The 56,143-nt window shown below is 67.4% G+C and carries 55 protein-coding genes and 1 pseudogene (1 of these 56 running past the window's edge); 29 read left to right on the forward strand and 27 right to left on the reverse strand.

From position 1 onward, the window contains the following. The first annotated feature begins 10 nt into the window (after positions 1 to 10). Positions 11 to 838: a PDDEXK-like endonuclease domain-containing protein gene (locus tag G6N18_RS13605; RefSeq protein ID WP_067220434.1), complete on the forward strand. Its 828-nt coding sequence runs from the start codon at positions 11 to 13 to the stop codon at positions 836 to 838. 63 nt (positions 839 to 901) lie between these two features. Here the strand turns inward: G6N18_RS13605 and G6N18_RS13610 are convergent, their stop codons facing one another. The 3 genes from G6N18_RS13610 to G6N18_RS13620 form a co-directional block, all read right to left on the reverse strand. Continuing rightward, on the reverse strand, positions 902 to 1,756 hold the full coding sequence (locus G6N18_RS13610) for a 3-hydroxybutyryl-CoA dehydrogenase (RefSeq protein ID WP_083006754.1): 855 nt from the start codon (positions 1,754 to 1,756) through the stop codon (positions 902 to 904). 25 nt (positions 1,757 to 1,781) lie between these two features. After that, complete coding sequence (gene aceA, locus G6N18_RS13615) at positions 1,782 to 3,068, reverse strand: isocitrate lyase (protein WP_083006752.1); 1,287 nt, start codon at positions 3,066 to 3,068, stop codon at positions 1,782 to 1,784. Positions 3,069 to 3,335: 267 nt separating this feature from the next. After that, on the reverse strand, positions 3,336 to 4,112 hold the full coding sequence (locus G6N18_RS13620; RefSeq protein ID WP_083006788.1) for an acyl-[acyl-carrier-protein] thioesterase: 777 nt from the start codon (positions 4,110 to 4,112) through the stop codon (positions 3,336 to 3,338). 125 nt (positions 4,113 to 4,237) lie between these two features. Between G6N18_RS13620 and ramB the strand changes: the two genes are divergently transcribed. Next, complete coding sequence (gene ramB / locus G6N18_RS13625) at positions 4,238 to 5,659, forward strand: acetate metabolism transcriptional regulator RamB (RefSeq protein ID WP_083006750.1); 1,422 nt, start codon at positions 4,238 to 4,240, stop codon at positions 5,657 to 5,659. 10 nt (positions 5,660 to 5,669) lie between these two features. Next, entirely contained in the window at positions 5,670 to 6,221 is a 552-nt protein-coding gene (locus G6N18_RS13630; RefSeq protein ID WP_067220449.1) for a carboxymuconolactone decarboxylase family protein, read from the forward strand. 4 nt (positions 6,222 to 6,225) lie between these two features. Here G6N18_RS13630 and G6N18_RS13635 read toward each other — a convergent pair whose 3' ends face one another. From G6N18_RS13635 to adh, 6 genes are read right to left on the reverse strand one after another with little or no spacing between them, the layout of a single operon-like run. Then, positions 6,226 to 6,495: a hypothetical protein gene (locus tag G6N18_RS13635; protein WP_083006748.1), complete on the reverse strand. Its 270-nt coding sequence runs from the start codon at positions 6,493 to 6,495 to the stop codon at positions 6,226 to 6,228. Then, positions 6,492 to 7,886 carry a dihydrolipoyl dehydrogenase gene (lpdA, locus tag G6N18_RS13640; protein WP_083006746.1) on the reverse strand — a complete coding sequence of 465 codons (1,395 nt, stop codon included), beginning with the start codon at positions 7,884 to 7,886 and terminating at the stop codon, positions 6,492 to 6,494. Before lpdA ends, G6N18_RS13635 begins: the two co-directional genes overlap by 4 nt. 10 nt (positions 7,887 to 7,896) lie before the next feature. Further along, positions 7,897 to 8,376, reverse strand: coding sequence for a hypothetical protein (locus G6N18_RS13645; RefSeq protein WP_083006743.1), 480 nt, complete (start codon positions 8,374 to 8,376; stop codon positions 7,897 to 7,899). Beyond that, positions 8,369 to 8,647: a putative holin gene (locus G6N18_RS13650; protein WP_083006786.1), complete on the reverse strand. Its 279-nt coding sequence runs from the start codon at positions 8,645 to 8,647 to the stop codon at positions 8,369 to 8,371. The genes G6N18_RS13645 and G6N18_RS13650 overlap by 8 nt, the downstream gene beginning before the upstream one ends. A 36-nt stretch (positions 8,648 to 8,683) precedes the next feature. After that, positions 8,684 to 9,226, reverse strand: coding sequence for a DUF779 domain-containing protein (locus G6N18_RS13655; RefSeq protein WP_083006741.1), 543 nt, complete (start codon positions 9,224 to 9,226; stop codon positions 8,684 to 8,686). Between the two features lie 31 nt (positions 9,227 to 9,257). Beyond that, positions 9,258 to 10,781, reverse strand: a complete 1,524-nt coding sequence (adh, locus tag G6N18_RS13660) for an aldehyde dehydrogenase (protein WP_083006782.1) — start codon at positions 10,779 to 10,781, stop codon at positions 9,258 to 9,260. Positions 10,782 to 10,892: 111 nt separating this feature from the next. Between adh and G6N18_RS13665 the strand changes: the two genes are divergently transcribed. Beyond that, entirely contained in the window at positions 10,893 to 11,735 is an 843-nt protein-coding gene (locus G6N18_RS13665; protein WP_083006739.1) for a class I SAM-dependent methyltransferase, read from the forward strand. Further along, positions 11,732 to 13,729 (forward strand): prolyl oligopeptidase family serine peptidase, encoded by a 1,998-nt coding sequence (locus G6N18_RS13670; protein ID WP_109749583.1) that lies wholly within the window; start codon positions 11,732 to 11,734, stop codon positions 13,727 to 13,729. Before G6N18_RS13665 ends, G6N18_RS13670 begins: the two co-directional genes overlap by 4 nt. Here the strand turns inward: G6N18_RS13670 and G6N18_RS13675 are convergent. Together G6N18_RS13675 and G6N18_RS13680 are read right to left on the reverse strand one after the other, a co-directional pair. Continuing rightward, entirely contained in the window at positions 13,722 to 14,978 is a 1,257-nt protein-coding gene (locus G6N18_RS13675; protein ID WP_083006734.1) for a Dyp-type peroxidase, read from the reverse strand. The two genes, G6N18_RS13670 and G6N18_RS13675, sit on opposite strands and share 8 nt — an antisense overlap. Beyond that, positions 14,975 to 15,907: an EfeM/EfeO family lipoprotein gene (locus G6N18_RS13680; RefSeq protein ID WP_083006732.1), complete on the reverse strand. Its 933-nt coding sequence runs from the start codon at positions 15,905 to 15,907 to the stop codon at positions 14,975 to 14,977. The genes G6N18_RS13675 and G6N18_RS13680 overlap by 4 nt, the downstream gene beginning before the upstream one ends. Positions 15,908 to 16,068: 161 nt before the next feature. Between G6N18_RS13680 and G6N18_RS13685 the strand changes: the two genes are divergently transcribed. Next, a complete protein-coding gene (locus G6N18_RS13685; RefSeq protein WP_083006730.1) occupies positions 16,069 to 16,854 on the forward strand; it encodes an SDR family oxidoreductase in 786 nt (261 codons plus the stop codon). 76 nt (positions 16,855 to 16,930) lie between these two features. Further along, positions 16,931 to 17,365, forward strand: a pseudogene (locus G6N18_RS13690) (ATP-binding protein); the annotation flags it as partial. Here G6N18_RS13690 and G6N18_RS13695 read toward each other — a convergent pair. Continuing rightward, on the reverse strand, positions 17,360 to 18,349 hold the full coding sequence (locus tag G6N18_RS13695) for an IS481 family transposase (protein WP_163689883.1): 990 nt from the start codon (positions 18,347 to 18,349) through the stop codon (positions 17,360 to 17,362). The pseudogene G6N18_RS13690 and the gene G6N18_RS13695 overlap by 6 nt on opposite strands. A 117-nt stretch (positions 18,350 to 18,466) precedes the next feature. On the opposite strand from G6N18_RS13695, the gene G6N18_RS13700 reads away from it, so the two are divergent. The 9 genes from G6N18_RS13700 to G6N18_RS13740 all read left to right on the forward strand — a co-directional run bounded on the left by G6N18_RS13700 (position 18,467) and on the right by G6N18_RS13740 (position 29,176). Next, complete coding sequence (locus G6N18_RS13700; protein WP_083003267.1) at positions 18,467 to 20,821, forward strand: helix-turn-helix transcriptional regulator; 2,355 nt, start codon at positions 18,467 to 18,469, stop codon at positions 20,819 to 20,821. 89 nt (positions 20,822 to 20,910) lie between these two features. Continuing rightward, the gene (locus tag G6N18_RS13705) at positions 20,911 to 21,573 is read left to right on the forward strand and encodes a nitroreductase (protein WP_083003270.1); all 663 of its coding nucleotides are present in this window, start codon (positions 20,911 to 20,913) and stop codon (positions 21,571 to 21,573) included. Between the two features lie 91 nt (positions 21,574 to 21,664). Then, a complete protein-coding gene (locus G6N18_RS13710) occupies positions 21,665 to 22,579 on the forward strand; it encodes an MBL fold metallo-hydrolase (protein WP_083003274.1) in 915 nt (304 codons plus the stop codon). A gap of 76 nt (positions 22,580 to 22,655) precedes the next feature. Continuing rightward, entirely contained in the window at positions 22,656 to 25,433 is a 2,778-nt protein-coding gene (locus G6N18_RS13715; RefSeq protein ID WP_083003576.1) for a helix-turn-helix transcriptional regulator, read from the forward strand. Positions 25,434 to 25,602: 169 nt separating this feature from the next. Further along, positions 25,603 to 26,364, forward strand: a complete 762-nt coding sequence (locus tag G6N18_RS13720; RefSeq protein ID WP_083003278.1) for an SDR family oxidoreductase — start codon at positions 25,603 to 25,605, stop codon at positions 26,362 to 26,364. A gap of 26 nt (positions 26,365 to 26,390) precedes the next feature. After that, positions 26,391 to 27,008 carry a sigma-70 family RNA polymerase sigma factor gene (locus G6N18_RS13725; protein ID WP_083003282.1) on the forward strand — a complete coding sequence of 206 codons (618 nt, stop codon included), beginning with the start codon at positions 26,391 to 26,393 and terminating at the stop codon, positions 27,006 to 27,008. A gap of 12 nt (positions 27,009 to 27,020) precedes the next feature. Beyond that, positions 27,021 to 27,743: an SDR family NAD(P)-dependent oxidoreductase gene (locus tag G6N18_RS13730; RefSeq protein WP_083003285.1), complete on the forward strand. Its 723-nt coding sequence runs from the start codon at positions 27,021 to 27,023 to the stop codon at positions 27,741 to 27,743. Between the two features lie 23 nt (positions 27,744 to 27,766). After that, positions 27,767 to 28,192 (forward strand): cupin domain-containing protein, encoded by a 426-nt coding sequence (locus tag G6N18_RS13735; RefSeq protein WP_083003288.1) that lies wholly within the window; start codon positions 27,767 to 27,769, stop codon positions 28,190 to 28,192. Positions 28,193 to 28,279: 87 nt separating this feature from the next. After that, positions 28,280 to 29,176, forward strand: a complete 897-nt coding sequence (locus G6N18_RS13740; RefSeq protein WP_083003292.1) for a crotonase/enoyl-CoA hydratase family protein — start codon at positions 28,280 to 28,282, stop codon at positions 29,174 to 29,176. Positions 29,177 to 29,184: 8 nt separating this feature from the next. On the opposite strand, the gene G6N18_RS13745 is transcribed toward G6N18_RS13740, so the two are convergent. From G6N18_RS13745 to G6N18_RS13760, 4 genes are all read right to left on the reverse strand, one after another. Continuing rightward, positions 29,185 to 30,030, reverse strand: a complete 846-nt coding sequence (locus tag G6N18_RS13745) for a hypothetical protein (protein ID WP_083003295.1) — start codon at positions 30,028 to 30,030, stop codon at positions 29,185 to 29,187. 84 nt (positions 30,031 to 30,114) lie between these two features. Then, positions 30,115 to 31,635 carry an aldehyde dehydrogenase family protein gene (locus G6N18_RS13750; RefSeq protein WP_083003298.1) on the reverse strand — a complete coding sequence of 507 codons (1,521 nt, stop codon included), beginning with the start codon at positions 31,633 to 31,635 and terminating at the stop codon, positions 30,115 to 30,117. 69 nt (positions 31,636 to 31,704) lie between these two features. Then, on the reverse strand, positions 31,705 to 32,220 hold the full coding sequence (locus tag G6N18_RS13755) for a mycothiol transferase (protein WP_083003301.1): 516 nt from the start codon (positions 32,218 to 32,220) through the stop codon (positions 31,705 to 31,707). A 17-nt stretch (positions 32,221 to 32,237) separates the two neighbouring features. Next, positions 32,238 to 32,627 (reverse strand): VOC family protein, encoded by a 390-nt coding sequence (locus G6N18_RS13760; RefSeq protein ID WP_083003305.1) that lies wholly within the window; start codon positions 32,625 to 32,627, stop codon positions 32,238 to 32,240. Positions 32,628 to 32,649: 22 nt separating this feature from the next. On the opposite strand from G6N18_RS13760, the gene G6N18_RS13765 reads away from it, so the two are divergent. Both G6N18_RS13765 and G6N18_RS13770 read left to right on the forward strand, forming a co-directional pair. Beyond that, positions 32,650 to 34,392 carry an N-acyl-D-amino-acid deacylase family protein gene (locus G6N18_RS13765; protein ID WP_083003308.1) on the forward strand — a complete coding sequence of 581 codons (1,743 nt, stop codon included), beginning with the start codon at positions 32,650 to 32,652 and terminating at the stop codon, positions 34,390 to 34,392. Further along, on the forward strand, positions 34,389 to 34,943 hold the full coding sequence (locus G6N18_RS13770; RefSeq protein WP_083003313.1) for a carboxymuconolactone decarboxylase family protein: 555 nt from the start codon (positions 34,389 to 34,391) through the stop codon (positions 34,941 to 34,943). Before G6N18_RS13765 ends, G6N18_RS13770 begins: the two co-directional genes overlap by 4 nt. A gap of 14 nt (positions 34,944 to 34,957) precedes the next feature. Here G6N18_RS13770 and G6N18_RS13775 read toward each other — a convergent pair whose 3' ends face one another. Then, positions 34,958 to 35,782, reverse strand: coding sequence for an SDR family NAD(P)-dependent oxidoreductase (locus G6N18_RS13775; protein ID WP_067220500.1), 825 nt, complete (start codon positions 35,780 to 35,782; stop codon positions 34,958 to 34,960). A gap of 429 nt (positions 35,783 to 36,211) precedes the next feature. Here G6N18_RS13775 and G6N18_RS13785 point away from each other — a divergent pair, with 429 nt between their 5' ends. Beyond that, positions 36,212 to 36,565 (forward strand): VOC family protein, encoded by a 354-nt coding sequence (locus G6N18_RS13785; RefSeq protein ID WP_067220842.1) that lies wholly within the window; start codon positions 36,212 to 36,214, stop codon positions 36,563 to 36,565. Between the two features lie 5 nt (positions 36,566 to 36,570). Here the strand turns inward: G6N18_RS13785 and G6N18_RS13790 are convergent, their stop codons facing one another. Then, positions 36,571 to 37,062, reverse strand: a complete 492-nt coding sequence (locus tag G6N18_RS13790; RefSeq protein ID WP_067220845.1) for a DinB family protein — start codon at positions 37,060 to 37,062, stop codon at positions 36,571 to 36,573. A 166-nt stretch (positions 37,063 to 37,228) separates the two neighbouring features. Then, a complete protein-coding gene (gene groL, locus G6N18_RS13795) occupies positions 37,229 to 38,854 on the reverse strand; it encodes a chaperonin GroEL (protein WP_067220503.1) in 1,626 nt (541 codons plus the stop codon). Positions 38,855 to 39,127: 273 nt separating this feature from the next. Here groL and G6N18_RS13800 point away from each other — a divergent pair, with 273 nt between their 5' ends. Further along, positions 39,128 to 39,637 (forward strand): cupin domain-containing protein, encoded by a 510-nt coding sequence (locus G6N18_RS13800; protein WP_067220506.1) that lies wholly within the window; start codon positions 39,128 to 39,130, stop codon positions 39,635 to 39,637. 94 nt (positions 39,638 to 39,731) lie between these two features. Then, entirely contained in the window at positions 39,732 to 41,435 is a 1,704-nt protein-coding gene (locus G6N18_RS13805; RefSeq protein ID WP_067220508.1) for a DEAD/DEAH box helicase, read from the forward strand. On the opposite strand, the gene G6N18_RS13810 is transcribed toward G6N18_RS13805, so the two are convergent. From G6N18_RS13810 to G6N18_RS13830, 5 genes are read right to left on the reverse strand one after another with little or no spacing between them, the layout of a single operon-like run. Beyond that, a complete protein-coding gene (locus G6N18_RS13810; protein ID WP_067220511.1) occupies positions 41,432 to 41,932 on the reverse strand; it encodes an SRPBCC family protein in 501 nt (166 codons plus the stop codon). The two genes, G6N18_RS13805 and G6N18_RS13810, sit on opposite strands and share 4 nt — an antisense overlap. A gap of 36 nt (positions 41,933 to 41,968) precedes the next feature. Then, positions 41,969 to 42,241, reverse strand: coding sequence for an addiction module protein (locus G6N18_RS13815; RefSeq protein ID WP_234783642.1), 273 nt, complete (start codon positions 42,239 to 42,241; stop codon positions 41,969 to 41,971). After that, on the reverse strand, positions 42,238 to 43,059 hold the full coding sequence (locus tag G6N18_RS13820; protein WP_067220517.1) for an HAD-IIA family hydrolase: 822 nt from the start codon (positions 43,057 to 43,059) through the stop codon (positions 42,238 to 42,240). The genes G6N18_RS13815 and G6N18_RS13820 overlap by 4 nt, the downstream gene beginning before the upstream one ends. Before the next feature lie 25 nt (positions 43,060 to 43,084). Next, positions 43,085 to 44,554 (reverse strand): PH domain-containing protein, encoded by a 1,470-nt coding sequence (locus G6N18_RS13825; RefSeq protein WP_083003316.1) that lies wholly within the window; start codon positions 44,552 to 44,554, stop codon positions 43,085 to 43,087. Next, complete coding sequence (locus G6N18_RS13830; RefSeq protein WP_083003319.1) at positions 44,551 to 45,036, reverse strand: PH domain-containing protein; 486 nt, start codon at positions 45,034 to 45,036, stop codon at positions 44,551 to 44,553. The genes G6N18_RS13825 and G6N18_RS13830 overlap by 4 nt, the downstream gene beginning before the upstream one ends. Positions 45,037 to 45,092: 56 nt before the next feature. Here G6N18_RS13830 and G6N18_RS13835 point away from each other — a divergent pair, with 56 nt between their 5' ends. Genes G6N18_RS13835 through G6N18_RS13855 form a run of 5 tightly spaced genes read left to right on the forward strand, consistent with a single transcriptional unit; the run spans position 45,093 to position 51,002 of the window. Next, entirely contained in the window at positions 45,093 to 46,004 is a 912-nt protein-coding gene (locus tag G6N18_RS13835) for an SDR family NAD(P)-dependent oxidoreductase (protein ID WP_083003323.1), read from the forward strand. After that, on the forward strand, positions 46,004 to 47,197 hold the full coding sequence (gene moeA, locus G6N18_RS13840) for a molybdopterin molybdotransferase MoeA (RefSeq protein ID WP_083003327.1): 1,194 nt from the start codon (positions 46,004 to 46,006) through the stop codon (positions 47,195 to 47,197). The genes G6N18_RS13835 and moeA overlap by 1 nt, the downstream gene beginning before the upstream one ends. Positions 47,198 to 47,225: 28 nt before the next feature. After that, a complete protein-coding gene (locus tag G6N18_RS13845) occupies positions 47,226 to 47,924 on the forward strand; it encodes a phosphatidylserine decarboxylase (protein ID WP_083003330.1) in 699 nt (232 codons plus the stop codon). Beyond that, positions 47,921 to 48,772 (forward strand): CDP-diacylglycerol--serine O-phosphatidyltransferase, encoded by an 852-nt coding sequence (gene pssA / locus G6N18_RS13850; protein WP_179962306.1) that lies wholly within the window; start codon positions 47,921 to 47,923, stop codon positions 48,770 to 48,772. Before G6N18_RS13845 ends, pssA begins: the two co-directional genes overlap by 4 nt. 1 nt (position 48,773) lies before the next feature. Next, on the forward strand, positions 48,774 to 51,002 hold the full coding sequence (locus G6N18_RS13855; RefSeq protein ID WP_083003333.1) for an AAA family ATPase: 2,229 nt from the start codon (positions 48,774 to 48,776) through the stop codon (positions 51,000 to 51,002). Position 51,003: 1 nt separating this feature from the next. On the opposite strand, the gene G6N18_RS13860 is transcribed toward G6N18_RS13855, so the two are convergent. Then, complete coding sequence (locus G6N18_RS13860) at positions 51,004 to 52,056, reverse strand: class I SAM-dependent methyltransferase (protein ID WP_083003337.1); 1,053 nt, start codon at positions 52,054 to 52,056, stop codon at positions 51,004 to 51,006. 238 nt (positions 52,057 to 52,294) lie between these two features. On the opposite strand from G6N18_RS13860, the gene G6N18_RS13865 reads away from it, so the two are divergent. Then, a complete protein-coding gene (locus G6N18_RS13865; protein WP_067220539.1) occupies positions 52,295 to 52,762 on the forward strand; it encodes a DUF1707 domain-containing protein in 468 nt (155 codons plus the stop codon). Here G6N18_RS13865 and G6N18_RS13870 read toward each other — a convergent pair. Beyond that, the gene (locus G6N18_RS13870) at positions 52,729 to 53,385 is read right to left on the reverse strand and encodes a response regulator (RefSeq protein ID WP_067220855.1); all 657 of its coding nucleotides are present in this window, start codon (positions 53,383 to 53,385) and stop codon (positions 52,729 to 52,731) included. The genes G6N18_RS13865 and G6N18_RS13870 overlap by 34 nt on opposite strands. Continuing rightward, positions 53,385 to 54,356: a HAMP domain-containing sensor histidine kinase gene (locus tag G6N18_RS13875; RefSeq protein ID WP_083003341.1), complete on the reverse strand. Its 972-nt coding sequence runs from the start codon at positions 54,354 to 54,356 to the stop codon at positions 53,385 to 53,387. Before G6N18_RS13875 ends, G6N18_RS13870 begins: the two co-directional genes overlap by 1 nt. 256 nt (positions 54,357 to 54,612) lie before the next feature. Between G6N18_RS13875 and G6N18_RS13880 the strand changes: the two genes are divergently transcribed. Next, the gene (locus G6N18_RS13880; RefSeq protein ID WP_067220859.1) at positions 54,613 to 55,071 is read left to right on the forward strand and encodes a CBS domain-containing protein; all 459 of its coding nucleotides are present in this window, start codon (positions 54,613 to 54,615) and stop codon (positions 55,069 to 55,071) included. Positions 55,072 to 55,083: 12 nt separating this feature from the next. Further along, positions 55,084 to 56,143: the 5' portion of an ArsB/NhaD family transporter gene (locus G6N18_RS13885; protein ID WP_067220545.1), read on the forward strand. 227 nt of this gene lie beyond the right edge of the window; 1,060 of the gene's 1,287 nt are visible here — the first part of the coding sequence; it begins with the start codon at positions 55,084 to 55,086; its stop codon lies off the right edge, out of view.

Raw genomic sequence — 56,143 nt, forward strand, 5'->3', positions numbered from 1 at the left:
CGATTGACAGATGCGCTGCGACGTCATCCTCGGCTCAGAAGCGTTGGCGTCGGGTGCGGTGACGCGGCGCGGGCTTGCCCGCCGATACGTGAGGCTGCACCGCGACGTGTACGCGCCCACGGGGCTGACGCTGACGCCACGCGATCGGGCCTACGCAGCGTGGCTGTGGTCGGGTCGACGGGCCACACTCGTCGGGCATTCGGCGGCTGCGATCCTCGGCAGCAAGTGGATTCCTGAGGATGCACCGGTCGAGATCGCCCACACGCGCCGGCCGGCGACCGACGGGATCGTCGTCCGCAGCGACGTGCTCGCCGATGACGAAATCGAGTACTTGGACGGCTTCGCTTGCACCACGCCTGAACGCACGGCCTTCGACCTGGGCCGTCGACTCCCCGTGGACACCGCCATCGTTCGCATCGACGCACTGCTGAACGCAACCTGGGCCAAACCCGCGGGAGTGGAGGCCATCGCCGAGCGTTATCCCGGCGCACGCGGAGTTCGCCGCCTGCGCGCCGCGCTGGACCTCGTCGACGGTGGCGCCGAATCTCCGCAGGAGACGCGGCTTCGGCTGCTACTCGTTCGGGCGGGCCTGCCGCGACCGGTTACCCAGATTCCGGTGGGGCGTCGGCGTATCGACATGGGCTGGCCGGATTGCCTGGTAGGCGTGGAATACGACGGGGAACGTCACTTTACGAACCCCGACGACTACGCCGCCGACATCGAACGCCTCGAATTCCTGGCGAGCCAGGGCTGGTCGATCGTGCGGGTGAGCTCACGACAATTGCGCTGCGAGCAAGACCGCATCGTCGCACGGGTCAAAGCTTTCCTAGACCTCTAGCGCCGAGTGCACGCTCCAGGTACGGAAAAGCGCCAAAGACGTACGCGGGCCGTGCGCTCGGCGCTAATAGGAGTAGAAGCCGCGGCCGGACTTCTTGCCCAGTTGGCCGGCTTCGACCATCCGCAGCAGCAGCGACGGCGGAGCGTAGTGCGGATCCTTGTACTCGTCGTACATCGAGTCGGCGATCAGCTTCATCGTGTCGAGCCCGACCAGATCGGAAAGCCGCAACGGGCCCATCGGATGCGAAAGACCCGCCACCACAGCCGTGTCGACGTCCTCGACCGTCGCGACACCCGCCTCGACCATCCGGATCGCCGACAGCAGGTACGGCACCAGTAGCGCGTTGACCACGAAACCCGAACGGTCAGAACACCGCACGACCTGTTTGCCCAGCGTCTCGCTCGCGAACGCGGCCGTCCGCTGCAGCGCACCCTCCGAGGTGACCAGCGTGTTGACCAGTTCCACCAGCGGCAGCACCGGCACCGGGTTGAAGAAGTGCAGCCCCAGCACGCGACTCGGATTCTTCGTCGCCGCAGCGATTTTCATGATCGGGATGCTGGACGTGTTGGACGCCAGCACGGCGTCCGGATCGGTGACGATCTCGTCGAGCTCGGCAAAGATCTTGCCCTTGACGGCCTCGTCCTCGACGACGGCCTCGATCACCAGCTGACGGTCCGCCAGGTCGGCAAGCGACGTGGTGAACGTCAACCGCGCCAACGCTGCGTCGCGATCGCTCTCCGAGAGCTTGCCTTTGCTGGCGGCTCGCTCCAGTGATCCGGTGACGCGCTTGCGGCCGGCCTCGACCAGCTCTTCGGAAGGCTCGTAGACGACGACGTCGGCGCCGGACTTGGCGGACACCTCTGCGATGCCCGACCCCATCTGCCCGGCGCCGACGACGCCTACCCGTTCAATGCTCACGGGCTAGCAACTTACCCTCAGCGGCCTAGTGGAACTGACCCTCTTCGGTCGAACCCGCCAGCGCGGTCGTCGAAGAGTTCGGGTCGACGGTGGTGGCGATCCGGTCGAAGTAGCCGGCGCCGACCTCGCGCTGGTGCTTGGTCGCGGTGTAACCGCGCTCCTCGGCGGCGAATTCGCGCTCCTGCAGCTCGACGTACGCGCTCATCTGGTTGCGGGCGTAGCCGTAGGCCAGATCGAACATCGAGTAGTTCAGGGCGTGGAAGCCGGCCAGCGTGATGAACTGGAACTTGAAGCCCATCGCGCCGAGCTCCTTCTGGAACTTCGCGATCGTCGCGTCGTCGAGGTGCTTCTTCCAGTTGAACGACGGCGAGCAGTTGTACGCCAGCATCTGGTCGGGGAACTCGGCCTGCACACCCTCGGCGAACTTCTTCGCCAGCTCGAGGTCAGGGGTGCCCGTCTCCATCCAGATCAGGTCGGCATACGGCGCGTAGGCCTTGGCGCGAGCGATGCACGGCTCGATGCCGTTCTTCACGCGATAGAAGCCTTCCTTGGTGCGCTCACCGGTGATGAACGGCTGGTCGCGCTCGTCGACGTCGGACGTGATCAAGGTGGCGGCCTCGGCGTCGGTGCGCGCGATGACGACGGTCGGGACGTCGGCCACGTCGGCGGCCAGGCGGGCCGAGGTGAGCGTGCGGATGTGCTGCTGGGTGGGGATCAGCACCTTGCCGCCGAGGTGGCCGCACTTCTTCTCGGACGCGAGCTGGTCCTCCCAGTGCGAGCCCGCGACACCGGCAGCGATCATCGCCTTCTGCAGCTCGTACACATTCAAAGCACCACCGAAGCCGGCCTCACCGTCGGCGACGATCGGCGCCAGCCAGTTCTCGACGGAGGTGTCGCCCTCGACCTTGGCGATCTCGTCGGCGCGCAGCAGCGCGTTGTTGATGCGACGCACCACCTGCGGCACCGAGTTGGCCGGGTACAGGCTCTGGTCCGGGTAGGTGTGGCCGGACAGGTTCGCGTCACCGGCGACCTGCCAACCCGACAGGTAGATGGCCTTCAGGCCGGCGCGCACCTGCTGAACGGCCATGTTGCCGGTCAGCGCACCGAGCGCGTTGACGAACTCCATGTCGTGCAATTGGTTCCACAGCACCTCGGCGCCGCGGCGGGCCAGCGTGGCCTCCTCGACGACGCTGCCCTGCAGCGCGACGACGTCCGCAGCGCTGTACTCGCGGGTGACGTTCTTCCAGCGCGGGTTGGTGTCCCAGTCCTTCTGGATCTCCTCGGCGCTTTTCGGCTTACCAACGCTTGACATGGTGCTCCTTCGAATCTGATCAACTTCGCTGCGGCGCCGCCGGAGTTCCCGGCTTGTTAACGCCTAAACGGTCTCACCGTTCCGCTGATACGAGGATGCCTCAAGCCGTTAGCGCAGGTCCAGCCATTTCGCCTGCCAAGTTTCGCCAATGGCTGCCGGATATTTGCAAAGTTTGCGAAGGCGACTGCTACCTTAACCGGTTCAGAAGTTACCCGTGAGTAGTGGATTTGCGCAGGTCAGTACGCCCGTACTGTTTAGCCGCCACCATCAAAGGGTGAAGATGCACGCGACGGCTTTCGCCTCTTCCCCGACCGCGTATGTGAGCGTTGTAACAGTGCGATCGGTCAGCTCCGGACCGAATCGATCCGTCGACCCCGGCGGGTGGATGTGGCTGAGGATCTCCATCTTGTCGCCCAGCGCGACGGCCGCGTCGTGCTCGATCGCCACCCGCAGCGGATAGTGCACCAGCTCCGGGTGATGGTGGAGGTAGTCCTCGATGACCGACCAGTAGACCGAGTTGTTCATGTGGTCGAAGATGTCGATGTCGCTGACCCGGATCGGGTAGTCGGTGATCTCGTCGGCGTCGTCGCGGCTACCCGCCGACAGGTACGCCTTCCACCGCAGCCGGTCGACGTCCGTCGTGCGCCGCAACCCCTCGAGGAAGTCGTCGGAGATGCGCGCCGGCCCCTGGGTCTCGCGGTTGATGTTGATCCAGAAGGCTTCCGACTCCACGAGGCCTGCCCGCCTACCCTCTATGCGAACCCGCATCTCGCACCACCGGTTCGACGTGCCCGAGCACCAGCGGCGAAGCCGGAGTATGTCCTGGAACTCGATCGGGCGGATCATGTCGATCACCGTGCGGCGCACGATCCACAACGGGTGAGTCTCCTGAAACCCCATCTCACGCAACTGGTCCGAGCCGATGTCCTGGATGTGTCGCGTGGCGGCGTCGAACTTGAGCCGGCCCTGCCGATCCACATCGGCGACCCGCAGCGGCCACTCGATGTCGAACACGTCGGGGTGCGGATCAGGGACGGGCATCATGGCCTTCGCCAGACCCTGCCCAGCCCCGGGGCCCTGCTTGCTGCTCACGAAGGCCGATCCTGCCACAGCACCCGATCTGCCAACAATGCGAAGAGCGCCTTCACAGCGTTGCTACGCTGGTTGACGTGGCGAAAACGTTTGTCGGCGCCCGCGTTCGACAACTTCGCAGCGAGCGCGGCTTCAGCCAGGCCGCGCTGGCGCAGATGCTCGACATCTCGCCGAGCTACCTCAATCAGATCGAGCACGACGTGCGGCCGCTGACCGTGGCCGTGCTGCTGCGCATCACCGAGGTGTTCGGCGTCGACGCGACGTTTTTCGCCTCGCAGGACGACACCCGGCTGGTGGCGGAGTTGCGCGAGGTCACGCTGGACCGGGACCTCGACATCGACGTGGACCTCGGCGAGATCGCGGACCTGGTGGCTGCCCACCCCAACGTGGCGCACGCGATGGTCAACCTGCACCGCCGCTACCAGTTGGCGAACACCCGACTCGCCGCCGCCACCGAGGACCGGTTCTCCGGCGCCGGCGGCAGCGGAACCGGGTCGATCACGATGCCGCACGAGGAAGTGCGCGACTACTTCTACGAGCGGCAGAACTACCTGCACGAGCTCGACACCGCCGCCGAGGACCTCACCATCCGGATGCGGATGCAGCGCTCCGAGCTGGCGCGCCAGCTGTCGGACCGGCTGACGATGGTGCACGGCGTACGCATCTCGCGCCGCACCGACCTCGGCGAGACCGTCCTGCACCGATACGACCCGACGACGAAAACGCTGGAGATCAACAACCACCTCTCGTCGGGGCAGACCGTGTTCAAGATGGCCACCGAGTTGGGGTATCTCGAGTTCGGCGACCTCATCGACAAGCTCGTCGCCGAGGGCAAGTTCACCAGCGAGGAGTCGACTCGGTTGGCGCGGCTTGGGCTGGCCAACTACTTCGCAGCCGCAACAGTGTTGCCGTACGCACAGTTTCACGACGTGGCCGAGAACTTCCGCTACGACGTCGAGCGGCTGTCGGCGTTCTACTCGGTCAGCTACGAGACCATCGCGCACCGGCTTTCGACGCTGCAGCGTCCTTCGATGCGCGGGGTGCCGCTGTCATTCGTCCGGGTCGACCGTGCGGGCAACATGTCGAAACGGCAGTCCGCCACCGGGTTTCACTTCTCGTCGAGCGGGGGCACCTGCCCGCTGTGGAATGTCTACGAGACGTTCGCCTATCCGGGCAAGATCGGAGTGCAGATCGCACAGATGCCCGACGGGCGCAACTACATGTGGGTCGCGCGCACGGTCGAACGCCGCGCGCAGCGCTACGGTCAGCCGAGTAAGACGTTCGCGATCGGCCTCGGCTGCGAGTTGCGGCACGCGCACCGGCTGGTCTACTCGGAGGGACTCGACCTCTCCGGTGAGGTGGCGACGCCGATCGGCGCGGGCTGCCGGGTCTGCGAGCGGGACAACTGCCCGCAACGCGCCTTCCCCGCACTCGGCCGTGCGCTCGACATCGACGAGCACCGCAGCACGGTCTCGCCGTATCTGGTCAAGCAGCCCTAGACTCGCAGCGGTGAGCGCAATCGAATCGGCGCGCATTGCGCCCGGCGGATTCAAGGAACTCGGCCCCCTCAACTGGGCCATCGCCAAGCTCGGCGCCCGCGCCATCAGGGCACCCCGGTTCAGCCTGTTCAATGTGCTTGGCCAGCACCGGCTTCTGTTCCTCGCGTGGCTGCCCTACAGCGGGATGCTGCTGGGGCTGTTGAGCAAACTGCCGGTGCGCGACGCCGAGACCGTGATCCTGCGCGTCGGGCACCTGCGTGACTGCGAATACGAACTGCAGCAGCATCGCCGCCTGGCCCGCACCCGCGGCATCGGCGCCGACTTGCAGAAAAAGATCTTCGAGGGACCCGACGCCGAGGGGCTGACCGACCGTCAACGTGCGTTGATCACCGCCACCGACGAGTTCGTCGTGACCCGCGGGGTGTCGGCAGAGACCTGGGCCGTGCTCGCCAGACACCTCACGAAGCCGCAGCTGATCGAGTTCTGCATGCTCGCCGCCCAATACGACGGGCTGGCCGCCACGATCACCACTCTTAAAGTGCCGCTGGACTTTTCGGATTAGCCGGCTAAAGGTAAGTGATGCCGAGCACGATCAGCGACAGCAGTACAGGTGAGACGGGCAGGCCCCACAGAAACGCGGCCCACACCTCGGCCTTGCGCTCATAAGCCCGCCGCCCCAGCCACGCGGCCACCGCGCCGCCGACGAACGACACCGCGGCCACGACGAGCACCCACGTGCTGACGTCCGACGTGGCCGTGGCAAGCGAAATGCCGGCCAGCCACAGGACATGGCCGACCACCAGTCCGCCGATGCCGGCGACCCAGATCGCTCTCAAAAGTTGATCATGTGGCCGAGCAGCCCGTGGAAGCACTCCTGCAGGGCCTCGGACATGGTCGGGTGCGTGTGCACGTTGCGGGCCAACTCGGTGGCGGTCAGATCCCACTTCTGCGCCAGCGTGAGTTCCGGAAGTAGTTCGGAGACGTCGTGGCCGATCAGGTGCCCGCCGATCAGCTCGCCGTACTTGCCGTCGGCGATCAGCTTGACGAAGCCGCTGGGGTCGCCGGCGCCGTGCGCCTTGGCGTTCGCGGTGAACGGGAACTTGGCGACCTTGACGTCGTACCCCTCTTCGCGCGCCTGCTCCTCGGTGAGCCCGAAGCTGGCGACCTGCGGCTGACAGAACGTCGCGCGCGGCAGCATCCGGTAGTCCCCGAGCGGCAGGGTTTCGGCCCCCGCGATGGTTTCGGCGGCGACGACGCCCTGCGCCTCGGCGACGTGCGCCAGTTGCAGTTTGCCTGTGACGTCACCGATCGCGTAGATGTGCGGCACGTTGGTGCGCATGTAGTCGTCGATGCCGATGGCCTTGCGCTCGCTCACGGTGACGCCGGTGTTGTCCAACCCGTAGCCCTCGATGTTCGGCGCGAAACCGATTGCCTGCAGCACCTTTTCAGCTTTGATCTCCTGGGAGTCGCCGTCCTTGCTGACCGTGACGGTGACCTCACCGCCACTGTCGTCGATCGACTCCACCTTGGTACCGGTGAGCACCTTGACGCCCAGCTTCTTGAACTGCTTCTCGATCTCCTTGGAGACCTCGGCGTCCTCGTTGGGCAGCGCGCGGGGCAGGAACTCGACGACCGTGACGTCGACGCCATAGTTCTTCAGCACGTAGCCGAACTCCATGCCGATCGCGCCCGCGCCGGCGATGACGATCGACTTCGGCAGCTCGCGCGTCATGATGAGCTCTTCGTAGGTCACCACGTTCTCCGACAGCGACGTACCGGGCACCAGGCGGGTGCTGCTGCCGGTGGCGATGATGATGTTGTCGAACTCGACGGTCTCGGTATCGCCCTCGTTCAAGTCGACTTCGAGCGTGTGGTCGTCCTTGAACTTGCCGTAGCCGTGAATCTCGGTGATCTTGTTCTTCTTCATCAGGTAGTGCACACCCGCGACCCGGCCGTCCGCGACCTTTCGGCTGCGGTCGAATGCGACGCCGTAGTCGAACGTCGCCTCCCCGCTGATGCCGAACTGCTTGGCCTCCTTGGTGAAGATGTGCGCGAGTTCCGCGTTGCGCAGCAGCGCCTTGCTCGGGATGCAACCGACGTTGAGGCAGACGCCGCCCCAGTACTTGGGTTCGACGATGGCGGTGTTCAGTCCGAGCTGGGCGGCGCGGATGGCCGCGACGTATCCGCCAGGGCCTGCTCCGAGAACGACGACGTCATAGTGGGTCACCCAGCCAACCCTAATAGGGAATGAGGCCCACGAAACACCGGCTTGCCCATTCGCAGAAGTAGAGACCGTGCAGTACCGCCGCGCCCGCCACCGCCGCCAGCGGCGCCGACATCACCGCGGTCGCCAGCGCCGTCACCACCGGTCTGTTCGGCGCCATCGCGAGAAGCAGGCCGCCCACCGTCGACGTGATGACGAATACCAGCACGACGAAAACCGGCGCCGTCTTGTCGATCGAGTGGTACCACCAGTGGTAGAGGCCCCAACCGGCCGCTGCGGAAAGCGCCCAGACGCCCGCGACGACGAGCACGAACTGCCACCGCTTGAGGTACTGGTAGTTGCCGGGAACCACCACGGGATGAGCCGGGACGGGTAACGGCTCCGAGGGCACCTGTTCGACGACGGCGCTCAGCGCCTCGAATTCGTCCGTTTGGAATGTCGGCGTATACGGCTGCGTCGGATCGCCGGCCAGTGTGTCGGTTCGTTCAGGCACCGTGCACCGCCTGGATAGCCACCAGCACCCCGAACCAGCCGGGTGCAATCGCGAGGAGGAACGCGCCGAGCGTCGTCACCCAGCGCCGGCCGGACAACAGAATCGCCAACATGCCGACCGCGCCTGGCACGCCGACGACGAGCGCAACGACGACGTCGGGCCGGATGGCAGCGTCGACCACCAGCGTCGAGGCGATCCCGAGGATCAGCCCCACCGCCGTGCCGACGAGCAGGGCGCTGGTCAGCAACCACGCCCGAGGCAGCGGGATCACGATCACGAGGTTACGCGGATAGCCGCGGTCAGCCCGTCAGCCGCTCGGCGCGTTAGGTATCGGACACGCATCGATTGGGTCAACGACGATGTGGGTGTCCGACGGCGGTGGGCGCTCACCACGCGCGAAGCCCGCACCCGTGATCGGCTGTTGTTCGGCCAGCAACCGGTTCTCGGCGTCGGTGAACGCCCGGCCGCGCGACAGGAACCGCATGCCCTCCGGCGCCTCGACGCTGAAGCCGCCGCCTCTGCCGGGTACGACGTCGATCACCAGTTGGGTGTGCTTCCACGTGTCGAACTGCGGCCCGGAGATCCACACCGGCACCCCTTCGCCCACGTCGAGCACCGCGAGAAGCACGTCGCGGTCGCCGACGACGAACTCGCCGTCGGGGTAGCACATCGGCGACGAGCCATCACAACACCCGCCGGACTGGTGGAACATCAGCGCGCCGTGCCGGTCCTGCAGGCGGCGCAGCAGGTCGGCAGCGGCAGCGGTGATCAGCGCGCGGTGCGGCGGCGGAACGCGACTTCGGTGCTCAAACCGTCGATCAGCGACGGCTTCGACACCGAAATCACTCATCACGTCTGTCGCTTCCTCGCGCGAGCGCTCATCAGAAGAAGCCCTGCGCCTTGTTGCTGTAGGACACCAGCAGGTTCTTCGTCTGCTGGTAGTGGTCGAGCATCATCTTGTGGTTCTCGCGGCCGATGCCGGACTGCTTGTAGCCGCCGAACGCCGCGTGCGCGGGGTACACGTGGTAGCAGTTCGTCCAGACGCGACCCGCCTTGATGTCGCGACCGGCCCGGTAGGCGGTGTTGCCGTCACGGGACCACACACCGGCGCCCAGCCCGTACAGCGTGTCATTGGCGACGGCGATCGCGTCGTCGTAGTCGGTGAACGACGTCACGGCGACGACGGGCCCGAAGATCTCCTCCTGGAAGACCCGCATCTTGTTGTTGCCCTCGAAGATCGTCGGCTGAATGTAGTAGCCGCCGTTGAGGTCGCCGCCGAGTTCGGCGCGCTCGCCGCCGGTGACGATCTTGGCGCCCTCGGATTTGCCGATCTCGATGTAGGACAACACCTTCTCCAGCTGATCGTTGGACGCCTGCGAACCGATCATCGTCTCGGTGTCCAGCGGATCGCCCTGCCGGACGGCCTTGGTGCGGATGGCGGCGAGTTCGAGGAACTCGTCGTAGATGTCGGCCTGGATCAGGCTGCGCGACGGGCACGTGCACACCTCGCCCTGATTGAGGGCGAACATCGTGAAACCCTCCAACGCCTTGTCCTGGTAGTCGTCGGCGGCGGCCAGCACGTCGGAGAAGAAGATGTTCGGGCTCTTGCCGCCGAGCTCCAGCGTGACGGGTATCAGGTTCTGCGAGGCGTACTGCATGATCAGGCGGCCGGTGGTGGTCTCTCCGGTGAACGCGATCTTGGCGATCCGGTTGCTCGACGCCAGCGGCTTGCCCGCCTCGAACCCGAAACCGTTGACGACGTTGACGACACCCGCGGGCAGCAGATCGCCGATCAACGACATCAGATAGAGCATCGACGCCGGGGTCTGCTCGGCGGGCTTGAGGACGACCGCGTTGCCCGCTGCCAGCGCAGGCGCGAGCTTCCACGTGGCCATCAGAATCGGGAAGTTCCACGGAATGATCTGGCCGACCACGCCGAGCGGTTCGTGGAAGTGGTAGGCGACGGTGTCGTCGTCGATCTGGCTCAGCGAGCCCTCTTGCGCGCGAATGGCACCGGCGAAATACCGGAAGTGGTCGACGGCCAGCGGGATGTCGGCGTTCAGCGTCTCGCGGATCGGCTTGCCGTTGTCCCACGACTCGGCCAGCGCCAGCGACTCGACGTTCTCCTCGATGCGGTCGGCGATCTTGTTGAGGATGTTCGCGCGCTCGGCTGGCGCGGTCTTACCCCAGGCCGGCGCGGCACCGTGCGCGGCGTCGAGCGCCTTGTCGATATCGGCTTCGGTGGAACGCGCCACCTCGCAGAACGGCTGTCCCGTCACCGGCGTCGGGTTCTCGAAGTACTCCCCGCCGACGGGTGCGACCCATTCGCCGCCGATGAAGTTGCCGTACCGCGACTCGTAGGACATCAGGGCGTCTGCTGAACCAGGGCGGGCGTAGACGGTCATCAGAATCTTCTCCTCTTCGCGCAAGCGCTCATCAGTGACTCCTCGACGAGATACAGCTCACACTACCGCCGTACAGTCGGCGTCGGACGGCCTCAACCCGAGGAGGAAACGATGCCTGAGGTGGACCCAGCCCGCGACGCGCTGCGTCACTGGAGCGCGGTGGCGGGAGCGTGGGATGCATACCGTGACCGCGTCTTCGAAAGCGTGCGGCCGGTGTCGAATTGGCTCATCGACCACGTCGACCCGCAGCCTGGTCAGACGCTGTTGGAACTGACCGCGGGCCCGGGCGAAACCGGCTTCCTTGCCGTGCCCCGGCTCGGCCCGGCCGGGCGCCTGATCTCGAGCGACTTCGTGCCCGCAATGGTGGAGGCCGCCCAGCGCGGCGCGGCTGCGCGGGGTCTGGACAACGTCGACTGCCGGGTCATCGACGCAACGCAGATCGATCTGCCCGACGACAGCGTCGACGGTGTCCTGTCGCGGTTCGGGCTCATGCTGATTCCCCAGCAGGAGCAGGCGATGCGCGAGATCCGGCGGGTGCTGCGCCCCGGCGGGCGGTGCGCGTTCGCCACCTGGGGCCCGCCAGACCGCAATCCCTGGATCATGGCGATCGTGATGGCGCTGCTGCAGAACGGCCACGCGCCGCCGGGCGACGCGTTCGCCCCGGGCGGGATGCTCTCGCTCAGTACCTCCGAGAGGACCTCCGCGCTCGCGGCCTCCGGAGGCTTCACGGAGGTGACCGTCGACGAGCTCACCGGAATAATGCGATTCGAAAACCCGGATGACTACTGGGCTTACAACACGTCGCTTGCGGGCCCGATCGCCGAGGTGGTCGGCTCGCTGACCGGCGACCAAGTCCGCGCCTTGCGCGATGCGCTCGAACCGGCTCTGGCTGGATTCGAGCGTGACGGCGGATTGGAGCTGCCCTGGCAGGTCGTCGTCACGGGCGCCGCGTGACACACGACCCGTACCTCTGGCTCGAGGAGATCACCGGCGACGCAGCGCTCGACTGGGTCCGCAAACACAACGAGCCCACACTCGCCCGCTTCGGCGGTGACCGGTTCGAGCAGATGCGCGCCGAGGCCCTGGAGGTGCTCGACACCGACGCGCGCATCCCGTACGTGCGCAGGCGAGGCGACCACCTCTACAACTTCTGGCGCGACGCGGACAACCCGCGAGGCCTGTGGCGGCGCACGACGCTGGACAGCTACCGCACCGAGCAGCCGCAGTGGGACGTCCTGATCGACGTCGATCGGATCGCGGCAGCCGACGGCGAGAACTGGGTGTGGGCCGGCGCCGAGGTACTCGAGCCGGATTTCTCGCTCGCGCTGGTCGAACTGTCCCGCGGCGGTGCCGACGCCACCGTGGTTCGTGAATTCGACATGAAAACATGGCAGTTCGTCACCGACGGCTTCCAACTGCCCGAGGCCAAATCGAGCGTGACGTGGCAGGACCGCGACACCGTGCTGGTCGGTACGGACTTCGGCCCGGGCTCGTTGACCGACTCCGGTTACCCGCGGATCGTCAAGCGCTGGCGTCGCGGGCAGCCACTGCCGGCGGCGGAGACACTCTTCGAGGGCGAGGTCACCGACGTCAGCGTCGGCTGTGGCTATGACGCGACACCGGGTTTCGAGCGATTGCTGATCACGCGGTCGTTCGACTTCTTCAACCGGCACCGCTACGAGTTGCGCGGCGACACGCTGATCGAGATCGACGCACCGACAGACGCGGGAATCTCCTGGCACCGCGAGTGGTTGCTGATTCGGCCTCGCACGGATTGGACGGTCGGGTCGACGACGTATCGTGCGGGTTCCCTACTGGCTGCCAACTACGCCGAATACCTCGACGGCACAGGCGAACTGCAGGTCGTGTTCGAGCCCGACGAGCACTCCAGCCTGGACAACTACGCGTGGACCCGTGACCGCCTCGTACTCGTCACGCTGGTCGACGTGATCAGCCAGGTGACGGTCGTGACTCCTGGGACCTGGGAGCGAGCCGAGATCCCCGGCATCCCGCCGAACACCAACACTGTGCTGGTCGACGTGGACGAGTACGGCGACGAGATGTTTCTCGACGCCAGTGGTTTCGACACACCGTCGCGGTTGCTGTGGGGCCGCGCGGGAGACGCGGTCACCGAGGTCAAGCGCGCCCCGCCGTTCTTCGACGCGGCAGATCTCCAGGTGAGCCAGCATTTCGTCGCATCAGCGGACGGCACCATGGTCCCGTATTTCGTTGTGGGACATCGACACAACCAGGCCCCCGGACCTACCCTGCTGAGCGGGTACGGCGGCTTCGAGGTCGCCAACACGCCGAGCTATGGCGGTGTACTCGGCAGGCTGTGGCTGAGCCGAGGCGGCACCTTCGTGCTGGCGAACATCCGGGGCGGCGGCGAATACGGACCGCCCTGGCACACCCAGGCCATGCGGGAGAACCGGCACCTCGTCTATGAGGACTTCGCCGCTGTCGCAGAGGATCTCGTTGTCCGTGGCATCACCACCGTCACGCAACTCGGCGCGCAGGGCGGCAGCAACGGCGGACTGTTGATGGGCGTGATGTTGACCCAGTACCCCGAACTGTTCGGCGCGCTCGTGTGCAGCGTTCCACTGCTGGACATGCGCCGGTTCCATCTCCTGCTTGCCGGTGCATCGTGGATGGCCGAGTACGGGGACCCCGACGATCCCGACGATTGGGAGTTCATCTCGAGGTACTCGCCCTACCAGAACATTTCGGCTGATCGACGACACCCGCCGGTGTTGATCACGACCTCGACGCGCGATGACCGCGTGCATCCCGGACACGCCCGAAAGATGACCGCGGCGCTGGAGGACGCCGGTCAGCCGGTCCACTACTACGAGAACATCGAGGGTGGGCACGCGGGCGCGGCGGACAACGCCCAGACCGCATTTCGCTCGGCGCTGATCTACGAGTTCCTGTGGTCGGTGCTCAGCTGAGCAACTGGTCGCCGAGGAACCGGTCGGGGCCGGCGACGCCCGGCAGTATGAAGAAGAACCCGCCGCCGACCGGCATGATGTACTCCTCGAGTGGCTCGCCCTTGAGCCGCTTCGCGACGGTGAGGAAACCCTTCTCGAGGCTGCGCTGGTAGGCGATGAACGCGAGCCCCTGGTCGAGTCGGCCCGCGCCGTCGAATCCGCGCGAGTAGTTGAAACCCCGCCGCAGAATGAGGTTCTCGTCTGTCGCCGGTGTACGCGGGTTCGCCAGCCGGATGTGAGCGTTGAGCGGTATTCGCTTGCCTTCGGGGTCTTCTGGATAGTTCGGGTCGGTGAACTCGCCGGTCAGCCCGAGCGGCGCGCCACTTACCTTGTCGCGCCCGATCAGCGCCTCCTGCTCGACGAGTTGGGTGCGGTCCCAGAATTCGACGAACATCCGGATGATGCGGATCGCCTGATAGGAGCCGCCGACCGTCCACTCCGGTTCGCCGTCCTGCGGGCCTACCCAGATGTGGCGATCCATGATCGCATTGTCGTCGACGTCGAGGTTGGCCGTTCCGTCCTTGAAGCCCAACAGGTTTCGCGGCGTCGCGGCCTCGGATGCCTGGCCGGCGCCGATGCCCCGGGCGTAGCCGTCGACCATCCACCGCAACACCAGATCACTTCGGGTGCGACGCATCAGCTGCCGTAGGGCGAAGATGACGGTATCGCTGTGACCCGCTTCGATGATGATCGACAGATCACCGTGGGACAGTTTGGGATCCAACCGGTCGTTGGCGATGAACGGCATGGTGACCAGTTCCTTGGGCTTGCGGTCGGTCAGCCCGAAGCGGTCATCGAACAGCGACGCCCCGACGCCGACGACTATCGCCAGGTTGTCCGCGGGCGGCTGCTCGCCCAGGATGCCGGAGTCGACGGGCGGGTAGGCGGGATCGCGAGGCTCCGGCGGCTTTCCCGCCATGAGTCCGCGGATCTCTTCGGTGAGGTCTCGCAGCGCGCCGCGCAGGCCGTCGCGGTCCTTCGAGACCACGTTGAACGATGCGACCAGGCCCTGCTCCGGGATCGGCAACGCGGTGATGCCGGCCTGGTGCGGACCGTCGAACGGGACGAAGGCCGCCGCGGGCGCGGTGGGCGATCCGGAGTCCTGCGATGAACATCCGGCCAGCACCGATCCCGCGCCCACCGCGGCACCGGTGCCCAGCGCGCCGGAGATGAATCCTCGCCGCGAGAGCCCCGAGCGACTTTCGGTCACTGCAGCTTCAGCACTCCCGACACCTGTGACAGGTTCTCCGACAACCCGGCCAGCTCTGCCTTCAGCTTGTCGATCACGTCGGGTGTCACAGTGACTTCGGGGCAGCGCGGCGATGGGTAGGGATCGTTCTCGGTGCAGAACAGCACCCAGCCGTCACCGCGGCGCAGTGGCGCCAAGGTTTCGAACACCGAATTGATTCCGGCGTCGATCTTGCCCAGTAAGGCCGGATCGGCCTGCACGAGTGCGGGATTGAGCTTGCCGACGGCGTCGCGCGCCCCCTGCAGGTTGGCGTCGAAGTCCCACAGGTCCGTCTTGGAGTAGCGATCCTCCTCGCCGGTGATCTTGCCCTCGGACACCTCCTCGATCAGCTCCGCGGCGCCGTTGGAGACGTCGACCGGCTTCACCTGAACGGACGGGAATTGCGCCTTGAGGTCGGCGACGTCCTTGTCGAGCTGATCGGCGAACGGTGCGCCACCGTCGGTGGTGTTCTTCTCGAACAGCAGATACTCGAGGCGGTGCCAGCCGGTGAACTGGGGGTCGTCGACGCCTGCGAAGTCATCTACCCGGGCGTCGATCTTGCGGTCGATCTCTTCGACCAGTCCGGCGATCGGCTCGATGCGTTCCCACGGTTGGCGTGACGGCGCGTAGGCGTCCTGGGCGGCCTTGAGGTCTCCGGCGCGGACCGCGTCGGTGAATACCTTGACCACGCGCTGGAGTTCGTCGATGTTGCTCTGCACGTAGGCCTTGTACTCCGCTGCCGCCTTGTCCAGCACAGCCGGATCGACAGCGGGGGCGGCGCTGGTGGTCGCGGTGGCCGAACCACTGGTGGACGTCGTCGTCTCGCTGTCCGAGGAGTTGCCACCGGAGCATCCGGAGACGATCAGGCCGACGATGGCGACGGGCGCAGTCCATGCGAAAAAGCGGTTCATAGCCACCTCTCAGTTAGGCGAGGCTGACCATAGCATTCTGCGGGTTTGACGGTAGGAGGACCTGAAGCGTTGGCACACCAGGGGATGAACTGGCGGCGATGTATCCGTTCTTGCTGTCTGGACAGAGGTAACCGCCGCCAGGCCTCGGAAGAAAGGTCGCCATGAAAATCGTTGTGCTCGGAGGAACCGGTCTTGTCGGGTCGAAGGTAGTGCTCGCCTTGACCGAACACAACCACGAAGCCATTGGGGCATCTCCGCGGACTGGGGTCAACGCCGTCACCGGCGCTGGTCTGTCGGAAGTCCTCACCGGCGCCACGGTGGTTGTCGACGTCTCGAACTCGCCGTCATTCGAGGACGACGCGGCAATGGAGTTTTTCGAGAAGTCGACCACAAACCTCCTCGCTGCAGAAGCCGAGGCCGGGGTCGCCCATCATGTCGCGCTATCGGTGGTGGGAACCGACCAGCTGGCGCTGCACAGCGGATACTTCAAGGCGAAGCTCATGCAGGAGGATCTGATCAGCACGGGGCCGATACCGCATTCGATCGTGCGGGCCACTCAGTTCTTCGAGTTCCTCAGGACCATCGCTGACTCGGCCACCGTTGACAACACAGTGCGTTTGCCCCCGGCGTTCATTCAGCCGATCAGTTCCGCGGACATCGCCAAGGCGGTCGCCACGGTCGCGCTCGCCGATCCCGTTAACGGCATCACCGAGGTGGGCGGACCCGAACGGTTCCGTCTACCCGACCTCATCCGGACCGCGCTCACTGCGCGGGGCGATGCCCGCGACGTGGTCGCGGATCCGCAAGCGTTGTACTGGGGCGTTCCCATCGACGATGACACGCTCATTCCGGAGGATGGTGCGACGCTGTCGGACACCCGTTTCGCGGATTGGATTTTGGAGCACGCAGCCACCGACCGCAGTGCAGCCAAGGGTGGGGCTAGATAGAATCCCGGGTGGCCCGGCCCGGCCCCGCCCGCGGCAGGCGAAACGGGTCAACTTGAGATCGAATGTGGTGGTGTTGGTGGCCAACAAGGTTGGGGCACAACGCTTATACGGTCGCGCCACCGAATGCGACACAGTTCGGACCCTGCTGTCGACTGTTCGATCTGGGGCCAGCGCGGTGCTGGTGCTGCACGGCGAGCCGGGTGTCGGCAAGACCGCGCTGCTCGAGTATCTGACGGAGCAGGCGGCTGGATTCCGGATTGCCCGGGTGGCGGGCGCGGAGTCGGACATCGAACTCGCGTTCGCCGGCCTGCAGCAGCTCTGTGCTCCCCTGATGGCCCATGTCGACGAGCTGCCGGAACCGCAACGCGAGGCCCTCTCGGTCGCATTCGGCCGCGGTGTCGGCCCGACGCCGGACCGTTTCCTGGTTGGGTTGGCGGTGTTGAGTCTGCTGGCTGCCGCCGCCGATGACCAACCCTTGCTGTGCGTTGTCGATGACGCGCAGTGGCTAGATGTACTGACCTGAGAGGTTAGGTATGCGGGTGGCGGGTGGTTGGCCGCCGAGTGCGGTGTGGCCGCGGTGATGATTGTAGGTGTGTAGCCATCTGGGGAACTCTTCGCAGCGTTCGGCGTCGCTGCGGTAGAGGCGGGCGTAGGCCCATTCATCGGCCAGGGTGCGGTGGAAGCGCTCGACCTTTCCGTTGGTCTGCGGCCGGTAGGGGCGGGTGCGGCGATGTTCGATCTCGCCGAGAGCATCCCCGAAGGTGTGCGACCGGTAGCATGATCCGTTGTCTGTTAACACTTTTCGTACTGTGAAGCCGCACTGGTTGAACCAGGCGTTCGCGCGTTGCCAGAACGCCGCGGCGGTTTCCTTGCGCTCATCTGTGAGTAGCTCGCTGTAGGCCAGGCGAGAGTGCGCATCGATGGCGGTGTGCAGGAAGTGATAGCCGCGCAGCGGATGGCGATACTTGCTGAGTTGCCCCGAGGTCTTGTCAGCCTGCGAGTGGCGATTGCCCACAGTCCGCCCGAGCATGCGCCAGCCGCCACCGGCGGGGATCTTGCCCAGCTTCTTGACATCGATGTGCACCAGATCGCCAGGGCGAGCCGACTCCATCCGGCGGATCACCCGTCCGGTCGGCCGGTCGAGCCACCGCAACTTGGCCAGGCCGTAGCGAGTCAGCACCCGATGCACGGTGGAGGGATGGATACCCAGCAGGTAACCGATGCGCGCTGGTCCCCAGCGGCGCAGCACCCGGACCTTGATGATGCGCCGCTCGGTACGTGTCGGTGTCTGGTTGGGGCTGCGATGCGGGCGCGAACTGCGATCAACCATGCCAGCCGGCCCCTGCTCGCGGTACCGACGAACCCAACGCTGCACGGTAGTCACCGCGACCTGGAATCGCTCAGCGGCGCGTCGATACGACCAGCCGTCGTCGACCACGCAACGGGCCAGGCGCAGACGACCGGTTTCTGACAAAGGGGCATTACGGTGGGACACGAAGACCTCCGAGATGAGTTGGTGCGTTTCTTAGCAGCTCGCACTTCACTCGGAGGTCTTCGTCATGTCACCTCGCCACGCCGTACCTAACGTCCGTGGTCAGTACAGCTAGACGAGGTGTCGGTCCAGACCCTCGGGTTCGTCGCGCGGCGCCTCCTGGCTGAGCCAATCGCGTTGGTATTCGGCATACGCGACGACCCGGCCGACGTGCTCACCGGGCTGCCCGAACTGGCGGTCGCCGGGTTAGCCGACGGCGATGCGCGGGATCTCCTGGAGTCGGTGATGCTCGGTGGCATCGATCCGCGGGTGAAGGATCGCATCGTCGCCGAGACGCGCGGCAACCCGCTGGCCTTGCTGGAGGTGCCTAGAAACGTCCCGGCGACGGAACTGGCCGGCGGATTCTGGGTATCGGGGACGCGACCTTCAGCGGGACAGATTGAAGACGGCTTCCTGCGTCGCATCCAGGCCCTGCCCACACCCACGCAAACACTGTTGCTCGTCGCCGCGGCCGAACCAGTCGGCGACGCCGCACTGTTTCTGCGCGCTGCGGCGAACCTCGGCGTCCCGGTCGACGCGCTGGCACCGGCCGAGGCGGCAGGAGTGATCGAATTCGGTCCGCGCATGCGCTTCCACCACCCCTTGGTGCGTTCGGCCGCCTATCGTGCCGCGGATCTGGCCGACCGGCGCGCCATCCACCGGGCGTTGGCGGACGCGACCGACGCCGAAAGAGACCCGGACCGCCGGGCGTGGCACGCCGCCAACGCGGTGGCCGGACCCGACGACGCCGTAGCCACAGAGCTGGAAGCCTCAGCTTGGCGAGCCCGGAGCCGGGGCGGTATCGCCGCGGCCGCCGCCCTCTTGGAACGTGCGGCCGTCCTGACCGCCGATCCCGCCGCGCGCGGTTCCCGTGCGATCGCCGCCGCGCAGACCAAACGCGACGCGGCCGCCCCTGAAGCGGCGTATGAGCTTCTCGCGCTGGCCGAAGCAGGCCCGCTATCCGACCTCCAACGCGCCCAGGTGGCGCGGCTCCGCGCCCAGATGCAGTTTGCCCGCAGCCGCGGGGGCGGTCCGGGAACGCCACCGCTCAGCGAGGCCGCGACGCAACTTCTCGATGCCGCCAAACGACTTGAATCCCTCGATGGCGAACTGGCCCGCGAAACGTACGTCGAGGCGATCGCAGCCGCCATGTACGCGGGCCGCCTCGGTGAACCTGGCCTGCTGACAGACGCCGCCGAGGCCGCCCGTGTCGCGGTCGCCCGCGTGCCGGAACTGCAGCGGCGAATCGATCTGCTGTTGAGTGGCATAGCGAATCGGATCGCCCGGGGCATGTCCGTCGGCTCCGACACGCTCCGCACACCATTGGAATTGGTCTGCGCTCAAACGCGAGGCAACGACAGCGGGGTCCTGCGCTGGGTATCGATGGCGTTCCCGATCATCCAGGAGTCAGCCGCGCACGAACTGTGGGACCACGCGATCACGCGCCAACTGGCATCCGACATCGTGCGACACGCCCGCGCCGCCGGTGCGCTGGCCCTACTCCCAGCTGCGCTGACCTATCTGGCAGGAGCACATCTGCTGGAGGGTGAATTCAACTTAGCGGCAACCCTTCTCGACGAAGCAGATGCGATCTCGGCTGCAACCAGTTATAAGCCGGTGACGTATCACCGCCTGCACCTTGCCGCATGGCGCGGATCTTCCGACGACGCGCTCGGGCTGATCGACGCCGCGAACGCCGACGCAACCGCCAAAGGCGAGGGCCGCCTGCTCGGCCTCACCGGATACGCCAGGGCTCTGCTGTACAACGGGCTCGGCCGATACCAGGAGGCATTCGCCGCCGCGCAGAAAGCGTGTGAGTACGAGGACCTCGGCTTCCACGGCTGGTGTCTGCTCGAGTTGATCGAGGCCGCAGCACACACCGGTCAGCGGGAACACGCCGCCGCCGCGATACAGCAATTGGCTGCCACCGCGGGCGCCAGCGGAACAGACTGGGGCCTGGGGACTCTCGCGAGCGCGAAGGCTCTCCTCGCCGACGGCGACGACGCCGAAGCCCTCTTCACCGAAGCAATCGACCATTTGGAGCGCAGTCCGATCGCGGTGCAACTCGCCCGCACCCGCCTGCGGTACGGAGAGTGGTTGCGCCGCAACAACCGTCGAGCCGACGCCCGTCGGCAGCTAGGCGCCGCCCACGAGACGTTTATCCGGATGGGCGCGCAGGCCTTCGCCGACCGGGCCCGCCGGGAGCTCACCGCCGCCGGCGAAAAGGTGCGCAAGCAGCCCGTTGCCTCGGGCGACGAGCTGACCGCCCAGGAAGCACAGATCGCGGCCCTGGCCCGCGACGGATTGACCAATCAGGAGATCGGCGCCCAGCTGTTCATCAGCACGCACACGGTCGAGTGGCATCTGCGGAAAGTCTTCGTCAAGCTCGGCATCACCTCGCGCAGGCAGTTGCGCACGATTTCGTGGGCAAGCTGAATCCGCCGACCACGAACTCTCAAGGGCTCGCTTCGCCTCCCCCGCTGCAAGGCTGAATTCAACCGTGCGGTTGAAAGGCAAGAGCAATCATGAACGTCTACCAGGCAGTCAAGAGCCGCCGGGCGGTACGCGGATTCACCGACCAGCCCGTCCCGCTGGAAGTGTTGCAGCGGGTGCTATCGGCCGCGGCCTGGTCACCGTCCAGTTCGAACATTCAACCCTGGAACACCTACGTGGTGACCGGCGCAGCGCTGGCCGAGCTCAAGAGGCGCGCGCTCGAACGGGTGGCCACCGGTGTCCCCTGGGACAACCGGGAATACGAAATGTACCCGGCGGCAATGAAATCGCCGTACCGCGATCGCCGCTCCGCCTTCGGCGAAGAGCGTTACAGCACCCTCGGCATTGCGCGCGAGGACTGGGAGGCGCGGCAGCGCGCGGCGATCGCAAACTGGGATTGCTTCGGCGCGCCCGCCGCCCTGTTCTGCTACATCGACCGCGACCTGGGCTCGGCTCAATGGGCAGACCTCGGCATGTATCTACAAACCGTCATGTTGCTGCTGCGCGCCGAGGGTTTACACAGTTGCCCTCAGATGGCGTGGTCGCAGGTTCGAGCGACGGTCGCCGAGACCGTCTCCCCACCACATGAACTGATGCTGTTCTGCGGCATGTCGATCGGCTACGAGGACGTCACCGTGGATTACGTGCGTACGGGCCGCGCGCCGCTCGATGAGACGACGACATTCGTCGCGTAGCACGCCGAAACCCAGCGATGGATAGTTCCCGTCCCCGCAGGGCGTTCTACAGAGTGAAAGCCCACTCGGTAACGCACTCAGGAGGAGAATCATGAGCTTGGACAACATTTCACGCCTTGGCGGTTCGGGAATCGACGAGTTGGTGCCGTCGCGCTACGCACAGCAGGTCGGCGACATCGAGGTGCTGGTGATCAGTGATGGGGTGCTGCCGATCACAGCCTCGACGTTGGCCACCAATGCCGACCAGACCGAGCTCGCGCGCTGGCTGGGTGACAATTTCCTGCCGCCCGAGGTGGTCGACTGGCCGCTGAACGTGGTCGTGGTGCGAAGCGGCGACCGAACCATCCTCGTTGATGCCGGTCTGGGACTGGAGTTTCCGGACTTTCCGCGCGCCGGACAGACGGTCCAACGACTGGAGGCCGCCGGCGTCGATCTCGCATCCGTGACCGATGTGGTGCTCACCCACATGCACATGGACCACGTCGGCGGGCTGCTCACTGAAGGGCTGAAGGCCCGACTGCGTCCGGGCCTGCGGGTGCACGCCGCGACCGCAGAAGCCGAGTTCTGGGAATCGCCCGATTTCTCCCGCACCGTCATGCCGCAACCGATACCGGACGTGCTGCGCAGGGTCGCCAAGCAGTTCTTGGACGAATACCGGGGCCAACTGCGGACATTCGAGACGGACTACGAGGTGGCGCCGGGCGTGCTCATCTCTCGTACCGGTGGCCATACCCCCGGGCACAGCGTCGTCCGCCTGGAATCCCGCGGCGAGAAGCTGACGTTCGCCGGCGACGCCGTGTTCGCGCCGGGATTCGATAACCCCGAGTGGCACAACGGCTTCGAACACGATCCCGAGGAGTCGGCACGCGTCCGGGTCCGACTGCTGCGCGAGCTGGCGGCAAACGGCGAGTCGCTGGTGGCCACCCACCTGCCGTTCCCGTCGGTGTGCCGGGTGGCGGTCACCGGTGACGTCTTCCGGTGTGTACCGGCAGTTTGGGATTACTGACGATTGTGGGTGGCTGCCGACGATACTCGACAGGGCACCGTCGCCGTTTGTGACATTCCCGGTACCGTTTCTCGACGTGAGAGCCGGCGCCCTGCCCAGCCTGGTCGGTCGGCAACGTGAGTGCGCGTTGCTGGCCGATCTGCTGAGCGGCCTACGCCAAGGTGGGTCCGCGGTGTGGGCAATTCGCGGCGAGGCGGGCATCGGGAAGTCAGCGCTACTTGACCACCTGGCCGCCCAGGCCTCGCGGGTGACGGTCAGCAGAACGCGCGGCATCGAGGCCGACATGGAACTGGCGTACGCGAGCCTGCAGCAACTGTGTGCACCGTTCCTTTCCGAGATCGACGCTCTGCCAGACCCACAACGCGACGCTCTGCGGGTCGCCTTCGGGATCGCGGTCGGTGACCCTCCCGACCGATTCCTGGTCGGCCTCGCGGTACTGACCCTGCTCACCCTGGCCTCGGAGGCCCGACCAGTGCTCGTCATCGTCGACGACGCCCAGTGGCTTGATCGGGTGTCGTTGCAGACGCTGGAGTTCGTGGCTCGGCGCCTACTGGCCGAAGCCGTCGCGCTGGTGTTCGCGGTCCGTGATCCCCAGGGGCAGGCGCTTTTCAAGGGCTTGCCGGAACTGAGGATCGGCGGTCTCGATGCGAAAGCGGCCGGTGAGCTTCTCGAATCCGCGGTGGACGGGCGCCTGGAGGAACAGGTGCGCGATCGACTGGTCGCCGAGACGCACGGCAACCCGCTCGCGCTTCTAGAGCTCTACCGCGGCCGCAGTGCCGCCGAACTCGCCTATGGGCTGGACGCGGGCAGCGCGAACCGGATGGGCTCGGCACTGAGCCTCGTCGAGCAGGACTTCACGGCCCGGGTCGAGTTGCTTCCCGCAGCGGCGCGGACGTTACTGCTGATTGCGGCGGCCGAACCGGTCGGCGACGCCCGGTTGCTGCTGCGTGCGGCGGAGACAATGAGGGTCGCTCCCGATTCCGCGCCGGCCAAAGCGGCCGGCTTGATCGAGTTCGGCGAGCCCGTGCGATTTCGCCATCCGCTGGTTCGCTCGTTGATATACCGCCAAGCCGATCCGAGCGAGCGCCGCGCGGTGCACCGGGCACTGGCCGCCGTCACCGACCCCGTCCTGGATCCGGATCGCCGGGCCTGGCACGCCGCACAGGCAGCCGAGGGGCCCGACGAGGAGGTCGCGGCAGAGCTTGACCGCGCCGCCGGACGAGCGCGCCAGCGGGGCGGGATGGCCGCAGAAGCAGTCCTGCTGGAGCGCGCGACCACGCTGACGCCGGACCCGTGGCAGCGCGGGCGTCGGGCGGTGGCGACCGCCGAGGCGCACTTTTCGGCAGCAGCACCCGACCGCGCGACGGAGTTGGCCTCACTGGCCGATCTGTGCCCGTTGCATCCGTTGGACCGCGCCCGGCTGGCGCGCCTGCGCGCTCGAATTCTGTTCGCCCGCAGTCGAAGTGACGATGCGTCACCGCTCCTGCTCGACGCTGCCGCGCAGTTCGCCGCCGCGGAGTCGCCACTTGCGCGCGAGACCTACCTCGAGGCGATCAGTGCCACTGTGTTCGCGGGCCGCGTACACGGTCCGGCGGGTGCCCGCGCCGCCGCCGTGGCCGCCCGCGCCCCCGGAATTCCACCTTCGCACTCCGAGGCCGCCGACCTGCTTCTCGACGGCGTGGCCACTCTTCTCGCCGACACCTACGAAACCGGTGTACCCGCGCTGCGCCGCGCCTTCGAGCCGTTCGCGCACGAGGAGCTCGGCAGCCGGGAGGCGACGCTTCGGTGGCTGCTACTGGCGCCGATCGCACTGGAGTCGTTCATCCACTACGGCTGGGACCTGCCTGCCTGGGACACGCTCGCGACCCGCGCAGTGCGCCTGGCTCGCGACATCGGCGCCCTCGGTGTGCTGCCGCCGGCGCTGATCTACCTCGGCGGCGTGCACATCCACTACGGCGACTTCGCCACGGCCACCCGCATGATCGAGGAAGCCGACGCGATCGCCGACGCGACCGGGCAGACCCCACACTCCTATGCCGCCCTGGTGTTGGCCGCGTGGCGCGGCGAGGAGCACGCCGCCGCGGGACCGATCGCCGAGGCCAAGGCCCGCGCTGTCGACCACGGCGAGGTGTCGTTGCTGGGCGTCACCGGATATATCCAGGGTGTCCTGTACAACGGGCTGGCCCGCTACGACGAAGCGCTGGCGGCGGCGCGCACCGGCATCGACCACGACGGATTCAACTTCACTGGCTTGTCGCTCGTCGAGCATGTCGAGGCCGCGACCCGATGCGGCGAGCTCGAGCAGGCCCGGACTTCGCTGGCCCGTCTCGTCGAGCTGACCGGCGCGGCCGACTCGGGATGGGCCCGCGGTGTCAGCGCCCGCAGCCGGGCCCTGCTCGCCGACGGCGACGGGGCCGATGCCCTCTACCGCACGGCCATCGATGAACTCGCTCGCGACCGCGTCGTCGTCGAGGTTGCGCGGACCCACCTGCTCTATGGCGAGTGGCTCCGCCGGACCCGTCGGCAGACGTTGGCGCGGGAGCAGCTGAGGACGGCTCACGAGATGTTCGACGGCATGGGAGCGAGGGCCTTCGCCGAACGAGCCCGACGTGAGCTGATCGCCGCGGGCGAGCAGGTGCGGACACGCGGCACGGTGCCGGCGAGCAGCCTGACGCCGCAGGAGGCGCAGATTGCCGCTCTGGCCGCCGGGGGCATGACGAACCCGCAGATCGGTGCGGAATTGTTCCTGAGCCCGCACACCGTCGAGTGGCACCTGCGCAAGGTGTACACGAAGCTGGGCATCAGCTCACGTCGCAAGCTGACAGGCATCCTCGAGGTGACGTCGGCTAACTGACTCATAATTGCGTCGGCCTCGGTGTGACGCTCGTCTGAGGCTCGACCACGCAACTACGGACCACGGACCACGGACTTCCAGGGGTCCGCTCCGCCCGCGAAACCAGCAGTCTGAATTCGACAGTCCGAGCGGGCTCTCATCACACATCGGCAGAACCTGGAGGTCCATCATGAAGGTCGTAGTTATCGGCGGTACCGGGCTCATCGGCTCGCGGGTCGTGACCAAACTCAATAAGCAGGGCCACAACGCGGTCGCCGCGTCACCGGCGACAGGCGTGGACATCGTCACCGGTGACGGCCTGGCCGAGGTGCTCGCCGGCGCGCAGGTCGTGGTCGACGTCGCCAACTCCCCGTCTTTCGAGGACGGCCCGGCGTGGGATTTCTTCACTACCGCCACCGCGAATCTGCTGACCGCCGGGGAGGCCGCCGGAGTCTCCCACCACGTCGCGCTGTCGGTGGTGGGAACGGACTGCCTGCTCGACAGCGGGTACTTCCGCGCGAAGAACGCCCAGGAACAACTGATCAAGGAAGCGGCAGTCCCGTTCACGATCGTGCGCGCGACCCAGTTCTTCGAGTTCGTGGGACGCATCGCCGATTCGGCGACGGACGGCGACACGGTTCGGATCACATCCGCATTGACTCAGCCCATGGCCGCCGATGACGTCGCAACCGCAGTGGCGCGCACCGCAATTGGAGATCCGGTTCGCGGCACCCTCGAAGTCGGGGGTCCCGACCGGTACCCGCTCGATGAGTTGGTCAGGATGCATCTGCGCGCGCACAACGACACTCGGCGGGTCATCACCGATCCGCGGGCACCTTACTTCGGCGTGGTGCTCGACGACCACACGCTGGTGCCCGCCACCGCGGCAACGGTCTTCCCCACCCACTACGCCGATTGGCTCGCCGCCAGCCTCTCCGCTGCGGTCGCCTGATCCGCCACACCTCGAGGAATTCGCTCATGACGACATCCGTACGGACACCGCTGCACAGCGCGTCTGCCCCTGACACAGACCTCGCAGCGCGATTCACCCGCGACGTGGCTCCACTGACCGACGCGCTGGCCCGTCGCGCGCGTCGGCTAACCCGCAATGACGCCGATGCCGAAGACCTGCTGCAGGAGACCCTGTTGCACGCGTATGCCGGATTCCGAGGTTTCCAGGAGGGCACCAACCTGGCCGCCTGGCTGTTCCGGATCCTGCACAACCGGTGGATCAGCACGCACCGCAGAAAAGAGCGGCGGCCGGCGGAAGTCGCGGTGGACGAGTTCACTGACCACGACCTGGCCCGCACGGCGGCACACAGCGCAATCGGGTTGCCGTCAGCCGAGGACCTGGTGTTGAACTGCCTGCCCGACAACGAAGTTCGGAAAGCCCTCGCCGCATTGCCCGACGGGTTTACCACGGCGCTGTACTACGCCGACATCCAGGGATACACCTACGCGGAAACGGCCGCGATCATGAACATCCCGATCGGCACGGTGATGTCCCGAGTGTCTCGGGGTCGCCAGCGGCTGCGTGCTTCGTTGGCACGCCTTGCCCCCATAGGGCATTCCGGCATCTCGCAACGCATCGCCTAGGAGGAGCAATCAATGGAACTGCTGGAACAGACCGCGTTGATCACCGGCGGCACCGCAGGCATCGGCATGGCGTCCGCACGGCTGCTCGCCGGTGCGGGCGCGTCGGTGATCATCACCGGCAGGGATCCCGAACGCGGCGTCGCCGCAGCCGCCACGATCGATGGCAACGTCCGCTTCATCAAGGCCGACCTGTCCGACATCGGCTCGGTGAAATCGCTTGTACAGCAGGTCGGTAACGTTGACATCCTGGTGAACAACGCTGCGAGCTTCCCGGCGGCGATGACGGTCGACCAGGAGGTCGACGCTTTCGAGAAGACCTTCGACACCAATGTCCGCGGCGTCTACTTCCTGGCCGCTGGTTTGGTGCCCGGAATGCTGGAGCGGGGGCGCGGCAGCATCATCAATGTCACCACCATGGTTGCATCGAAGGGCGTCCCCGGCGCATCCGCGTACAGCGCCTCGAAGGCCGCCGTGGAGTCCCTCACCCGCACTTGGGCAGCCGAGTTCGGCTCACAGGGCGTCCGGGTCAACAGCGTCGCGCCCGGCCCCACCAGAACCGAAGGCGTGGCAGCGGAATGGGGTGAGACCAACGAGGAACTCGGCCGTTCACTTCCGCTGGGACGCACCGGCGCGCCCGAGGAGATCGCCCATGCGGTGCTGTTCCTCGCCTCACCGCGCTCGAGTTTCATCACCGGTTCGACCCTGCACGCCGACGGCGGCGGCAGCGCAATCTGAATTCCACGACGAAAGGCTGATCGATGTCGAAAACCTATGACCCCCAGTGGCAGACCGCTCTGACGACGGTGCAAGCAGTGCGGCCGCCGTTCATCCCCGAGGGAGCCGAAGCCATGACCGTCGTTGTCGAGTACCCACCGGGTAACCCCGGCGCCCCGCCGCACCGGCACCCGAGCGGACCAGCGTTCGGCTACATGCTGGAAGGCGAGATGCTGTTCGAACTCGAAGGTGAACCGCCGCGGATCATCCGGGCCGGCGAGGCGTTCTGGGAGCCGGGTGGCGACATCATCCACTATTCGGACGCCAACAACCGGAATGACGTCAAGAGCCGTTTCCTGGTCACGATGTTCTGCGTTCCGGGTCAGCCCATGCTGACTCTGGTTGACGACGACGAACTGGATGCGCGCAAACACCTGCGCGTAGGAGCCGATTCCGCTGGGAATGAATGACCTCGACTTCTGCTGCTGCTACACGCGAAGTTTTCGTCGCCTTCCGATAGCCCACGCAACGGGCCCAATTTCGGCGACACTACGGGCATGCCCGATTTCGAGACCCTGCTCTACACCGCCGATCCGCCCATCGCCACCATCACCCTGAACCGTCCCGACCACCTCAACACCATCGTTCCGCCCATGCCCGACGAGATCGAGAAGGCGATCGGACTTGCCGAACGCGATCCGGCGGTCAAGGTGGTCGTGCTGCGCGGCGCCGGGCGGGCGTTCTCCGGCGGCTACGACTTCGGCGGCGGTTTCACCCACTGGGGCGACGCGATGAACACCGGCGGCCGCTGGGACCCGGGCAAGGATTTCGCGATGGTCAGCGCCCGCGAGACCGGCCCCACGCAGAAGTTCATGGCAATCTGGCGGGCGTCCAAACCCGTCATCGCCCAGGTGCACGGCTGGTGCGTCGGCGGGGCCAGTGACTACGCACTGTGCGCCGACATCGTGATCGCCAGCGACGACGCGGTCATCGGCACGCCGTATGCCCGCATGTGGGGCGCCTACCTCACCGGGATGTGGCTCTACCGGTTGAGCCTGGCGAAGGTGAAGTGGCACTCGCTAACCGGTGAGCCGCTGACCGGAAAGGAAGCCGCCGCAGTCGAACTCATCAACGAGTCCGTCCCCTTCGAGAATCTCGAGGCCCGCGTCCAAGAGGTCGCGCGCAAACTCGCGCGTATCCCGCTGTCCCAGTTGCAGGCGCAGAAACTCATCGTCAACCAGGCTTACGAGAACATGGGCCTGGCCTCGACCCAGACGCTCGGCGGCATACTCGACGGGCTGATGCGCAACACCCCCGACGCGTTGTCGTTCATCGAAACCGCTGCGGGCCAAGGCGTTCGGAGCGCGATCGAGCAACGCGACGGACCGTGGGGCGACTACAGCCAGGCACCGCCCGAGAAACGGCCCGACCCGTCACACGTCATCGAGCCGTGACAGCGCGGTTACGCATCGCGCCGCCGCAGTCCGCCCAGCATCGAAACGAGCACGCCGAGCACCACCAGCACTCCACCGGCCGCGAGGCTCAGGTTGAGCCAGTGGTGCAGGCTGTCTTCGGCCTGCCTGACCATCACGTCGGCGACCTCGCGGATGTCTCCGGAAAGTCGGTTGAGCGCACCGTTGATGTGGCGACGCACCACCTCCAACGCGGCCCAGCCCGCCGCACCCACAATCAACGCTGAAACGCCGAGCGCCGCAACGGCTTTGCCGCGGCCTTGGGCCGCCGCGATCGTCAGCAGCGCGAACAGCCCGGTGAGAATCGTCGCGCCGATGCTGACCCACGGCCCCCACGTCGACACCTGCGCGAGCTGTCCGGGTCGCCACGTGTCCGAGATCGACACCGGAACGGGCAGCGATTCTGGTGTCTCGACGCCGAAGTTGCCCAACGTCCGGCGGAACGACTCGTCGGCGAGCATCGGAGCGAGGTCGACGATCCACTCGTCGGTGCCCTCCACGTGTTGCGCCGAGTCGGTGAACATCCAGCGGTGTCCGACGGCGTTGGCCAGCCCGAACTGACCGGGAAACGTCGGGCTCGCGGTGTAGGCCGAGGCGACCCCGCTGATGAAGGTGTTGTCGACGTCGTAGCCTTTCTCCGACAGCATCGAGGTGACCTCGGTCGTGAGCACCCCGGCCATCGCCTTCTGCAATTGCGGGTCCTGCGCCGCCGAAGCGGCGAGCGTCGCATAGCCGTTGGCGTCGACCACGTTTCGCTGCGCCCACATCGTGGGGACGGCGACCGCCAGCAGCACGGTGGTGACAAGCCAGAGCAACACGGTCGCGAGCAGCCGCACGCGCGTCCTCCTTCACCGAAAGCACGGTTTCTGACATGAAACGCGAGTAACCGTACTCTCGCCGTTGATCGGGCCGGTCGTGCGTTACTTGGCGGTCCGCTTCGGGGTGATCAGCGCCAGCTTCGTCATCAGCTTGTTCATCCGCTTCAGCGCCTTGGGCGAGTTGTTGTAGTAGTTGCCGCCCGCGCCGACGTTGGTGCGCGGCGCCACCACGGCCTCCTGGCGGCAGTACTTGCGCATTCCTTCGGCCGCGCCGAACCGGGCTCCCAGGCCCGACGTCTTCCAGCCGCCCATCGGCGCCGTCGTGCACATCAGGTTCGAGATCACGTCGTTGACGTTGACCGCACCGCAGTCCAGATGCACCGCAACGTCTTTCGCCCGATCGATGTCCTTGGAGAAGACGGCGGCGCTCAACCCGTACGGGCTGTCGTTGGCCAGCCGCACCGCTTCATCGACGCTGGCGACCTTCATGATCGGCAACGTCGGGCCGAAGGTCTCCTCGGTCATGCACATCATCGAGTGGTCCACGTCGACCAGCACGGTGGGCGGATAGAAGTTCCCCGAGCCGCCCTCGGGACGCTTGCCGCCGGTCAGCGCCCGCGCACCCTTCGCCAGCGCGTCATCGACGTGCCGGGCGGTGACCGCAACCTGCGACTCGTCGATCAGCGAGCCGAAGTCGTATCCGTCGCCCGCACCCATCTTCAGCTTCTCGACATCGCGCACCACCGCGTCGACGAACCGGTCGTAGACCGACTCCAAGACGTAGACCCGCTCCACCGACACACACGTCTGCCCGGCGTTGAAGAACGCGCCCCACACCGCGGCGTGCGCGGCGAGGTCGATGTCGGCGTCCTCGAGCACGATCATCGGGTCCTTGCCGCCGAGCTCGAGGCTGACCGGGGTGAGGCGGCGGGCGGCGCGCTCCATCACCTTCGCGCCCGTCGCACTGGATCCGGTGAACTGAATGAAGTCGCAGTTGTCGATGACCGCCTCGGAAACCTCCCGCGCGCCCTGCGCCAACGCCAGCACCTCCGGTGCACCGGAGTCCAGCCAGCCGCGCAGCAGCAGTTCGGCGGTCAGCGGTGTGCGCTCCGACGGCTTGAGCAGCACCGCGCAGCCCGCCGCCAGCGCGCCGAGCGCGTCCATCAACGCGTTGGCGACCGGGTAGTTCCACGGCGCGATGATCCCGACGACCGGGCGGGGCCGGTAGTGCACCTCGATCTTCTTGATCGACAGGAACGGCAACGACGCCGGCCTGCGCTCGGGAGCGAGCGCCTTCTCCATCGTCTTGATGTAGTAGGAGGCGATCATGATCAACAGCGGCACTTCCTGCGCCGCGTCGACGGCCGACTTCCCGGTCTCCTTGATCAGCAGCGACTCGATCTCCTCGCGGTGCTCGCCGAGCCACACCGCGTAGCGCGCCAACACCTTGGCGCGGCCCTTGGCGCCGCGCGCCTCCCACTGCCGTTGCGCCTCCCGCAGGCCGGCCGCGATTCGCGGCACGTCGGCGGGGTCGGTCCAGCGGACGGTGCCTGCGACGGCTCCGGTCGCGGGATTGTGGATGGTGCTGGTGTCGGGCATGTCAACGTCGGACGTCGCAGTCATGACCCCATGCTAACCGTCTCGTGTGATCCAGATCGCACGTGGGTTGACACGTGTCAAGCCGGCAGCGGATCAGGTGATGCCCCGGATGTACGCCGCCTGGCCGAGGTGCTGCGCGCCGTCATCGACGATGCTCACCAGGCGCACGCTGGCGGTTACCGGTGGTTTCCACCGATCGTCGACGATGCGGCTCAACTCGTCGACCGTGACCGACGCGATGTATTCGAGCGTCGCCTTGTGTACGGCGTGCGAGTACCCGGCGAGCAGATCCGCCGACACGCGGACCCGGCCCACTTCTTCGGGGCTGTGCCCGTAACCCATGTCGTCACGGGGCAGGTCGAGACCGAATCGGTCGACCCAGCCGTCGCGCAACCACACCTGCTCGGTATTCGCGATGTCGCTGATCTGGACGTCCTGTTGCCTGGCGCTGTGCCAGATCAGCCACGCGATGCTGTTGGCCGTCGAGGTGGGCCGGAAGAACGCGGCCTCGTCGGTCAGTCCGTCGGTGAGGTTCTCGACATGTTCGATGAGCCGCGTGAACGAGTCGCGCAGAAGTTCACGGACCGCCGCCACGTCTGAGTCAGCCATGACCTCGACCGTATACGTCAGCCCTGCGGTCGCGCGCCGTGAAAGACCGCCTCGATGTTGTTGCCGTCCGGATCACGCACGAAGGCGCCGTAGTAGCCGGGGTGGTATTCCGGCCACAACCTCGGAGCGTGCAACGACTCGGCGCCGGCCGCCAGCGCGGCGTCGTAGAAGGCCTGCACCGCGTCGGTGTCGGCGGCCTGGAACGCGAAGTGCACCTCCCGGTTGGGACCCGCCGCATCACCGGCGCTCATGTCGGCGATCCAGAAGTCGGGTTTGCCGTCCCTGCCGTAACCGATGGCGACCTGATAGTCCAGCTGGCGGGTGAAGCCGAGCACGCCCAGGACGTTGTCGTAGAACGCCTTCGATCTCTCCCAGTCCGCGCAGTTGATTCCGAAGTGATCGATCATCTGCTCATCGTAGATTCGACGTATGACATATGAACTCGTCATTCGCGGTGGCACCATCGTCGACGGCCTCGGCGGCGAACCGTACGTCGGCGATGTCGCGGTCTCCGACGGCGTGATAGCGGCGGTCGGCGCCGACGGCGTTCCGGTGGGCAGCGGCGCCCGCGAGATCGACGCGACGGGGCTGCTCGTCACCCCGGGTTTCGTCGACCTGCACACCCACTACGACGGCCAGGCGATCTGGTCGGACCGGCTGAACCCGTCGTCGGCACACGGTGTCACGACCGCGGTGATGGGCAACTGCGGGGTCGGCTTCGCCCCGTGCCGTGCCGAGGATCACGACGTGCTCGTCGACGTGATGGCCGGCGTCGAGGACATTCCGGGCGTGGTGATGGTCGACGGGTTGCCGTGGGACTGGGAGACGTTCCCCGAATACCTCGACGCGCTGGACGCGCGGCGCCGGGATATCGACGTGGCCGCGTATCTGCCGCACTCGCCGCTTCGCGTGTACGTGATGGGCCGTCGCGGCGCCGACCGCGAACCCGCCACGCCCCAGGATCTCGCCCGGATGAGGGCGCTGGCCAAGGAGGCGGTCGAGGTCGGCGCGCTGGGCTTCGCGTCGTCGCGGTTCTCGTTCCACAAGACCGCCAGCGGTGAGCTGATCCCGACCTACGACGCCGCACAGGCCGAGATCGACGCGATCGCCGCAGGTGTGGCCGAGGGCGGTGGCGGGCTGATCCAATTCGTGCCCGACATCGCCGCCGGCGGTTACGCAGGAGTGCTGCAGTCGGTGTTCGAGGCCGCGCAAGACCACGGGTTGCCGGTGACGTTCACGCTGGCGACGGGCAACTCCGGCGATCCGATCTGGCCCGACGCGATCACGATGGTCGAGAAGTTCAACTCCGTCGCCGCCCCGGATTCGGCCATCACCGCTCAGATGTTCCCGCGCCCAATCGGTTTGGTGATCGGCTTGGAGCTGACCGGGAATCCGTTCGTGTTCTACCCGAGCTATCAGGAGATCGCGGACCTTCCGCTGGCCGAGCGCGTCGCCGAGATGCGCAAGCCGGAGGTGCGCGCCCGCATCCTCGCCGACAAGCCCGCCGAGGGCGGACATCCGCTGCTGTACCTGGCGCAGGCGTGGAACTGGATCTTCCCGCTGACCGACAACCCGAACTACGAGCCCGATCCGGCGACGTCGATCGCGGCGCGGGCCGCCGCCCGCGGCATCACGCCGATGGAGGAGGCCTACGACCGCCTGCTCGATGACGACGGTCACGCCATGCTGCTGGTGGCGATGGCCAACTTCGAGAACAACTCGCTCGACACCGTCGGCGAACTGATGCGCCGCGACGACGTCGTGCTGGGCCTCGGCGACGGCGGTGCCCACTACGGAATGATCTGCGACGCAAGCTATCCGACGTTCGTGCTTGCGCACTGGGCGCGGGACCGCGCGGAGAGCAGGCTCGGGGTTGCCGAGGCGGTCCGCGAGTTGACATCGGTGCCGGCCCGGGTGGCCGGCCTGGCCGACCGCGGCCGAGTAGCGGTGGGCTACAAGGCCGATCTCAACGTGATCGACGCCGCCGCGTTGCGCCTGCACCGGCCGACCATCACCAACGATCTGCCCGCCGGCGGCCGGCGCCTGGACCAGAGCGCCGACGGCTATGTCGCCACGGTCGTGTCCGGCAAGATCATCGCCGAGAACGGGGTGCCCACCGCCGCCCGTCCCGGCAGGTTGATCCGCGGCCGCCAACCGGCGCCCGCCGCATGACGCGTGTCGCCCCGCTGCCTCCACCGTGGAGCGAGCAGGACGCCGCCGGCATCAACGGGTGGGGCCATCCGGACCGCACCTACGAGCCGCTGCTGCTGGTCCGGTGCCTTCAGCGTCACCCGAATCTCGCTGCGCGGCTACGGAAACTCGGCGAGTCGCTCTACGTCGACGCGCGTGTGCCGCCGCGGGTGCGCACGATCGCGATCCTGCGGATCTGTGCGCTGCTGCGCTCCGAGTACGAGTGGGGTGGCCAGGCCGCGTTCTGGGGCCCGATCGCCGGTGTCAGCAACGACGAATGCGATGCACTGGTCACCGGCTCCGATCCGGGTTGGGGTGCGTTCGACAGGGTGCTGATCGCCGCGGTCGACGAGCTGGAGCACACCGGCTCGTGGTCGGACGACACGTGGAATGCGTTGGGCGACAAACTCGATGACGAGCAGCGGATGGAGTTGCTGGTCGCGGTCGGCTGGTATCGCACCATCTGCACCCTGTGCAACGGCATGGCGCTGCCGGTCGAGGGTTGGATGCGGCGCTGGCCGCCGCGCACGTGAGGAGCGAAAGTACGTCAGCTTGAAACGCGGTCGCGCCGCAGCGCCGGATGCTGACCGGCGAGCACCTTGAGCAGCACCGGCCGCGGAAGCAGTTGCAGCAGACGGGTGCTGAGCCGATTGGGCAGCCCCGCGATCACCGTGCCCTTGTCGTGCTCGAGCGCCTCGACGCCGACGCGGGCGACGTCGCGCGACGGCATCCACATGAACTTCGGGAACGCCGCGGCGAACTTGCGCTCGTCCATCCCGGCGGACTGCAGGAACTCGGTGCGTACGGGTCCGGGCGCTAGCATCGCGACCGTGACCCCGGTGTTCGCGAGTTCGGCGCGCACCCCTTCGGTGTAAGCCTTCACGAACGCCTTGGTGCCCGCGTAGCCGGACTGCCCGGGGAACGGGTGAAAGCCCGCGGTGGAACCGACGTTGAGGATCGCGCCCCGGCCGCGCGGCACCATCTGCTGTACCGCGCGGGTAGTCAGGTCGATGACGGCCTCGACGTTGACGCGGACCTGGGCTATCTCGTCGGTCACGTCGGATTTCACTATCCAACCGAGCGTGCCGATGCCCGCGTTGTTGACGAGGATGTCGACCGTCAGCCCGCGGGCCTCGATCTCGTCGAACAGGCGGGCGCGGGCGTCGGGGTCGGCGACATCGCGCGCGACGATCTCGGTGCGCACGGACTTGCCGAGTTCGGCGGCCAGGTCGCGCAGCCGGTCCTCGCGGCGCGCGACCAGCGTGACACCGTGGCCGCGGGCGGCCAGCTCGCGGGCGATGTCCGCGCCGATGCCCGAGGAGGCTCCGGTGACGACGGCGGTGGTGGTCGGCGAAGGCTGCGGCAATGGCATACATGAACCTAACGCTCGGCCGTGCCGACGTATTCTCGGCCCATGAGCGTGAAGGTGGATCTCGATCGATTGGCCGACGTGCTGGGCGACTTCGCGTTCGCCTACCTGATCTCGGTCGGCGACGACTACCGCGCGCACACCGTCTTCGTCGAGCCAGTCTTCCGCGACGGGCGCCTCGACGTCGGCACGGTCGGCAGGCACACCCGCGAGAACACCGAACGGCACGGCGACGTCACCGTCGTCTGGCCGCCGCGCGAGGCCGGCGGGTACTCGCTGATCGTCGACGGTCACGCGCAAGCGTCCGACGAGACGCTGACGATCGAGCCGACCCGCGCGGTGCTGCACCGCAAGGCCACTGCGGAGTCGCCGTCGACCAGCCCCGACTGTCTGCACGACTGTGTGCCGCTAAACGAGGCGTCGCCGGGCGGCGTGCGCACCACGCGCGTGATCGCCGACCTTCGAGTGGCCGACATCGAGGCGGCCAACAGCTTCTACGTCGACTTCCTGGGGTTGAGCACCGAAGACTTCAACCTGGGTTGGGTGGCCCGCTACACCTCACCGGACACCGGAGCCAACGTCCAGTTGGTCACCCGCGATGCCACCGCCCCGGAGGACCCCGTGGTGTCGGTCTGCGTCGACGACATCCGAGCGGCATACGCAGAGGCACAACAGCGCGGCTACGAGATCGTGCATCCGCTGACGAAGGAGGCGTGGGGGGTGCAGCGCTTCTTCGTACGAGCGCCGGACGGCAACGTCCTCAACATCGTCGACCACCGGGACTGACAGCCTCAAACGCCCGTAGCGCCGTCGATGCGCTCCCGGATGAGATCGGCCTGCCCGCAGTGGCGGGCGTACTCGCCGATCATGTGGAGGTAGATCCACCGCAGGCTGACTTCGCCGCCCTTGAATTCAGAGGTGTCGGTCAGGTCGCGGGTGGCGCAGTTCGCGCGAGCCTGCGTGATCTCGTTTCGCCAATTAGCCTGCGCCGCAGCAAAAGTCGACTGCTCGGACAAGTCGAACCCGCCGTCGTGACCGGATGCGCGAACTGTCGAGCCGTAGATCGGCGGGGCGTCTTCACCGGCCAGCACGCGGCGGAACCAGTTGCGCTCCACCTCGGCCATGTGCTGGACCAGTCCGAGCAGGGTCAGCGGCGACGGTTCGACGCTGGCGGTGCTCAGTTCGACGTCGTCCATCCCCTCGCACTTCATGGCCAGCGTCGCGCGGTAGAAGTCGAGCCACGCTTCCAGCGTCGTGCGTTCGTCGGCGTTCAACGGTGGCATCGCCCGTTCAGTCACAGTCGCGATACTGCCAGCCCCGCTCGGCACGTCGAATGTGAATCTGGCGACGCTCGGCCCGAGAAAAGCGTCGCTCAATGCACAATCGCGGAGCTCGAGACACGAAAAAGCCCGGCCTGCCGAAGCAGACCGGGCTCTTCCGTAATGGGACTCAGAAGTCCATGCCGCCCATGCCGCCGGTCGGGTCGGCCGGACCAGCGGCCGCCTTCTCCGGCTTGTCGGCGACGACCGCCTCGGTGGTCAGGAACAGCGCCGCGATGGACGCCGCGTTCTGCAGCGCCGAACGCGTCACCTTCACCGGGTCGGCAACGCCGGCCTTGAGCAGGTCCTCGTACTCGCCGGTCGCGGCGTTGAGGCCGACGCCCTTGTCCGAGTTGCGAACCTTCTCGGCAACCACGCCGGGCTCCAGGCCACCGTTGAAGGCGATCTGCTTCAGCGGAGCCTCGAGCGCCACGCGCACGATGTTGGCGCCCGTGGCCTCGTCACCGGTGAGCTTCAGATCGTCCAACGCCGGCGAGGACTGCAGCAGGGCCACGCCACCACCGGCGACGATGCCCTCCTCGACGGCCGCCTTGGCGTTGCGGACCGCGTCCTCGATGCGGTGCTTGCGCTCCTTGAGCTCGACCTCGGTGGCCGCGCCCGCCTTGATCACCGCAACACCGCCGGCCAGCTTGGCCAGGCGCTCCTGCAGCTTCTCGCGGTCGTAGTCGGAGTCGCTGTTCTCGATCTCGGCGCGGATCTGGGCGACCCGGCCGGCGATGGCGTCGGAATCACCGGCACCCTCGACGATCGTGGTCTCGTCCTTGGTGACGACGACCTTGCGCGCCTTGCCCAGCAGCGAGACGTCGGCGGTCTCGAGCGAGAGGCCGACCTCTTCGCTGATGACCTGACCACCGGTGAGGATGGCCATGTCCTGCAGCATCGCCTTGCGGCGGTCACCGAAGCCCGGGGCCTTGACGGCGACGGACTTGAAGGTGCCGCGGATCTTGTTGACGACGAGCGTCGACAGCGCCTCGCCCTCGACGTCCTCGGCGATGATCAGCAGCGGCTTGCCGGACTGGATGACCTTCTCCAGCAGCGGCAGCAGGTCCTTGACCGTCGACACCTTAGACGACACGAGCAGGATGTACGGATCCTCGAGGACCGCTTCCTGCCGCTCGGCGTCGGTGACGAAGTAACCCGAGATGTAGCCCTTGTCGAAGCGCATGCCCTCGGTGAGCTCGAGCTGCAGGCCGAAGGTGTTGGACTCCTCGACCGTGATGACACCCTCGTTGCCGACCTTGTCCATGGCCTCGGCGATCAGCTCGCCGATCTGGGTGTCACCGGCGGAGATCGCGGCGGTGGCAGCGATCTGCTCCTTGGTCTCGACCTCCTTGGCCGACTTCAGCAGCGTCTCGGTGATCTTCTCGACGGCCTTCTCGATGCCGCGCTTGAGGCCGAGCGGATTGGCGCCCGCGGCCACGTTGCGCAGACCCTCGCGAACGAGCGCCTGGGCGAGGACCGTTGCCGTCGTGGTGCCGTCTCCGGCGACGTCGTCGGTCTTCTTGGCGACTTCCTTGACCAGCTCGGCGCCGATCTTCTCGTACGGGTCCTCCAGCTCGATCTCCTTGGCGATGGAAACCCCATCGTTGGTGATCGTGGGAGCGCCCCACTTCTTCTCCAGGACGACGTTGCGACCCTTGGGGCCCAGCGTCACCTTTACCGCATCAGCGAGGCTGTTCAAGCCCCGCTCGAGGCCGCGGCGGGCCTCTTCGTCATACGCAATTGTCTTGGCCATTGCGAAGTGTTCCTCCGGATCGGGGATGGCACGTCTGCGGTCGGGTGCAGTGCCCGCGACGGACGGCTCGGGTGTGCTCCGCAGAGATGCGGCCCGTTGCCTCACCGGCCCGACCTAGCACTCACTGGTCGCGAGTGCCAACTGCATTTCTAGCACTCGACCATGGCGAGTGCAAGATTGTTCGTCGCCGCGTTCACGCCGCTAGCGGCCCGTCCATGCCCGCCGCGACGGAGTTGACGGTCCGCGTTGGCGGGGTGTGGCAGGCTGACGCTGATGTCGCTGTGGGATCCCCGGAACGTGCCGCCCTATCCGCCGGCCCGCTACACCGGGGAGGAACCGGAAGTCAGTGCCTGGTTGCGGCGCTCCACCGAACCCGCGGACTACGACTCGTTCGGTCTGGTGAAGTACCACTACCTGGCGAACCAACAGGCGACCGACGGCGACTACGGGCTCTACCGCGTGGAGATCGCGCCCAACGGCGGCGGCCCCGGACCGCACTTCCACCGTGCCATCTCCGAGGCTTTCTACGTGTTGTCCGGCACGGTCAGGCTCTACGACGGTAGGGACTGGATCGACGGGCACCCGAACGACTTCCTCTATGTGCCACCCGGCGGCATCCACGGCTTCCGCAACGAGGCAGACGAGCCGACGTCGCTGCTGATGTTGTTTGCTCCGGGCGCGCCGCGCGAGGCGTACTTCGAGGGGTTCAGCCAGCTGGGTGACCTCACCGACGAAGAGCGCAGCGAGTGGTTCATCAAGCACGACAACTACTTCGTCGAGTGACACGCCGCACGACACGCTTTGAAAGGTGCGCGGCCGTAATCCGTTGCGCTAGGCTCTTTCCGATCGCGTTCCGATCAGGAAAAGGAGTCTTTGGGTGCGGGCAGAAGCAGCGCCCGACACCCAGGCTTTGCGAGGCTGGCAGCGTCGGGCATTGGTGCGGTATCTTGGCGCCAAACCGCGCGATTTCCTTGCCGTGGCGACTCCGGGCGCGGGCAAGACGGCGTTTGCCCTGCGCGTGGCCGGTGAGCTGCTTGCCGACGGCACCGTCGAGCAAATCACCGTCGTCGTGCCGACCGAACACCTCAAGACCCAGTGGGCGCTGGCCGCCGCCAGGCTCGGCCTCTCGCTGGACCCGAAGTTCTCCAACAGCGCCTCGCACACCTCCTCGGAGTACCACGGGGTCGTCGTCACCTACGCCCAGGTCGCCAGCCACCCGACCCGGCATCGGGTGCGTACCGAGAACTACCGCACGCTCGTCGTCTTCGACGAGATCCACCACGGCGGCGACGCGAAGAGCTGGGGCGAGGCGATGCGCGAGGCGTACGGCGACGCCACCCGCCGGCTGTCGCTGACCGGCACCCCGTTCCGCAGCGACGACAGCCCGATCCCGTTCGTCACCTACGAACCCGACGGCCCGGGCTCTGGGGGGGTACTGCGCTCACGCGCCGACCACATCTACGGCTACTCCGACGCATTGGCCGACGGGGTGGTGCGACCGGTGGTGTTCCTGGCCTACTCCGGCGAGGCGCGCTGGCGCACCAGCGCGGGTGAAGAGTATTCCGCGCGCCTCGGTGAACCGCTGAACGCCGAGCAGACCGCACGCGCGTGGCGCACCGTGCTCGATCCGAACGGCGAATGGATCCCCGCGGTGTTGCAGGCCGCCGACAAGCGCCTCACCCAGAAACGACAGCATGTTCCGGACGTAGGGGCGATGGTGATCGCGTCGGACCAGAAGGCCGCACGCGCCTACGCCAAGGTGCTCACCACGCTGACCGGGGAACCGCCCACGCTCGTGCTCTCCGACGATCCGGGGTCCTCGGACCGCATCGCCCAGTACGCGGCGGGCAGCAGCCGCTGGCTGGTCGCGGTGCGCATGGTCTCCGAGGGTGTCGACGTGCCGCGGTTGGCCGTCGGCGTGTACGCGACCAGCGCGTCGACCCCGCTGTTCTTCGCCCAGGCGATCGGCCGCTTCGTCCGGTCCCGTCGTCCCGGCGAGACCGCGAGCATCTTCCTGCCGTCGGTGCCCGCGCTGCTCGACCTGGCCAGCGAGATGGAGGCACAGCGCGACCACGTGCTGGGCAGGCCGCACCGCGAGTCGCAGGGCGAGTGGGACGACGCGGCCCTCGAGGAGGCCAACAAGAAGAGGGACGAAGCCGGCGAGCTCGACAACGGGTTCGAGATGCTGGGCGCCGACGCCGAACTCGATCAGGTCATCTTCGACGGCTCCTCATTCGGCACCGCGACGCCTGCGGGCAGCGAGCAGGAGGCCGACTACCTCGGCATCCCCGGCCTTCTCGACGCGGACCAGATGCGGGATCTGTTGCGCCGCAGGCAGGAAGAGCAGCTGACCCGCCAGACCGCCTCGGGCGAGGTGCCCCGGGTGTCCACCCACGGCCAGCTCCGCGAACTTCGCAAGGAGCTCAACACGCTGGTGTCCATCGCGCACCACCGCACCGGCAAGCCACACGGCTGGATCCACAAGGAGCTGCGCCGGATCTGCGGCGGGCCGGCCGTCGCCGCGGCCACGACGGATCAGTTGCGGGCCCGCATCGAGGCGGTGCGCAGCCTGCAGGCTTAGCGGCGCGCCTCGGCCAGGGACGCCAGGTTCTTGAGCGAGTTGTCCAGGTGCGACGGGTCGAACGGTGGAAACGGGATGTCGCGACGGTACGGCGCCGGAACATTCGACCAGTCATAGGTCAACGTGACCGCCGTGCTGCCCGGGCCCGAGGCCTCTAGGTCGTAGCGCCACACCCAACCGCCGAATTCGACTTCCGCGCCGGGCATCATGTTGCCCCGGTCGTCGGGGCCCTGACCGGGTTGCCACGCGATCGCATGCGGCCGGTCGAGGATCTCGATGCGGTTGGACATCTCGTAGGCCTTCGCGGGGTGGTTGTCGTGGTACATCGCCATCCGGAAGATCTGACCGGGCTCGGCGAGGGTTTTCCCGTCCAGCGATTCGCGCACCCAGCCCGTGCCGTCGATCTCCTGATGTGTCGAGGGGTCGGCCAGCACATCGAAAACGGTCTCGATTCCAGCGTTGACGGTTGTACTCGCCTGTATGCGTTCTTCAGTCATGTCGGTACTGACTGCCCCGGCCGCGAGAACTCATCGCTAAAAGACCCCGCAGCCGGCCACCCCGCACATCAGCGAGCTGACCAACAGCAGCGGCCACAGCGCCACCGCGACGACCAGTGCCGCGATGTTGGCGAAGATCGTGAAGTCGCCGGACAGCGCCGCCTCCAACTGCCCGATCAGCTCGATGTGGAGCATCGCATAGCCGACTCCGATGACCGTGTAGAGCAGCGCGAGCCACAACGCGAGCTCGAGGTAGGTGTTGATGCCCCGCTGCAGCAGCATCTGCTGCATCCGTTGCCACATCGTCATTCCGAAAGCCCGAGCAGTTCGGGCAGATCGGCGACGGAGTCGAGTACATGATTCGGCTGCATCGCGAATTCGTCTGCGGCCCAACGGTCGAGCGTGTCCTGGCGGAACTTTCCGGTGCGTACGAGGACCCCGGTCATGCCGACCACCTGCGCGGCGAGCACGTCGTTGTTGAGGTCGTCCCCGACCATGTACATTTCGTCGGGCTCGACACCGAGACGGCTTGCCGCAGCGAGGAATCCCTCGGGGGCGGGTTTGCCGACCGCGGTGGCTTTGCGTCCGGACGCCTCCTCCATTCCGATCAGGTACATGCCGGTGTCGATGCGCAATCCGTCGGTCGTCGTCCATGCGGTGCTGCGGTGCATCGCGACCACCGGAACCCCCTGGGCCATCCAGTCGTAGACCCACGACAGCGTCAGGTGGGTGTACTGGGGACCCGCCCCGCCCAGCAGCACCACGTCCGGTGCATCCGGCGCTTGGGGCCCATCGAACTGGTCGGAGTACACGATGTCGATGCCGGGCATGTCCTCGGCGATCTGTCCGCTGTTGACGAGGAAACATCGGGCGTCGGGATACGTGTCGCGGACGTACTGCGCCGTCAGCACCGCCGCGGTGATCACCTCGTCGGGCCGGACATGCATCCCCGCGTCGGTGAGCAACTCGGCGATCTGCCCGCGGGTCTTGGTCGTCGTGTTGGTCAAGTAGGCGCAAGCGATCTGGTTGTCGGTCAACGCCCGCACGGTATCTGCCGCACCGGTGATCGGCTGCCACGACGTGACCAGCACGCCGTCGATGTCGAACAGCACTCCACCGATCGCCATGGCCCGACAGTAAACGGCGCACCGGTCAGCGCAACTCGGGCCCCGCGCACGCCCACTTCGTGTCTGCCACCCATGGCGAGGCGTCGGCGGCGATCGACCACGCCAGATCCGCGGGCACGTCGATCACCTGATAGTGCTTGACACCCGCGGCGGTCGCGGCCACCAACGTCGCCACCCCGGCCCGGCGCTGCATCCAGGTCTGCCGCACGGTCCAGCCGATGATGCCCGAGGCCTGGATGCAGTCGCGCCGGCGCTGCAGGCTGCCGGCGCGCGCGACCAGCCAGCCGTCTCCCACCCGGTGCCCCAACGATCGTGCACGGTCGACGGCCAGCAGCGCACAACCCGCGGTCAGCACGGCCCACGGCAGCCACACCCAGACCGGTGTCGGCGCCACCAGCAGCGCGGCCGCCAGGACCGCGGGCAGCACCAGCGCGCGCGTCCACCGCCTGCGCGTCGCGACGGGTCCGTGCGTGCGAAGGGGACCGCTCACCGCGTCCCGGCGTTCGATCAGGTCGGTCAACACCGCCTCCGCCGTGTGTTTCGGACACGGCGGCAGCAGCAGAGACGCTTCGCCCTCTCCCCCGACACCGGTCATGACCGCGTCGAGGCGGGCGCCGCCGAACAACCGCACGAGCAACGGTTCCCGCAGCGTGCCCCCGCGCAGCCTGCGCATGTCGAAGGTGTGCTCGCGGACCCGGACCAGTCCGTGCTTGAGGTGCAGCACCTCGAAGTCGCGCCGCAACTCGAGGTTTCCGTAGCTCAACAACGACTGCAGAACCGAGAGCACCACCGAGGCCGCCAGGATTGCCAGCGCTGCAACGGCGATGCTGGCCGCCAGCCCGAACCGTTCCGCGACCGCCAGCCCCGACCGCGCGACATCCGAGTCGCGGACCGCGCCCTGGGCACCCACCTGGTACACCACGCCGACCGCCGCGGCGATCATCGCCAGCCCGGTGAAGCTGAGTGGGCTGTAGCGCAGCCACGACGGCGTCCACCGGGCGAGCACCCGGCCCGGCGCGCTCGGCTGCTCCGCATCTGCGGCCAGCGAGTCGGCCAGCAGCACCGCCCGCAGCCGGCCTACCTGCTCGGCAGGCACCGCGTCGAGCGCGAAGACGGCGTCGCCCCTGGCCTCCTGACCGGTGCCGACGCGCACCACCGTCAGCCCCAGCAGCCGGTGCAGTAGCCGCGCCTCGGTGGACACGGACCGAATCCTGTTGCGGGGCACCGAGAGTAGCTTGCGCTGCAGTATGCCGGTGCGCAGCGCGACATCCTCGGAGCCGATGCGGTAGGTGGTGGTGAACCAGCGTGCCAAGCCGATCGCCACGGTCACCGCCAGCACGGCGAACGCCAGCAACGGGTTGCCCGTCGCCGTGCCGAGCACCAACGTCCCGACGATCACCGGGATCTGCCGTAGCACCTCGTGCACGGGGTGCACCAGCAGCATCCGTGGGCTGAGCCGCTGCCAGTCGGCCTCGACCGGGAGGCCGCTCGTCATGTGGCGTCCTCGCCGCCGAGCGCGGCGATGTCGGTGAGCCGCGCGACGACCCCGTCGGCGACGTCGGCGTCCAACGCCACGATGCGCACCGCGCCCGCCGACGACGCGGTCGTCACGGTCACGTTGGCGAGCCCGAACAGCCGGTCCAGCGGTCCGCGTTCGGTGTCGACGGTCTGCACCCGCGAGATGGGCGCGATCCGACGCTCCTGGGTCAACCAACCGGTGCGGGTGTACACCGCCCGCGGGTCGACGTCCCACCGGTGCACCCGGTACCGCCACCAGGGCACCACCACGACGAACACGACGATGCCCAGCAGCGTGCCTGCCGCCGCGAGTGCATGCCACCACCACTCGCGCGGGTCCACCAACAACCACACCACCTGCCCGAGCGCCAGCACCGACCAGGGAATCGCGGCGCCGATCGCCCACACCAGTGGCGCCTTGCGGCTCGGCTTGTTCGCGGGATCCAGGAGATCGGTCATCAGGTGTCCAGCGTAGGTAACCGCGACGGCATCGGCCCCTGGGTATGTTGAGCGTCATGGGCAGCAAGTGGACCGCGGCCGACATTCCGGACCAGTCCGGGCGGACCGCCATCGTCACCGGCGCGAACAGCGGCCTCGGCTATGACACTGCGGCCGCGCTGGCCGACAAGGGCGCGCAGGTGGTGCTGGCGGTGCGCAACCTCGACAAGGGGACCGAGGCCAAGGACCGCATCAAGACGGCCAGCCCCAACGCCATCGTCACACTGCAGGAGCTCGACCTGTCCTCACTCGACAGCGTCCGCAGGGCCGCCGACGAGCTGCGCGCCGCGCACCCGCGCATCGACCTGCTGATCAACAACGCCGGCGTGATGTACGTGCCGAACCGCGAGCTCACCAAAGACGGTTTCGAGATGCAGTTCGGCACGAATCACCTCGGCCACTTCGCGTTGACCGGCCTGCTACTCGACCATCTGTTGCCCGTCGACGGGTCGCGCATCGTGACGGTCAGCAGCGTCGGGCACCGGCTCATGGCCCGAATCCGCTTCGAGGACCCCCACTTCGAGACGGGCTACAACCGGGTGCAGGCCTACGGGCAGTCGAAGCTGGCCAACCTGCTGTTCACCTACGAACTGCAGCGACGACTCAAACTCAAAGGCGCGCCGACGATCGCCGCTGCCGCCCACCCCGGTTTCTCCGACACCGAGTTGATGCGCTACATCCCCGGCTTCGTTCCCGACTTCATCTGGAAGATCGTCGCCCAGCCGGCGTCGATGGGCGCGCTGCCGACGCTCCGGGCGGCCACCGACCCGGGCGTGGCGGGCGGGCAGTACTACGGTCCCGACGGCATCGGCGAGGTCAAAGGACATCCGAAAGTCGTTGCGTCGAGCGGACAATCACACAACGAAGACATCCAGCGCCGGTTGTGGACGATGTCCGAGGAGCTGACCGGCGTCACCTACCCCGTCTGATGCGCACCGTCGAGGAGCATCAGCGCGTCGTCGCCGCGTTGATCGCGCGCCGCGCACCGGTCAGCGTGCCGATCGCCGATGCGCTGGGCCTGGTGCTGGCCGACGACGTCGTCGCGCCGCTGTCGCTGCCGGGCTTCGACAACTCCGCGATGGACGGATACGCCGTGGACGCCGACGACGTGGCGACCGCGACGCCCGAGCATCCGGTGCGACTGCCCGTCGCAGAGGACATCCCGGCGGGGCGCACCGATGTGCTGACACTGAAATCCGGTACGGCACACCGGATCATGACCGGCGCGATGTTGCCCGCAGGCGCGACCGCGGTGGTGCCGGTCGAAGCGACCAACGCGGCGATCGACACCGTGGAGATCCGCGCCGGCGCGCGACCGGGCCAGCACATCCGGCGGGCCGGCGAGGACGTCACCGCCGGTACGGCGGTGCTGCACGCCGGGCAGGTCGTCACACCTGCCGCGCTGGGACTTGCCGCCGCGCTGGGCCTCGGCGAGCTCACCGTGATCCCGCGGCAGCGGGTGCTCGTGATGTCCACCGGCACCGAACTGGTCGCACCCGGCACACCGTTGGCACCCGGTCAGATCTACGAGTCGAACGCGGTGATGCTGGCCGCCGCCCTGCGCGACGCGGGCGCCGACGTGGTGGCTTCGGCGATGACCGGCGACGATGTCGACTCGTTCCGCGACGCCCTTGCGCGGCATACCGGTGACGCCGACCTGATCATTACGACCGGGGGCGTGAGTGCGGGCGCCTACGAAGTCGTCAAGGATGCATTGGGCGGGTCGGTGGAGTTCGTCAAGGTGGCCATGCAGCCGGGTATGCCGCAGGGATGCGGGCGTGTGGACAACACGCCGATCATCACGCTGCCGGGTAATCCGGTGAGCGCGCTGGTGTCGTTCGAGGTCTTCATCCGCTCGCCGCTGCGCGCCGCGATGGGCCTGGCCAATCCCGACCGGCCGCGGCGCACCGCGGTGCTGACCGAACACATCACCTCACCGCGCGGCAAACGGCAGTTCCGCCGCGGCGTGCTGGACGACGACGCCGGAATGGTGACGAGCTACGGCCCGCCCGCCTCGCACCACCTGCGCTGGCTGGCATCGGCGAACTGCCTCCTGGAGATCGCCGAGGACGTCGACGCGCTACCAGCGGGGTCGCAGGTCCAGGTGTGGGACCTGACCTGACCGGCGTGGCCCGTAGAATCGCTGCACGATGGCCAGACGCCCCGACCTGAAATCCGGCCCTGCGCGGCTCCTGGCGCTGGCCCGTACCACCATCCCCCCGATGCATCCCGCCGGACTGCCGTTCGTCGGCGCCAGCCTCGCGGCGGCCGCCCTGGGACGGCGAAACCGGTGGCTGCGCGGTGCCGCCCTGGCGTCGGCCGCCGCCAACGCGGCATTCTTCCGGCATCCGCCGCGGGTGCCACCCACCCGGCCCAATCTCGTCGTCGCGCCCGCCGACGGCCTGATCTGCCTGATCGAGGAGGCGCCGCCACCGGCCGAACTCGGTTTACCCGCAACGCCGTTGCCGCGTATCAGCATCTTCCTGTCGATCTTCGACGCGCACGTGCAGCGTGCCCCGATCGGCGGTGAGGTCGTCGCCGTCGAGCACCGGCCGGGGCTGTTCGGCTCGGCCGAACTCGAGGCCGCCAGCGAGGACAACGAACGCTACAGCGTGCTGATCCGCACCGCCGACGGCGTCGAGGTGATCGCCGTGCAGATCGCGGGCCTGGTGGCGCGGCGCATCGTATGCGACGCCAAAGCGGGCGACAAGCTGGCGATCGGCCAGACCTACGGGCTGATCCGCTACGGCTCACGGCTGGACACGTATTTGCCCGCAGGATCCAACATCGTGGTGACGACGGGGCAGCGCGCGCTGGCGGGCGAGACGGTATTGGCCGAACTGCCGTGATCCGACCCCGCATCAAACGGTCCGTCGTCAGCCTGCGGATCCTGCCCAGCGCGATGACGGTCGCCGCGATCTGCCTCGGACTGAGCGCGGTCAAGATGGCGCTGGACGACCGGCCGACCGAGGCGATGGCGTTTCTGGCGGTCGCCGCGATCCTCGACGCGCTCGACGGGCGCATCGCCCGCGCTCTCGGCGCGACATCGCGGATGGGCGAGGAGATCGACTCGCTGGCCGACGCCGTGAACTTCGGTGTCGCACCGGCTTTCATCGTCTACGGCACGCTGCTGTCGCAATCGCGGATCGGCTGGATCGTGGTGCTGGTGTACGCGGTGTGCATCGTGCTGCGACTCGCGCGCTTCAACGCGATGCTGGAGGTCGACAAGCCGGCCTACGAGAAGAAGTACTTCGTCGGCATGCCCGCACCGGCGGGCGCTATCGGCGCGATCGGTCCGCTGGCCGCCAAGATGCAGTTCGGTGAGGGCTGGTGGACGTCGGAGCCCGCGGTGGTGATCTGGATGGTGGGCGTCTCGCTGCTCGTGGTCAGCACGATCCCGATGCGCAAGATCCACACGTTCTCGGTGCCGCCCAACATGGTCGCACCGCTGCTGGCGCTCGTGGCGATCGGCGTCGCGGCGGCGATCCTGTACGGCTACGTCGTGATCCTGATCATCATCGGCGCCTACGTCGTGCACATCCCGTTCGCCATCCGCACCCGACGCTTCCTGGCCGCGCATCCCGAGGTGTGGGACGACAAACCACGCCAGCAGCGCGCGGCCCGCCGGGCGATCCGCCGCGCCCAGCCACACCGCCGGTCCGTGATGCGACTCGGACTGCGCAGGCCCGGTTCCTGACATGACCGAACTGCAGTCCGACCGCCCGGCTCCACGGCATCGGCTCACGCTGACCGCGCGGCTGAACACCTCGGCGCTGGACTCGCGACGCGGGGTGGTCCGCCTACATCCCGAAGCCATTGCCGCGCTTGGCATTCGCGAATGGGATGCCGTGTCGCTCACCGGTTCCCGCACCACCGCCGCCGTGGTCGGCGAGGCACCCGCCGGGGTGCCGGCGGGCACCGCGCTGCTCGACGACGTCACGCTGTCCAACGCGGGCCTGCGTGAGGACACCACCGTGTTGGTCGCGCCGGTCACCGTCTACGGCGCGCGGTCGGTGACGCTGTCCGGGTCGAGGCTGGCGAGCCAGTCGATCTCCCCCGCGACGCTGCGCCAGGCGCTGCTGGGCAAGGTCATGACGGTCGGTGACACCGTGTCACTGCTGCCCCGTGAGCTGGGACCCGACATCCCGAGCTCGCGCGCGACCGCGGCGCTGGCGTCGTCGGTCGGCATCACCTGGACATCCGAACTGTTGACGGTGACCGGCACCGATCCCGCGGGACCTGTGAGCGTGCAACCCAATTCGGCGGTCACCTGGGGCGACGCCGCGGCGACGGGGGCTGCCGCACCGCCCGCGAACCCCGCCACCGGCCGGGCGGTGGTCACCACACCGGAGAAGACGCCGCCGGCGCTCGGCATCGACGACCTCAAAGGTGCACAGGCGCAAGCGCAGCGGCTCACCGAATGGCTCAAGCTGGCACTCGACCAGCCGGAGCTACTCGAAACATTGGGCGCGACAGCCAATCTCGGTGTGCTCGTGTCCGGCCCAGCAGGCGTCGGCAAGGCCGCGCTGGTGCGCGCGGTGTGCGCCGACCGGCGGCTCGTCGAGCTCGACGGTCCCGAGGTCGGCTCGCTGCGGGCCGAGGACCGGCTGTCCAGCGTGGCGTCCGCCGTGGCGACCGTTCGCGACGGCGGCGGCGTGCTGCTGATCACCGACATCGACGCGCTGCTGCCCTCCACCGCCGAACCGGTCTCGACACTGATCCTCACCGAACTCCGCAACGCGGTCGCGACGAGCGGGGTGGCGTTCGTCGCGACGTCGCAGCAACCCGACAACGTCGACCCGCGACTGCGCGCGCCCGACCTGTGCGACCGAGAGCTCGGGCTGAGCCTGCCCGACGGGGCGATTCGCAAACAGCTGCTGGAAGTGCTGCTGCGCGACGTCCCGGCCAAGGACCTCGACGTCGAGCAAATCGCCCAGCGCACACCGGGTTTCGTCGTCGCCGACCTGTCCGCACTGGTGCGTGAGGCGGCGCTGCGGGCGGCCGCCCGAGCAAGTGCCGACGGCGAGCCACCGGCGCTGACGCAGGACGACCTGCTGGGCGCGACGACCGTCATCCGCCCGCTGTCGCGGTCGGCGACCGAGGAGGTTTCGGTCGGCTCGGTGACGCTCGACGACGTCGGCGACATGACGGCCACCAAGCAGGCGCTGACCGAAGCGGTGCTGTGGCCGCTGCAGCATCCCGACACGTTCCAACGCCTCGGCGTCGCACCGCCGCGCGGCGTGCTGCTCTACGGGCCGCCCGGCTGCGGCAAGACGTTCGTGGTGCGGGCGCTGGCCAGCTCGGGCCGGCTGTCGGTGCACGCCGTCAAGGGCGCCGAGCTGATGGACAAGTGGGTCGGCTCGTCGGAGAAGGCGGTGCGCGAGCTGTTCCGGCGGGCCCGCGACTCGGCGCCGTCGCTGGTGTTCCTCGACGAGATGGACGCGCTGGCGCCGCGGCGCGGCCAGAGCTTCGACTCCGGGGTCACCGATCGCGTGGTGGCCGCACTGCTCACCGAACTCGACGGCATCGAACCGCTGCGCGATGTGGTGGTGCTCGGCGCGACGAACCGGCCCGACCTGATCGACCCCGCGCTGCTGCGGCCGGGCCGACTGGAGAAGCTGGTGTTCGTCGAACCGCCCGACGCCGAAGCCCGTCGCGAGATCCTGCGCACCGCGGGCAAGTCGATACCGCTGGCCTCCGAGGGCGAGCAGGCCGTGGACCTCGACGCGCTGGCCGACGAACTCGACGGCTACAGCGCCGCCGACTGCGTGGCGCTGCTGCGCGAGGCCGCGCTGACCGCGATGCGGCGCTCGATCGACGCCGCCGACGTCACCGCGGCCGACGTCGCACAGGCCCGCAAGAACGTGCGGCCGTCACTGGATGCGGCGCAAGTCGAGTCGCTGCGCGCCTTTTCCGCCGCCCGCTGAACTACGGCTTGGCTTCCAGCACCAGGTTGAACGGAGTCTCCGTGGCGCGCCGGAAGCGGGTGAACCCGCCGCCGTCGACCACGACCTCACGTAGCCGCGCTTCGCCGGCTTGAGCGCCGAGGGCGGGACCTTTGCGCGCCAGCGAAACCGGCACGCAGATCTGCGTGGACGCGCCGTACATCACGCGTCCGACGGGGTTCAGGTTGTCGGCCACCCGATCGTTGGCGAACGGCTCGACGATCATCGCGGTGCCGTCGTCGCTGATCGCCTCGCGCGCATGCTGCGACACGGAGACCGGATCTGCCATGTCGTGCAGACAGTCGAAGAACGCGATCAGGTCGAAGTTCCTGTCCTTGTATCCGACCGCGTCGGCAACCTCGAAACGCGCATTTGACGCACCTGCCGCCGCTGCTTTCTGTGTTGCGACACTTACCGATTCGTCGTGGTAGTCATATCCGACGAACTCCGAATCCGGGTACGTCAACGCCATCAGAATGGTGCTGGCGCCGTGGCCGCACCCGACATCGGCGACCTTGGCTCCCTTTTTCAGCTTGTCGACGACACCGTCTAGGGCCGGCAACCACGAATCGATGAGGTTTGTGTTGTACCCGGCGCGAAAGAACCGCTCCGTTCCCTCGAAGAGGCAGGGATGATGCTCACCCCACTCCATGCCTTGGCCTGATTTGAAGTTGTCGAGGGTGTGCTGCAGCGCGTGGAACGTCGCCTCGACGATGTTGTAGGCGCCGGGCATGTCCACCGGACCGTTCGGGTCGGTGAGGCAGAGCGCCTGTTCCTCGCTCAGTGACCACCTGTCGGATCCAGGATCGTATTCGACGTACCCACCGGCACCTTGGTTGCCGAGCCATTCGCGGACGTAGCGCTCGCTTGTGCCGGTGCGTTGTGCGAGTTCGGCCGACGTCACAGCTTCTCTCGCCAGCTCGCGGTACAACCCAAGCCGATCGCCGACGAGGATCAACGTCGCGCTCATCGCCGCGCCGAGATCACCCACCGCTCTGCCGAGGAACTCGTTCAACCTGTTTTCGTCGACAGCCATGGTCGCCTCTTCCCCTGCACCGCCCAGGTTCCCAGCATGGCACCGGTGCGATCGGCGGGGCAGATTTCCGCGAAGTTGTCGTCGAGGGGGCGCTAATCGCGATTCCGGCGTGGAAGCAATCGCTCAGCGCTCGGCAGCGCGCCGAAGCCACGGAAATGCCCAGACATCTTGACAATGGCTAGTTACCGCGCGATAGTCGAACCGGGAACTTGTCATTGTCAAGATCGAGGAGGTCGTCATGCCCGCCATCGCACCCGCCGTCCGCGCCGGAGACCCCGACCGGGAGAAGACCGCGGACGTGCTCGGCCAGGCGCTCGCCCAGGGCTACCTCGAGATGCCTGAGTACGAGGCCCGACTGCAGGCCGCGTTCGCCGCGACCACCCGTTCACAACTGCACGAGCTCACCGCCGATCTACCCGTCGAGCGCCTCAAGCGCAACGACCCCCGGCGGCGGGAAGCCCGCAGGCGGTTGGCCCGGCGCGGGGTCCAGATCCATCTGGCCGGCTACCTCACGATGGTCGCGATTGTGCTGACCGTGTGGTTGGCGGTCGGACTGACCGCGGGCGCCTGGTACTTCTGGCCGATCTGGCCGATCCTCGGCGCGGGCATCGGCCTGCTCGGTCACGCGCTGCCCGTCCGGTACGCGCTACCGGCCACGCCCTGCCAGCGCCGTCACGGCTCGATCAATCCGGCACGAATCGCGTAGCGGGTCAACGCCACCCGATCCTGCAATCCGAGTTTGGCCAGCAGGTTGGTCCGATGCCGGTCGACGGTCTTGACGCTGATGCCCAACGTGTTCGCGATGTCTCGCGACGAGTAGCCCTCGGCGATCAGCTTGAGTACCTCCTCCTCGCGGGGCGTGAGGATGGTCTCGGGCAGCCCGTCGCCCTGCCGGGCGCGGTGCAGATAGTCGCGGATCAGCGCCGTCACCGCGCCCGCGTACAGGAACGGCTCTCCGCGCAGCGTGGCCCGGCACGCCTCGAGCAGGTCGCGGTCGGCGACGGACTTCAGCACGTAGCCTGACGCACCGGCCTTCAGGGCCTCGAAGAAGTACTGCTCGTTGTCGTACATCGACAGGATCAGGATCCGGACGTGCGGATGGGCCCGGTTCATCTCCCTGGCCGCCTGCAGGCCCGTCATCCTGGGCATTGCGATGTCGAGGATCGCCAGATCTACGGGGGTGTTCTCGAGCAACGCCAGCGCCTCGTGCCCGTCGGCCGCCTCGGCGACCACGCGCAGATCGGGCTCGGCGTCGAGGATCATCCGTAGCCCGCTGCGCACCAGCGCGTGGTCGTCGGCGAGCAGGATGCGCGCCGGCTGCGCGAACATCACCAACACCGCCGCGACGGGATCGCCAGCCGCACCTCGGTGCCCTCACCGGCCGGGGACGCGATCGTGAGGTCGGCATCCACCAGCAACGCGCGCTCCCGCATACCGTTGATCCCGGCGCCCTCGCTGACCACGCCGCCGACGCCGTCGTCGGCGATGCGCATCGTCAACCGGTCGTCGGTGGTGTGCAGATCGAGCCACGCCTTGGTGGCTCCGGCGTGCCTGGCGATGTTGGTCAGGCTCTCCTGCGCGACGCGGTAGCACACCAGCTCGACATCCGGCTTCAGCCGATCCTGTTGCAGCACAATGTGTTTGACGACGGATAAGCCGGTTGCGTTGGTGAACTCACTGCACAGCGCGTTGAGCGCACTGTGTAGCCCCAGGTCCTCCAACGCCTCGGGACGCAGCCGGCGCGCGATGCTGCGAACCTCGTCGAGGCTCGCGCGGACCGCGTCCTGGGTGCCGGCGAGCTCACCGCGGATCTCGGCGGGAGCACGATCCACGGCACGCTTGAGCATGAGCAGCGCCACGGTCAAGGTCTGCCCGATCTCGTCGTGCAACTCACGCGCGATGCGCCGGCGCTCGTTCTCCTGCGCGGCCAAGGCCGACGCGCTGGCCGTGGTGCGTTCGGTCTCGAGACGGTCCAGCATGGTGTTGAACGACGCGATGAGGTGGCGCAGGTCGCCGTTGCCGCGGTCGTCGACGCGGTCGCTGCGGCGGGGCGGATCGACTCGCCGCATCGATGCGGCTAGCCGGTCGAGGGGGGCCAGGCTCGATCGCAACAACAGCGCGTTCGCGGTCAGGATGACGGCGAGCCCGACGACGAGCACGGGAATCTCGGTGAGCTTGATGCGGGAAGACACCGTGGCTGGCGAAATCGCCAGGATCAGCGTGCCCAACGTGAAGATCAGGCCGTTGATCAGGAAAACCCGCCGAAACAGTGCGGTCGCCGGCGTGCGCGCCCGTTTCATGACCTCAGCGTGGCCCGTCGCCTCCGCATTTGTCCATACACTGCACCGCCCCCGCCGAATGGGTGTCAGCCCCGATGGTGGGCCGGGCGGCGGCCGCCGAAACTGTCCTCACCATGCATATCTCGCCGGAATGGGAGGTCGAGATGCTGACGGGTCGACCCGTTCCGAACGGTTCGCGCAGGGTCGACGAACCGATCGGAGAGCGAGGACGATGACACTTACCGCCGACACCCCAGGGACCGGATGGAACGAGGTCATGCAAGCACACGAGATCGCCGTGACCCCGCCGACGGTCCGGATGGACGATCCGGTGTCCAAGGCCGTGCAACTGATGGTGGTCAACCGGCTGCCGGGGCTGGTCGTGGTCGACGACTCGGACCGTCCCGTCGCCGTGCTGCCGGGCACCCAGGTGCTGAGGCTGACCATTCCGGAGTCCTATCGCGACGACCCGGCACTGGTGCGCACCGTCGACGAGATTCATGCCGACCTGTTCTGGCACGGGCCCGGCCGGCTCACCGTCGGGGACTGCCTACCCACCCCGGTGGCCAAACCGGTCACGGTCGCGCCGGACGCCACGTTGCTCGAGATCGCCACCGTGATGGCCACCAAGCGGAGCCCGCTGATCGCCGTCGTCGACACGGACGGCAAGCTCGTCGGCGCGGTGACCCTGGAAAGGCTGTTGACGAGCCTGGCCGTGGCCGGCCCCAACGACTGAGCCACCGGTTCCGTGCTGGCTCCGCTTCTGGCGCTGGCGATTTTCGTTGTCGCCTTTTGGTTTCTGGCGACCGAGCGCGCTAACAAGGTCACGACGGTTCTGGTCGCCGCGGGGCTGATGACGCTCCTGGGTCTGGCCCCCGGCGAGAAGGTGTTCTACTCCGAGCACGAGGGCATCGACTGGAACGTCATCTTTCTGCTGCTCGGCATGATGGTGATCGTCGGGGTCGTCAAACAGACCGGTGTCTTCGACTTCCTCGCGATCTGGGCCGCAAAACGCGCCAAAGGCAGGCCTTTTCGGCTCATGGCCATGCTGATGATGATCACCGCGGTGGCCTCCCCGGTGCTGGACAACGTCACGATCATCATGCTCGTCGCGCCGGTGACGCTGGTCATCTGCGACCGGCTGGAAATCGCGGCCCAGCCGTTCCTCATCGCGGAGGTACTCGCATCCAACATCGGGGGTGCGGCCACCCTCATCGGTGATCCACCCAACATCATCATCGGCAGCCGCGCCGGCCTGACCTTCAACGACTTCCTGGTCAACATGGCGCCCGTGGTGGTGGTGATCTTCGCGTTGTTCGTGGTGTTCACCAAGTGGCTGTTCCGACATGACCTGCGCGCCAACGAGATGCGCGTCGACAAGGTGATGGTGCTGCAGGAGCGGCGCGCGATCAGGGACACCCGCCTGCTGGTGCGGTCCATGGCCGTGCTCGCGCTGGTAATCGTCGGGTTCGGCCTTCACTCGGTGCTGCACGTCGCGCCGTCGATCGTCGCGCTTCTCGGTGCGGGCACGATGCTGCTGGTCACCAACGTCGACGTCGCCGAGGTCCTCCCCGAGGTGGAGTGGCCGACGCTGGTGTTCTTCATGGGTCTCTTCGTCATGGTCGCCGGCCTGGTGCACACCGGGGTGATCGGCTGGCTCGGCGATGCGGCGGTCAACCTCTTCGGCGACAACTTCTTCATGGCGGCGACGGGACTGCTGTTCGGGTCCGCGGTGCTCGGCGCGTTCATCGACAACATTCCCTATACGGCGACGATGGCCCCCGTGGTCGAGGACATGGCGGCCCAGG

The organism is Mycolicibacterium celeriflavum, assembly GCF_010731795.1.
GTDB classification, from domain to species: domain Bacteria; phylum Actinomycetota; class Actinomycetes; order Mycobacteriales; family Mycobacteriaceae; genus Mycobacterium; species Mycobacterium celeriflavum.

What these genes read in the sequence shown, in the direction of transcription:
- G6N18_RS13655 (WP_083006741.1), bottom strand. Translation starts at nt 9,226, where the DNA reads ATGAGTGATTTCGGTGTCGAAGCCGTCGCTGATCGACGGTTTGAGCAC.
- G6N18_RS13820 (WP_067220517.1), bottom strand. Translation starts at nt 43,059, where the DNA reads ATGGCGATCGGTGGAGTGCTGTTCGACATCGACGGCGTGCTGGTCACG.
- G6N18_RS13720 (WP_083003278.1), top strand. Translation starts at nt 25,603, where the DNA reads ATGAAGGTCGTAGTTATCGGCGGTACCGGGCTCATCGGCTCGCGGGTC.
- G6N18_RS13605 (WP_067220434.1), top strand. Translation starts at nt 11, where the DNA reads ATGCGCTGCGACGTCATCCTCGGCTCAGAAGCGTTGGCGTCGGGTGCG.
- G6N18_RS13750 (WP_083003298.1), bottom strand. Translation starts at nt 31,635, where the DNA reads ATGACTGCGACGTCCGACGTTGACATGCCCGACACCAGCACCATCCAC.
- G6N18_RS13620 (WP_083006788.1), bottom strand. Translation starts at nt 4,112, where the DNA reads ATGATGCCCGTCCCTGATCCGCACCCCGACGTGTTCGACATCGAGTGG.
- G6N18_RS13730 (WP_083003285.1), top strand. Translation starts at nt 27,021, where the DNA reads ATGGAACTGCTGGAACAGACCGCGTTGATCACCGGCGGCACCGCAGGC.
- G6N18_RS13815 (WP_234783642.1), bottom strand. Translation starts at nt 42,241, where the DNA reads ATGACGATGTGGCAACGGATGCAGCAGATGCTGCTGCAGCGGGGCATC.
- G6N18_RS13770 (WP_083003313.1), top strand. Translation starts at nt 34,389, where the DNA reads ATGACGCGTGTCGCCCCGCTGCCTCCACCGTGGAGCGAGCAGGACGCC.
- G6N18_RS13810 (WP_067220511.1), bottom strand. Translation starts at nt 41,932, where the DNA reads ATGACTGAAGAACGCATACAGGCGAGTACAACCGTCAACGCTGGAATC.
- aceA (WP_083006752.1), bottom strand. Translation starts at nt 3,068, where the DNA reads ATGTCAAGCGTTGGTAAGCCGAAAAGCGCCGAGGAGATCCAGAAGGAC.
- G6N18_RS13710 (WP_083003274.1), top strand. Translation starts at nt 21,665, where the DNA reads ATGAGCTTGGACAACATTTCACGCCTTGGCGGTTCGGGAATCGACGAG.
- G6N18_RS13835 (WP_083003323.1), top strand. Translation starts at nt 45,093, where the DNA reads ATGGGCAGCAAGTGGACCGCGGCCGACATTCCGGACCAGTCCGGGCGG.
- groL (WP_067220503.1), bottom strand. Translation starts at nt 38,854, where the DNA reads ATGGCCAAGACAATTGCGTATGACGAAGAGGCCCGCCGCGGCCTCGAG.
- moeA (WP_083003327.1), top strand. Translation starts at nt 46,004, where the DNA reads ATGCGCACCGTCGAGGAGCATCAGCGCGTCGTCGCCGCGTTGATCGCG.
- G6N18_RS13740 (WP_083003292.1), top strand. Translation starts at nt 28,280, where the DNA reads ATGCCCGATTTCGAGACCCTGCTCTACACCGCCGATCCGCCCATCGCC.
- G6N18_RS13775 (WP_067220500.1), bottom strand. Translation starts at nt 35,782, where the DNA reads ATGCCATTGCCGCAGCCTTCGCCGACCACCACCGCCGTCGTCACCGGA.
- G6N18_RS13665 (WP_083006739.1), top strand. Translation starts at nt 10,893, where the DNA reads ATGCCTGAGGTGGACCCAGCCCGCGACGCGCTGCGTCACTGGAGCGCG.
- G6N18_RS13790 (WP_067220845.1), bottom strand. Translation starts at nt 37,062, where the DNA reads ATGCCACCGTTGAACGCCGACGAACGCACGACGCTGGAAGCGTGGCTC.
- G6N18_RS13855 (WP_083003333.1), top strand. Translation starts at nt 48,774, where the DNA reads ATGACCGAACTGCAGTCCGACCGCCCGGCTCCACGGCATCGGCTCACG.
- G6N18_RS13845 (WP_083003330.1), top strand. Translation starts at nt 47,226, where the DNA reads ATGGCCAGACGCCCCGACCTGAAATCCGGCCCTGCGCGGCTCCTGGCG.
- G6N18_RS13880 (WP_067220859.1), top strand. Translation starts at nt 54,613, where the DNA reads ATGCAAGCACACGAGATCGCCGTGACCCCGCCGACGGTCCGGATGGAC.
- G6N18_RS13755 (WP_083003301.1), bottom strand. Translation starts at nt 32,220, where the DNA reads ATGGCTGACTCAGACGTGGCGGCGGTCCGTGAACTTCTGCGCGACTCG.
- G6N18_RS13830 (WP_083003319.1), bottom strand. Translation starts at nt 45,036, where the DNA reads ATGACCGATCTCCTGGATCCCGCGAACAAGCCGAGCCGCAAGGCGCCA.
- G6N18_RS13680 (WP_083006732.1), bottom strand. Translation starts at nt 15,907, where the DNA reads ATGAACCGCTTTTTCGCATGGACTGCGCCCGTCGCCATCGTCGGCCTG.
- G6N18_RS13860 (WP_083003337.1), bottom strand. Translation starts at nt 52,056, where the DNA reads ATGGCTGTCGACGAAAACAGGTTGAACGAGTTCCTCGGCAGAGCGGTG.
- G6N18_RS13870 (WP_067220855.1), bottom strand. Translation starts at nt 53,385, where the DNA reads ATGTTCGCGCAGCCGGCGCGCATCCTGCTCGCCGACGACCACGCGCTG.
- adh (WP_083006782.1), bottom strand. Translation starts at nt 10,781, where the DNA reads ATGACCGTCTACGCCCGCCCTGGTTCAGCAGACGCCCTGATGTCCTAC.
- G6N18_RS13825 (WP_083003316.1), bottom strand. Translation starts at nt 44,554, where the DNA reads ATGACGAGCGGCCTCCCGGTCGAGGCCGACTGGCAGCGGCTCAGCCCA.
- G6N18_RS13765 (WP_083003308.1), top strand. Translation starts at nt 32,650, where the DNA reads ATGACATATGAACTCGTCATTCGCGGTGGCACCATCGTCGACGGCCTC.
- G6N18_RS13760 (WP_083003305.1), bottom strand. Translation starts at nt 32,627, where the DNA reads ATGATCGATCACTTCGGAATCAACTGCGCGGACTGGGAGAGATCGAAG.
- G6N18_RS13865 (WP_067220539.1), top strand. Translation starts at nt 52,295, where the DNA reads ATGCCCGCCATCGCACCCGCCGTCCGCGCCGGAGACCCCGACCGGGAG.
- G6N18_RS13705 (WP_083003270.1), top strand. Translation starts at nt 20,911, where the DNA reads ATGAACGTCTACCAGGCAGTCAAGAGCCGCCGGGCGGTACGCGGATTC.
- G6N18_RS13800 (WP_067220506.1), top strand. Translation starts at nt 39,128, where the DNA reads ATGTCGCTGTGGGATCCCCGGAACGTGCCGCCCTATCCGCCGGCCCGC.
- G6N18_RS13735 (WP_083003288.1), top strand. Translation starts at nt 27,767, where the DNA reads ATGTCGAAAACCTATGACCCCCAGTGGCAGACCGCTCTGACGACGGTG.
- G6N18_RS13725 (WP_083003282.1), top strand. Translation starts at nt 26,391, where the DNA reads ATGACGACATCCGTACGGACACCGCTGCACAGCGCGTCTGCCCCTGAC.
- G6N18_RS13685 (WP_083006730.1), top strand. Translation starts at nt 16,069, where the DNA reads ATGAAAATCGTTGTGCTCGGAGGAACCGGTCTTGTCGGGTCGAAGGTA.
- G6N18_RS13875 (WP_083003341.1), bottom strand. Translation starts at nt 54,356, where the DNA reads ATGAAACGGGCGCGCACGCCGGCGACCGCACTGTTTCGGCGGGTTTTC.